This is a genomic window from Streptomyces sp. NPDC004031 (assembly GCF_053604375.1).
The window spans coordinates 1-53776 of sequence record NZ_JBSGHL010000058.1 but is presented as its reverse complement, the minus strand read 5'-3'; the positions used below and the strand labels follow the sequence as shown (position 1 = coordinate 53776).

The following is a 53776-nucleotide window of genomic DNA, read 5'->3' as shown; positions in this document are numbered from 1 at the left end:
CGGGAGGAATCGGAGGAGGAGGATCTGGCTGACACTTTCCTGCCCTTCGGACGTACGGGGGAGGAGAGGCGCCCCGGAGGGTGGTGGGGCGCCCGCCGAGACGGACAACGTTGTCATCGGACCGGCAAGTGATGCTCCTCCGGCTTTTACAACGTTGTCAAGATCCTTGCCGCCGTTCGCCGTTCGCTCTTCGCCGTTCGCGACCGGCGGGCCGGCGGAGCGGTGAGGCGCTCGTCGAGGCGACCGGCCCGACCGTCGGCCGGTACCCGGGGCGGCGCCGGGCACGGCCCCGGCGCGGCCCGGTGCGGGCCCCGAACGCGGGCCCGCACCGGGGGGCGGTGCTACGCGGGGTTGTCCGCGCGGGGGCCGACCGGGGTGCTCGCCGGGGACAGGGTGCTGGTGCCCTTCACCGTGAGCCAGCTGGTGCGGTAGACCGGGACGGCGGTCGGGACGACCCGGGGGTCCGGCTGCGCGCCGGTCGGGGTCGGGGTGAGGTAGAAGTCCGCCTGGACCCGCTCCTTCGTCACGTCCAGCACGGTGAAGCCGTGGCCGACCCCGTCGAGGTAGCGCACCCACGGGTTGACCTGGCGTGAGGAGGCGATGAGCTGCTCGACGGTGGCCACGACCTCCTCGGGGGTGACCGCGGGGTTGCGGGCCTGGAGCTGCGGGGCGACCTGCTCGTAGAAGCCGTCCGAGGTCACGGACGGCGTGACGAACTCGACGGCGGCCGGGGTGTAGCCGGTCGTGCCCGGCGCCGTGGCCCCGGCGGTGGCGGGGATCTCCGTCGCCCACGAGGAGTGGATGTCGCCGGTGAGGACGACGACGTCGCCCGGCGAGGCGGCGTAGGCGGCCGTGACCGCGGCCTGGTCGGCCTGGTAGCCGTCCCACTGGTCGGAGTTGACCAGCAGCGCGGTGTCCGGCAGCGGGCCGCCGTTGCTCTTGATCGCGGCGGGTGCCAGGGCGGCGGCGGGGAAGCGGACCGGCGTCTGCACGACCTGGTTGCCGATCAGGTGCCAGCCGTCGTCGGACCTGAGGCCCGCCTTGAGCCACGCGAGCTGCTCCGGCTCGGGAAGGTGCCGGGCGGGGTCGGCCAGCGCCGCGTCGGACCGGTCGGTGAGACCGGGCAGCGCGGTCGGGATGAAGCCGCCGCCCTGGCCGGTGAAGCCCGGGAATTCGACCTGGCGGCTGCGGTTCTGGCGGGTCTCCAGGATGGAGAGGGAGCCGAGCGTGCCGAAGGTGAAGCGGCGGAAGAAGCGGATTCCCCGGTGCGGCACCCGCCGGCTCTGGTCGGGCAGACGGAACGGCATCCACTCCAGGTACGCCTGGTACGCCGCCTCACGGCGCTGCTGGAACTGCGCGGCGGTCGTGCCCGCGTCCTGGTTCTCGGCGCCCGTGTCCCAGGCGTTGTTGGCCACCTCGTGGTCGTCGAAGATCGTGATCCACGGGTGGGCGTTGTGCGCGGCCTGGGCGTCGGGGTCGGCCTTGTGGATGGCGTGGCGCAGCCGGTAGTCCCGCAGCGTCAGCAGGGTGTTGGCGGGCTCGGCGTCGCGGATGCCGACGAGCTCGGCGGGGCCGTAGCGGCCGTCCGGGTCGGAGGCGTCCGAGACCGGGCCGTTGGGATATTCGTAGATGTAGTCGCCCACATGCAGGACGAAGTCCAGGTCGTCGCGGGTGGCGATCTGCCGGTAGGCCGTGAAGTACCCGCCGGTGTAGTTGGAGCAGGTGACCAGGGCGAAGCGGAGGGCGTGGGACCGGCCGGGGACGTCCGGGGCGGTCCGGGTGCGCCCGACGGGGCTGGTCTCGCCCGCGGCCCTGAAGCGGTAGAAGTACCGGGTGTACGGCTTCAGCCCCTCGACGTCGACCTTGACGGTGTGGTCGCTGTCCGGGTGGGTGAGGTGGTCGCCGCGCCGGACGACCCGGGTGAAGTGGCGGTCGCGCGCCACCTCCCAGGTCACGTGCGTGCGGGCGCCGAGGCCGCTGCCCGGGGTCGCCACCGGGTCCTTCGGGCCCCGGCGCGGCGGGGTCACCCGGGTCCAGATGACGACCGCGGTGCCGGTCGGGTCACCGCTGGCGACGCCGTAGCCGAACACGCCCCTGTGGGCGGGCGCGGCGGCCGCCTCGGCGTCGAAGGAACGGGCGGAGAAGGTGAAGGCCAGCGCGCCTGCCGTGACGGCCGCGCCCTTGAGCGTGGCGCGGCGGGTCACGGGGCCGGGAGAGGAAGGAGTCACGAGCGGAACGTGCCAGCGGCGGGTGAATACCGGATCGGACCCGTGGTGAACAGCGGGCGCAGGCGGCGGGAACAGCGGTGGAACACCCCGGGATGCGCGCCGCGGTCAGGACGACGCGGTGCACGACGGTTCGGCCTCGGCGGCGGCGTGGTGGGAGGGGTGGCCGGTGCTGCCCTCGGTGTACGGGTGGTGGGGCTGGGGATGCCGGTGCTCCTGCAAACACGTTCGGCCGGAAAGTGATCATGCTGTGACCTCGTGCCGCAAGCGCCCGGAGGTGATGGCCACTACCGTTCCCCCGTGCCGACGAACGACGACATGCCCGCAGGTCACCGTCACATAAGCGACGACGAGTGGAACGACTTCGTCCTGCGCTTCGCCAGGGAGACCGCCACCGCCCCCGTGCCCGGTGCGGCCCCCGCGCGGAGGCGGAAGCGGACGCTGCCGTGGGTCGCCGGGGCCTCGGCGGTGGCGGCGGTGGTCGCGGCCGTCCTCGTGCTGAGGCCGGCCGGCCCCTCGCCCCACACGGCCGTCGCGGCGACCGCGCCCACCGCGCGTGCGTCCGCGCCGAGCCCCGCGGCCTCCACCGTGAACCCCGCCGCGGTACGGGCGATGGTCCCGCTGGCGGAAGCGTTCCCGGAACAGGTCGCGGGCGGCGCCGACACGTTCACCAGGGTGGCCATGGTCACGATGCCGTCCTGCACCGCACCCGACTCGGTCGGACCCCGGCTGATCGCCATGATCGACGCGAGCGCGGGCTGCGTCGGCGAGGAGGTCGCCCTCTACAAGGACGCGCACGACGACCAGTTCAACCTGGCGGTGTTCACGATGAACGAGCCGCAGGACATGCTGAAAATGGTGACCGAACTGACGTTGGCCGTCGACGACTACGAGGTGGCCGCCCAGGTCCCGCCGCCCGGGTCGGGCCTGCCCACCCTGCCCGCCGACAGCGGCATGGTGCAGGCCTTCACCGGCCAGGTGCGGGCCATGGTGATCGGGACGGCCCAGTGGTCGGACGGCCGGACGAGCGACTACCAGCAGCTCGTCGACCGTCTGCAGCCGCTGCTCACCGCGGTCTCCCGGAACGTCGCCGCCTACGAGACCGCGCGGTAGCCAGCACCGTCCGCCCCGGAGGGCGGAGGGCGGGGTGAAGCCGACGTAGGCGTTGACGTTGTACCCGAGCCCGGACGGCAGCCACGCGCCGGACTTCACCGGAGTCGAACGCCTTGTTCCGGCCGGAGCGCCGCGTGGGCGGCAGTTGCCTCATCCGCCCGTCCGGCGGACGGGACCGGACAGCCGAGGGCAGGAAACCGGCTCGGCCGCAACTCCGCGGAAGGCATGAAATCCGCGGAATCGCAAATCCGGGGAGGGCACAGAATTCCTCGGTCCGCACATCCACCGGAGGGCATGAAATCCGTTCGGGTGCAAGGACATTGACGGGAAAAACCCTGGTTGACAGTGCCATGGGCTTTGTTTATGGTCCGTTCTCCCTGGTGCTCGCCCGCCGATACCCGAAGGTGTTCATGACTGTTCCCGTCTCGTTGCCGAAATTCAGGCAGCAGTTGGTTCTCGCCGTTCTCATGCTCTGTTCCCTGCTGATCTGGCTGGACAACACCGTGCTGAGCACGGCCCTGGAAACCCTCGCCGACCCGGATCGCGGACTCGGGGCCGACCCCGGTCAGCTGCAGTGGGCGACGGGGTCGTACACCCTGGCCTTCGCCACGCTGATGTTCACCGCGGGCGCGCTGGGCGACCGCTTCGGGCACCGGACCGTGTTCGCGGCCGGGCTGGTGGTCTTCGCCGGGGCGTCGCTGTGGGCGGCGTACGCGGGCGACGCGGGGCAGCTGATCGCCGCGCGAGCGGCCATGGGGGTGGGCAGCGCACTCGTCACGCCCGCCAACCTGGCCATTCTCATGTGGACCTTCACCGGGCCCGCGCGGGCCGCCGCGATCGGCATTTTCTCGACGTCGGCCGGTGTCGGAATGGCTGCCGGTCCGGTACTGGCGGGATTCCTGCTCGACCATTTCTGGTGGGGCTCGGTGTTCCTGATCAACGTCCCCGTCGCGGCGCTGGCCCTGGCCGGGCTCGCCGTGCTGGTGCCGAATTTCCGCAGCCCGGCGCGGCGTCCGCTGGATCCGGCCGGAATGCTGCTGTCGGTCAGCGCCCTGGTGGCCCTGGCCTACGGGCTGATCCGGGCGGGGCAGGTGGCCGCGTGGGGGCGGACCGACGTCTGGGCGCCGATCGCCGCCGGTCTGCTCCTGCTGGCCGTCTTCGTCGTCGTCGAACTGCGGGCGAAGGCACCCGGCTTCGACCCGCGGCTGCTCGCGCAACGCGCGTTCGGCGGCGGGAACGCCGCCCTCGGCCTGCTGCTCTTCGGCGTTGCCGCCGTCACCTTCTTCAACGCGTTCTACCTCCAGGGCGCGCTCGGGTACTCACCGATGCGGGCGGGTCTGGCCAATGTCCCGACGGCCGTCGGCGCGCTCGCGGGCGCGCCCCTGGGCACCCGCCTGGTCCGCCGCCTGTCGCTGCGGGCCGTCGCGGTGCCCGCGCTGGCCGTGGCCGCGCTGTCGATGGGCGGGTACGGCTTCCTCGGACTGCACACGCCACCGGTGTGGATCGAGATCCTGCTGCTGGTCCAGGGCCTCTCGGTCGGCACGGTGATCGGCCCGGTCACGGCCGCGCTGATCGGCGACCTGCCGCTGGACCGGGCCGGGGCGGGGTCGGCCGTCACCAACACCGTGCGGCAGACCGGCGGCGTGCTCGGCATCGCGGTCGGCGGCACGATCATGTCGCTGGTGTACCGGCGTGCGATCGAGCCCTCGCTGAAGGGCGCGCCGGGCGCGGTGCGGGAGCAGGCGCGCGTCTCCCCCGAACAGGCCCGGCACGTCGCCGCCGTCGCGCACCGGCCGGACATCGCGCGGGCCGCCGACCGTGCGTTCGTCCACGCCCTGCACGTGGGGGCGGGCTGGATCGCGGCCGTCGCCCTCCTCGGAGCGGCGGTCCTGCTCGCGGCCCTGCCGCGCGCCGGGCGGAAGGAGCGTCAGGTCCCGCGGGCGGCCGAGGAGAAGGAGCTGCGCGCGGTGTGAGGCCCGCGCGGCGGACCCCGGCGACGGTGGTGCTCCCGGCCGTCAGACCGGGTTGTCAGAGCAGGCCGATACCTTCTGCCACATGCCGACCTTGACGCAGACATACGCCTACCGCGGGGCCTCGACGCTCTCCTCCGAGGGGGAGTTGCGGCTGGCCACGTCCGGCGCCGTGACCCCGGACGGGTGGTCGGGGGAGGCGCGGTTCTTCGCCGGGGCCCTGCGCTATCCGCAGGAGGCCGCCGCGGCGCTGCTGGCCGTCGCGGACGTCGCCGCCGCCGACTACCGGCGGCGCCGGTCGGGGCTGCTGGACCCGGTGGTGACCGGGCACGGGAACCGGCTGCGGTTCGAGTCCTTCTCGGCGTGCGGGGGCGTCTACGCGCAGCTGGAGGTGCTGGCGGACGGCCTCGACGGGGTGACCGGGTACGGGACGACCAATGTGGACGTCAATCTGCCGCTGCGGGACGCGCTGTCGGCGGTCCGGCCGGGGGAGGCGCTGCACCTGCGGGTCGGGCCGGAGGAGCTGGAGGTGCGCGCCGCGGCGAGCCGGGAGCCGGTCGTCGAGCGCAAGGTGGCGCTGCCGGAGCGGTGGGTCCGCGGATTCGGCGAGGTCCAGGCGGTCCTGGCCGGATTCGACGAGCGGGCGCGCGTCCCCGCCGCGGCCGCGGTGCGCTTCCTGCGGTCGCTGCCGCGCGGAGGGTCCGGCCCGGCGCAGTGGGCGGTGGCCGCGGGCGGCGCGCTGCGGCTGACGTCCCGGCCGGTCCCCGGAGCGGTGTGCCTGCCCGGACCGGAGCGGCTGGGCGCGCTCACGCGGGTGCTGCGCTTCGCGCGGGCGCTGACGCTGTACGGTCCGCCGCCCGCGCCCGGCGGGGAGCCGCAGGCCGGGGCCTGGGAGGTCGAACTGCCGGGGATGCGGCTGCTGCTGGTGCTCTCGCCGGACACCGCCCGCGGCTTCTCCGGCGAAGGGGCGAACCTCCAGGGGATGCTCCCGGCGGAGGAGGAGCGGGACGCCGTCGCGGTCGGCGAGTGCCTGGCCTGGCAGGCCCGGATCGACGTACGGGAGCTGGCGCGGCGGTGCGGGCTCACCGAGGAACGGGTGCGGGCGGCGCTGGCCGTGCTCGCCGGAGCGGGACGGATCGGGTACTGCCCGGCGGAGGCCGGGTACTTCCACCGCGAACTGCCCTTCGACGCCGAGGCGGTGGCACGCTGCAACCCGCGTCTGGGCGGCGCCCGCGCCCTCGTCGCCGAGGGCCGTGTACGCCTCACGGCATGGGACGGGGCCGAGGGATCGGCGGCGGTCGACGACGGGCGGCAGCACGTCCGCCGCACCCGGGCGGGCTGGTCCTGCACCTGCGAGTGGTGGGCCCGGTACGGGGGCGGGCGGGGCCCCTGCAAGCACGTCCTGGGAGTGCAGCTCGCGCTCCGGGGGCGGGAGTCGGCCGGCGGCACGGTACGGGCAGGGGCAGGGGCATGACGACGGTGGACGGTACGGGGGCTATGACGGCTACGACGGCTATGGCGGTGACGACGGGCACGACGCGTACGACAGCCACGGCGGCACCTGCCGGGGCGGCGAAGGGCCCCGCGGCGGAGGGCCCCGAAGTAAAGGGCCCCGCGGTCGAGTGGGACGAACTGCGCGCCCTCATCGCGGGCCAGGTGCCGCAGCGGGTCGTCGCGCGCCTCGCGCCCTTCCCGGTGTCCCGGCTGCGGCAACTGCAGCCCCACGTCAAGGCGCTGCGCATCCGGCTGCGGCGCGACATGTCCGAGGCCGGGAAATACGTCGAGGCCTACGACCAGGTGGCCGCGACGTACGTCGCCGGGATCCTGTGCTCGGCCACCCCGCACCAGGCCTTCGGCTGGCTGACGCAGCGCCGGTTGTTCACCACGAGCTGGCCGCTCCCCGGCGGCGGCGCGCGGAGCGTGGACGCCCGGGACATCCTCGACCTGCTGCTGCTCGACCACCGCGATCCCGCGTGGCAGCGCGACCTCGCCCTCCGGCTGGCCGCATGGCTGCCGACCGATCAGGGCCTGGCGCCCTGGCTGGTCACCTACGGTCTGGCCGTACGGTCGGGCACGCGGCTGCCCGCGACGGACGGCTTCATCCGCGGCTGGGTCTCCGAGGGCAGTCTGATGCGCTACGGACGCCACCACCAGACGTGGGAACGGCCCGCGGTCCAGTTCCAGCCGGAGCCGGAGCCGCGCCCCAGGACGCTGCTGTCCTGGCTGCGCGCCGAACCGCGGCTGCGCGAGTTCCTCCCGCGGCTCTTCGAAGTGGAGGGCGTCGGAGCCGAGTTCGCCGACCGCTACGCGGTGCACTTCGGCGCCGACAACGACTGGCCCACGGCGCTGGCGGCGCTCGCCGCGGAAGGCGTCCTCGACCGGGACGAACTGCTCGACCTGTGCCTGGCGAAGCTGCTGCGCGGCGACCGGCCGGGCACGCTGCGCGGCTTCACGGCGCTGCACGACCGGATCGCCCCGACCCCGGACGAGACGGCCGCCCGCGCCGGCATGTACGTCCGCCTCGCCGCCGACGGCGCCGGAACCGTCGCCAGGACGGCCCAGAAACTCCTCAAGGACCTGGACGCCGCGGGCCGCCTGGAGCCCGCGGACTTCGCCGAGCTGTGCGCGGCCGTCCTCACCCGGCCCGAGACCGCCCTCGCCACGACCCAGCTCGGCTGGATGGACAAGGCCGTACGCCGGGATCCGGCGCGGGCCCCCGGGCTCGTCGCCACCGCGGCGCTCGCGTTCGGCCACCCCGCCGCGTCCGTCCAGGAACGGGCGCTCGGCCTCGCCGCCCGCCGGCTCGCGCTCGCCGGCCCCGAGGTGCGCGAGCAACTGCGGGAAGCCGCCGGGTCGCTCGACGCGGCCCTGCGGGGGGACGCCGCGCGCCTGCTGGGGGAGCAGCGGGCCGCCGAGGCGGAGCCCCCGCGGCTCCCCGGCGTGCCCGTCCGCAGACTGCCCCCGGCGGTCGCCTCACCGGCCGAACTCGCCGAGCGGTACGCGGCACTCCTCGCCGCGCGCCGCGTCGAACCGATGGAGCTGGAGCGGGTGCTGGAAGGCGCGGTGGCCCTGCACCACGCCGACGCGCCCGCGGTCGCGGCCGCCTTCGCGCCGCTCGCCGCCCGGCGCCCCGCCCGGACGGGGGTCACCGGCTGGTCGGCGACGGTCGTGAGCGTGGCCCTGGCCTGCCTCATGGACGTCCTCGCCGGGCGCCCCGCGAGAGCCGCGCACGAGGCACACCGCCACCTGATCCGTGAACGTTTCACGAGCGTGAACCACGTACCGGTCCGGCGCATCCACGAGATCGCCGGCCGACTGCCCTCCCGCCGGGCGCCGTTCCTGCTCGCCACACCCACGGCGCCGGACGGCTCGATCGACCCGGAGGTGCTCGCCCGGCGGCTGGACCGCTACCGGGCCGACTCCGTGCGGCCCTGGCCGGACGACCTCGAACAGTCCCTGCTGAGGATTCCCGCCGCGGCGCGCGCCGAGCTGACCGCACGGGTACGGGTCGTGGCTGGACGGAAGAGGGCACGCGTCGTCCTGCCGGTCCTCACCGGATTCCACACCCAGCCGCTGGGGAGCCCCGAGATACCGCAGGGCTGGGGCCAGGAGGTCAGCGTGCCCCGTGTCGCGCCCCTCATGACCACGGCCGTCCCCCCGCGGGCGGGCACGCTCGCCTTCGTCCTGGCGCAGACCCCCGACCCGCTGCGGCCCGACCCGTACCTGTGGCCCCGGACGGACCCGGGTTCGGACGACCTGATCGGCGCGTGGCCCGGTATCGTCCCCCACCACCCGGAGCTGATCGCCGCCCACGCGCTGCCCCGGCTCCTCCGCCAGGCCGGCACCGGCGCGCCGAACGACGCCGACCGCGTGCTGCCGCTGCTCGCGGAAGCGAGTGGCGCCCCCGGCCCGGTGGTGCACCTCGCCCTCGGCTGCGTCCTGACGGCGGCGGGCGGGGAGAGCCGCACCGCGGCCGTCGACGCGCTGCTCACGCTGGCCGCGCGCGGCCGCCTGGACGCGCCCGCGCTCGGCGCCGCCCTCGCCGCGCTGTGGCAGGAGGGCATCGCCCGGCCCAACCGCTTCGTGGCCGCGCTCGGCGACGCCGCCCGCGCCGGGGCCTGCGCACAGGTGTGGGACGTCGTCCGCGCCCTGACCGGCGCCGTCGCCGCGGACCCCGGCCGCAGGGGACTGCCGGATCTGCTGGCGCTGGGCGCGGAATGCGCCGCGACCGCCCGCATACGCGCCGACGTACCCGAGATCGACGCCTTGGCGGCGCTGGCCCGGCCCGCGCGGGTGGCGAAGGAGGCGAAGCGGCTCCGGGAGATCCTCCGGGGCTGACGCCCGCACGCGGCAGGAGCGGCCTCGGGCCGCCCGGCGGTGCCCACGCGAACCGCCGTGGCCGGGAGGGTCTCCCGGCCACGGCGGGCCCGGTCGGCTGCGGGTGTCAGCCCGCCAGGGCGGGCGCCTTGGCGGCCTCGTCCGCGGGCGCGGCGGCTTCGGCCGCGCGGGCGGCGCGGCGGGGGAGGGCCGTCATGAGGACGGCGACCACGACGAGCGCGCCGACCATCCAGAGCATCGCGTGCTCGAACGCGCGCACCGGGGTCGAGCCGGTGAAGGCGAGCGAGACCAGTGCGAGGCCGAAGGCGTTGCCCAGCTGGTTGGTGGTGTTGATCAGGCCGGAGGCCGAGCCCGCGTGCTCCTGCGGTACGTCGGACAGCACCGCGTCCGTCAGCGGCGAGAAGATCATGCCCATGCCCAGGCCCATCACGACCAGCGGCAGGGCCATCTGCCAGGAGTGGACGGAGTGTCCGTACCGGGCGGCCGTCCCGATGTAGAGCAGGGCGCCGACGGCGGTGACCAGCGCCCCGGCCTGGAGCACCAGGCGGCCGAAGCGCGGCACCAGCAGCTGGACCGACATACCGGCCGAGGCCGAGCACGCGACGGTGAACGGCAGTCCGGTGAGCCCGGCGTGCAGCGGGGACCAGCCGAGGGCGATCTGCATGTACAGCGTCCAGACCAGGAAGAAGATGCCGCACGCGGCGCCGAAGACGAGCTGGACGCCGATGCCCGCGGCGAAGCTGCGTGCCCGGAACAGGACCAGTTCGACCAGCGGCGAACCGTCCCTGGCGGCCTTGGCCCGCTCGTAGCGGACGAACACCGCGAGGACGGCGAGCCCGCCGGCCATCATCGCGTACCCCCACAGCGGCCAGCCGTTCTCCCGGCCCTGGACCAGCGGGTACATCAGCAGCAGCAGTCCCGCGGTGGCCAGGGCCACGCCGACCAGGTCGAGCCGGAGCGCCTGCGGGGCCTTCGACTCGTCGATGAAGCGGCGGCCGAGGAGCAGTCCGGCGATCCCGAAGGGCAGGTTGATCAGGAAGATCGGCCGCCACTCCAGCCCGAGGATGTTCCACTGCGTCAGCAGCGCGCCGAGCAGCGGGCCCGTGACGGCCGCCAGCCCGATGATCGCGCCGAACATGCCGAAGACCTTGCCGCGTTCCTCACCGGAGAAGGTCGCGTGGATGATCGACAGCACCTGGGGCACCATCAGCGCGGCCGTCACACCCTGCAGCATGCGGGTCGCCACCAGCATCTCGGGGTTGGCGGCCAGCCCGCACAGCAGCGACGCCACCGTGAAGCCCGCGGTGCCGAGGAGGAACACCCGCTTGCGGCCGTAGATGTCGCCCAGCCGCCCGCCGGTGATCAGGCCGACCGCGAACGCCAGGGCGTAACCGGCGGTGATCCACTGCACCGCGCTGAAGCCGGCGCCGGTGTCGCGCTGGATGCTGGGGACGGCGATGTTGACGATGGTCGCGTCGACCAGATCCATGAAACTCGCCGTCATCACCACGGCGAGGGCGATCCAGCGCCTGCGCTCGGTATTCATTCCTGGGCTCCTGCCTGCCTCGTTCGCTGACAGGCCCTACGCTATGAGCCATGTAGGACAGAAATTGTCCTATATGGCGCGGACTCTGGAAATCATGATGGACACCCCGGCACGACTGCTGAATCTGCTCTCCTTGCTGCAGACCCCGAGAGAATGGTCCGGTACCGAACTGGCCGAACGGCTCGCGGTGACCACCCGCACCGTCCGGCGGGACGTCGACCGGCTGCGTGAGCTGGGCTACCCCGTCGAGGCCACGATGGGCTCGGCCGGCGGCTACCGCCTGGTCGCGGGCAAGGCGCTGCCGCCGCTGCTGCTGGACGACGAGGAGGCCGTCGCCATCGCCGTCGGCCTGCGCGCGGCGGCGGGCGGCGCGGTGGACGGCATCGAGGAGGCGTCACTGCGCGCGCTGACCAAGCTGGAGCAGGTGCTGCCGTCGCGGCTGCGGCACCGGGTGGGCGCGCTGGGCTCGGCGGTCGTGACGATGACGGGCGGCGGCCCGCGCGTCGAGCCGTCCGCGCTGACCGTCCTGGCCGGGGCGATCGCCAACCACGAGACCGTCCGCTTCGCCTACCGCGCGGGCGACGGCGCCGAGTCCCGCCGGCACGTCGAACCGCAGCGGCTGGTCGCCAGCGCCCGGCGCTGGTACCTGGTGGCCTGGGACCTGGCGCGCGACGACTGGCGCATCTTCCGGGCCGACCGGCTCACCGACGTCACCGCGACCGGCGCCCGCGCGGCGCACCGGGTGCTTCCGGCCGCCGACGCGGCGGAGTTCGTCGAGTCCAAGCTGCGCAACCTGTGGCCCACGGCCCCGGCCGTGGTGGACGTGGACGCGCCCGCCGACGTCCTGCGGGCGCGGCTCGGGCAGGCGCCGGGCGAGGTCGTCGCGCTCCCCGACGGCACGTCACGCTGGCAGGTGGACGCCGACCGGATCGACTGGATGGCGGTTCGCCTGCTGATGCTGAACCTGCCCTTCCACGTCCAGTCGCCACCGGCCCTGATCGAGCGCCTGCGCGCCTTCGGCGACCGGGCGCGCGAGGCGACGTCGTGACGCCCGGCCACGGCGGTGCGCCCGGCGCGGTGACGGCGGTTCAGGCGGCGAGGTCGCCCTGGGCGATGACCTTCTCGATCCGCACCCGGACCAGCGTCTCGCCGGGGACGCCGTTGCGGGCGCCGAACTCCTCGGCCCGGTCCGCGCCCATGTAGCGGCCGGCGATCAGGCCCGCCCAGCGGCGCAGCTCGTCCGGCTCCTCGGAGAGGGTGGCCACGCCCTCGACGAGCACGAAGGAGAACGGCGGCTGCTCGTCGTCCACGCACACCATCACCCGCGGGTCGCGGGCGAGCGTGCGGCCCTTGACCGTGTCGCGGCCGGTGGTGAGGACCAGTTCGTCGCCGTCCAGCAGGAACCAGACCGGCGCCACGTGCGGACGGCCGTCGGCGCGGGTGGTGGCGAGCTTGGCGGTGCGGGTGCCGTGGGCGAGGAAGGCCCGCCACTGCGGCTCGGTCATCTGCGGCATGGCCCCATCATGGCTGGTCCGGCCCGTTCGGGTGCGGTTCGCGGGGCGGCGTGTCGGCGGCGGCGGGCGGGGCGTTGGAAAGGCCGGGGGAAGATCGTGACGGTGGCTGGAGGTGCCGATGGGCGAGGTCCGGATGCTCACATGGAGCGTCGAGGAGACCGGTGGGGTCGAGACGTCGTGGGTCGAGTGGGAGGAAGGGGCGCTGCGGGGCAGAGGCCGGGCGGTCGGGGTGCGGCCGGAGCCGTACTGGGTGGAGTACGTCCTGGAGACCGACGAGCGGTACGCCACCCGGCGGCTGACCGTCAGCGCCGAGGACTCCTCCGGCGCCCGGCGGCTGGAGCTGCGGCAGCAGGACGGCAGCTGGACGGCGGACGGCCGCCCGCTGCCGGAACTGGCGGGCGCCCTCGACTGCGACCTGGGCATGTCCCCGCTGACGAACACCATGCCGGTGCTGCGGCACGGCCTGCACCGCGGCGGGGCGCACGACTTCCTGGTGGCCTTCGTGTCCGTGCCCGGCCTCGCGGTGCGGGCGGCGCGGCAGAGCTACACCCACCTGGGCCGCACGGACGGCGGCGGGCGGGTGCGGTACGCCTCCGGGGACTACCGCAGCGACCTGGAGTTCGACCGGGACGGGCTGGTCGTGGTCTATCCGGGGATGGCCCGCCGGGTGCCGTGACGCGCCCGCGGCGGGCACGTCCCCGTCCGTCCGGCGGGCCGATCGCCGCCGGATAGCTGCTCGATAGTCGGCCTCGGTTCACTCGTGATCGTGAACGAGAGGCGGCCCGCCCGCCTCGGGGGAAGCGGGAGCGAGGTGGACGATGACAGCAGCGGTGGGCACGGACCGCGACTTCAGCGGTGCCCTTCTGGTGCCGGGCAGCCCGCAGTACGAGGCGGCCCGGCAGGTGTGGAACGGCATGATCGACCGCCGTCCCGCGGCCGTCGCCCGGTGCCGGGACGCCGCGGACGTGAGCGCGGCCCTGCGGTACGCCGACCGGGCCGGGCTCGCGGTGACCGTGCGCGGCGGCGGCCACAACGTGGCGGGGACCGCCGTCGCCGACGGCGCCCTGATGATCGACCTGTCGCCGATGAACGACGTGGTGGTCGACCCGGCGGCGGCCCTCGTCCGGGCCGGCGGCGGCTGCCTGCTGCGGGACGTGGACCGGGCGACGACCCGGTACGGGCTGGCGTGCCCGGCCGGGGTGGTCTCCCACACCGGCCTGGGCGGGCTGGCGCTCGGCGGCGGCTACGGCTGGCTGGCCCGCACCTGGGGGCTGACGTGCGACCACCTGGTGGCCGCCGAGGTCGTGCTCGCGGACGGCACCGTGGTCGAGGCCGACGACGACAGCCACCCGGAGCTGCTGTGGGCGCTGCGCGGCGGCGGCGGCAACTTCGGTGTCGTCACCCGCTTCACCCTGGCGCTGCGGCCGGTCGGGCCGGTGTACTTCCGGCGCGCGGTCTACGAGCTGTCCGAGGCCGTCCCGGTGCTCGCCGCCTACCAGGCGTTCGCCGAGCAGCAGTCCGACGACGTCCACGCGGTGGGCTCGATCCACCATGTGACCGCGAACGACTGGGTGCCCGCGGCGCTGGCCGGCCGGCCCGCGCTCTTCCTGTCCGTCGCCTGCTTCGGCGACCCGGCCGAGGGGCCGGAGTCCACCGACGGGCTGTTCGAGGCGGTGGAGCCGGTCGCCGGGACGGTGGGCCTGCTCGACTACCGCACCCTCCAGTCGCTCGGCGACACCTCCGAGCCGCACGGCAACCGCTACTACACCAAGTCCGGCTACCTGACCGAGGTGTCCGGCGCCGCGGCCGAACTGGCCCTGGCCGGGGCGGACATGTGCTCCCAGGCCTCCTCGGTCGACTTCGAGTTCCTGCGCGGCGCCATCACCCGCCCCTCCGGCGCCGCGCGCTCCGCCTTCCCCAACCGGGAGGCCCCCTACATCTGCACCGCCTCCGCGCAGTGGACCGACCCGGCCCAGGACGCGCCGAACGCCGCCTGGGCCCGCCGCACCCTGGACCGGCTGGTCCCCTGGAACCACGGCGGGGTGTACGTCAACTACCTCCAGGACGCCGAGTCCTCCGACGCCGGGGTCTCCCGGGTGGTCGGTGCCTACGGCGCGCCCCGCTACCGGCGGCTGGCCGAGGCCAAGAGCCGCTACGACCCGGGGAACCGCTTCCGCTCCAACCAGAACGTCCGGCCTTCGCGGTGACGCGACGGGAGAAGGAGAGAGCAGCATGCTGACGAACCTGCACGGACAACCCCCCACCGGCCCGGCGGCGCCGGGCACCGCCAAGGCCCCGGGCACCTGGCGCGGCGCCCCCGACGACTTCCTCGCCTCGCTGCGTTCCCCCTGGTACCGCCTGATCACCGATCTGGAGGACCTGGTGCTGCGGGCGACGGTGGAGTACGCGCACGGCCGCGGGCTGCGCGCGATGTACCTGCCCATGACCACCAGGACCATCACCTGCCCGACCGGCCTGGGCAGCGACTCCGAGCCGGTGCCCGTGACCGTCGGCGGGGTGGACACCTACCTCCCCGACTCCCTCCAGTTCCTGCTGGAGTACGGCTGCCGGCTCGCACCGGAGGGCTGCTACGCCGTCATGCCGTCCTTCCGCGGCGAGCAGCCCGACGCCACGCACCTGAACCAGTTCGTGCACAGCGAGGCGGAGATCCCCGGCGGCCTGGACGACCTGATCGAGTACGTCGAGGGGTACGTCCGCCATCTGGCCGGCGCGTTTCTCGGCACCTACGGCGACCGGCTCCAGGAGTGGACCGGCGACGTCTCCCACCTGGAGCGGATGGCCGCGCACCGCACCCCCTTCGCGCGGCTCACCTTCGACGAGGCCGCCCGCCTGCTGCGGAACGACGAGGGGACGGTCCGGGACGAGGGGGAGTGGCGGGTGCTCACCAAGAAGGGCGAGCGGCTGCTGATGGACCGGGTCGACGAGTTCGTCTGGGTCACGCATTTCGACCACCTGTCGAACCCCTTCTACCAGGCCTTCGCCGACGGCACCCAGCGCTCCGCGAACAACGCCGACCTGCTGTTCGGCATGGGCGAGGTGGTCGGCTCCGGCGAACGCCACACCGGGAGCGCCGACATCCGCAAGGCGCTCGCCGTGCACGGCGTGCCGGAGGGCGACTACGCCTGGTACGTGCGCATGAAGGAGGAGTTCCCGCTGCGGACCTCCGGGTTCGGCATGGGCGTGGAGCGGTTCTTGATGTGGGCGCTCGGCCACGACGACATCCGGGACATCCCGCTGATCTCCCGGGTGGCCGAGGAGAAGAAGTGGCCCAGCAGCGTCTACCGCCCGTGACCCGAGGAGCCGAGACATGCCGAAGTTGCTGTTCGCCAACCCCAACAGCCGTGCGATGGTGGCGCGGCCGGAGGACATACCGCCGGACGTGCGGCCGTTCTACGACGTCATCGGTGACCGCCTGCTGTGGACGCTGGGCCGCGGGGACGTGGCCGTCGTCCCCGGCCCGGTCAACAAGGACTTCCTGGCCTACCTGGCCGGCACCCTGGGCCTGCTGCCCGAGGAGTTCACCGTCCTGAGCCTGCGCGACTACGGCGGGACCGGCTGGTACCCGGGCGACCGCCCCGAACTGGCCGCGGAACTGCGGTCGGTCGTCGAACGCAGCGGGCTCGGCCCGGACCGCTGGACGGTCGGCTGCTACCTGCACGACCGCGACATCGCCGGATGGCAGCGGGCGCTGGGGCTGGACCCCGGCCCGGCCGAGGTGTTCGCGCAGAACATGGTCGAACTGGTCAACACCAAGTCCGTCTTCCGCGCCATGGCGGTGGCCGCCGGGGTGCCGGTGCCCGAGGGCCTGGTCGTCGACCCCGGCCCCGAACTCGTGGACGCCGTCGCGGACCTGCTGCCCCGTACCGGTTCCGTCATCGTCAAGCAGGACCAGAACTCCGGCGGCGACGGCAACGTCCTGGTCACCACCGACCCCGACGTGGTGGGGCTCGGCGCCTACCGGGTGCTGCGCCTGGACGCTCCCGGACGGGAGGCCGTGCGGGCGGCGCTCGACGGCATCGGACTGGCCGGCGCCCCGGCCCTGCCCCGCTACACCTGCGCCGCCCGGATCGTCGTCGAGGTCTACCACCCGCACGCCAGGACGCTGTCCTCGGAGGTGTACGTGCCCGCGTACACCGCCCCGGTGCTGCTCAACTACGGCCATATGCGCATGGAACCGGTGTGGAAGGGCTACGTCTTCCCGCCGCAGGACCTGCCGGGCCCGCTGCACGCGGCGCTGTGCGCGGACAGCCAGCAGATCGCCCTGCTGGCCCAGCGGCTCGGCTACCAGGGGCTGATGAACATCGACGCGGTCGTGGACCCGGCCGGGCGCATGCTCTTCACCGAGTTCAACGGGCGGGCCGGGGGCGCCACCAACATCGACGTCATGGCCCGCCGGCTGGTCGGCGAGGACTACCTGCGCTCGCACGTCGTCATGTCGCACAACGCGCTGCCCGCCCGCAGCCTGGCCGTCCTGCTCGACCACCTGGCGGAGCAGGACCTGCTCTTCGCGCCCGAGCGGCGCAGCGGCGTGGTCGTGGCCACCGACAGCTCGGCGACGACCGGGACCGTGGAGATCGTCTCCTTCGGCACCGACCGGCGCCAGGCCGAGGAACTGGAGACGCGCGTCGAGGACTACCTGCGCGGCGCCGCCGCCGCGTGAGCGGCCCGCGACCGGGGCGGCGGCCGTCACCGTGCGGCCGCCGCCCCAGCGCCGCAGCACAGCCACACCAGCACAGCACGGCACCACCGCACCGGCACCACCCGGCATCACGCACCAGGAGAGTGGACATGCAGATAGGAATTCTCGGTTGGGACCGGGAGGAGACGGAGTCGGTCGGACTGCTGGAGGCCGGCACCCGGCGGGGCCATGACGTCACACTGTTCACGCTCGACGACATCGTGCTGGCCCACACCGCGACGGGGCCGCAGGCGTACGTGCAGGGCCTTCCCGCCGCGCGCTTCGACGTGGTGATGTCACGGGCCGAGCTGCGCTCCGCGAGCTTCCGCGCCGACCACGAGCGGTACGCGCTGCTCTGCGAGACCCCGGGGATCACCGTGATCGACCCGGCGGCCACGTATCTGGCCACCGAGCACAAGCTGCAGAGCATGGCGCGGCTGGGCGCGGCCGGGCTGCCGATCGCGCCGACCCGCTCCTGCGCGAGCCGCGCGGACGTCGCCGAGGCGCTCGCGCAGTGGGGCCCGGTCGTCCTCAAACCGACCTTCGGGTACGGCGGCACCGACGTGGAGCGGGTGTACGGCCTGGAGTCCGACGGCGGCACCGTCGACCGGCTGCTGGCCGATCACGGTGTGCTGATGTGCCAGCCCTACCTCCCGCACCCCGAGGGCGACGTCCGGATCACCCTGGTCGGCGACGAGGCGGTCCTCAACTGCCGCCGCGTCCCGCCCGGCGGGGACCGCTGGCGGGCCAACGTCATGCAGGGCGCGCGCTCGGTGGACTTCGATGCGCCCGAGGAGATGCTGGACGTCGCCCGGCGCGCCGCGCGGGTGATGGGGCTGACCGTCGCGGCGCTGGACTTCCTCCCCGCCCCCGGCGGCGACGGCTTCCTGATCATCGAGATCAACAACACCCCCGGCTGGTACTTCGTGCCGCAAGAGCGGCAGGAGCGGATCGCGGAGTCCGTCTACCGGCTGGTGGAGGCCCGGATGCGCGGGACTTCGACGCACGAGGACCCGATGCGCGACGTCCTGACGCCCGCCGAGCACGTGCGCGCGGACCGGGCGCGGCTGGAGGCGGGCTCGCTCCATGGCTGAGACGACGAGCGGCACGGCCCGCGGCGCGCGGGAGACGGCGCGGGCGGGTCAGGCGGCGGACGCCGTGGACCCCCCGGACGCCGTGGACGCTCCCGACGCCGTGGACGGTCCCGGGCCCCGTCCGGGCCGGTGGGCGCGGCGCCGGCAGGATCTGAAGGAACTGCCCCGCGCGGTCAAGCTGGCCCTCGGCTCGGTGTTCGTGATGAACGCCGCGACCTACGTGGCCTTCCCCCTGCTGGCGGTCAAGCTCAGCACGGTCGACCACGCCACGACCGCGCAGACCGGCGTCGCCCTGACCGTCTTCCTGCTGGCCGCCCGGCTGATCCCGGTGCTGGCCGGGCCGCTGGCGGACCGTTACGACCCCCGGCTGGTCATGGGGTCCGGAGCGGTGGCCCGCGGGGTCGGCTTCATCGGGCTCGGGCTGTGCGACGGGCAGGGCCTGCTGCTGGTGGCGGCGTTCCTCGCCGGGGCCGGGGCGATCTACGAGGCCCCGGCCAGCGCGCTGCTGGCCGCCCAGCCCGAACCCATCAGGTCGCGGGCCTTCGTCCTGGAGAACGCGCTGCTCAACGCCGGTGTCATCGGTGGTCCCGCGCTGGCCGCCGCGCTGCTGGTGATGGGGACGCGGGCGCCCTTCGTGGCCAGCGGGGTGCTGTTCGTCCTCATGGTCGGGGTGGTCCGGCAGATGGGTGCCCCGGACGGCGCGGCCGTCGGCGGCGGGGCGGGCGCGGACGGCGGTCCCGGCGAGCCGGAGCACAGCGTGCTCGGGCACGTCAAGGCGGTGCTCCGCAACCGCGCCTTTGTGGCCTTCTGGGTGCTGATGCTGCCGTGGTGGTTCCTCTTCACCCAGCTCGGCGTGGCCGTCCCGCTGCGCTCGGAGGCGCTCGCGGGCACCGGCTGGATCAGCGTGCTCTACCTCGGCAACGGTGTCACCGGCATGGTCGGCATCGGCTTCGTGAAGGCGCTGAGCGACCGGCTGGGCGCCCGTGCGATGCCCGCGTTCGGCTATCTGATGGTCGCGCTCGGCTTCGGCTCGGCGATGTTCAGCCGGTCCCCGTGGTGGCTGCTCGGCTGCGTCGTCGTCTACACCGTCGGGGAGACGGCGATCCTCTTCTCGACCCAGCTGATCCTCGCCTCCTTCGCCCACGGCTCCACCCGCGCCAGCTACTTCGGCATCTACGCCGGCTCCTGGGCGCTGGGCGGCACCTTCGGGAACTTCTTCGGCAGCCGGGTGGCCTCGGACCCGCTCAGCAGCACGCCGTGGCTGGTCTTCGGCGGCGTCGGGCTGGCGGCCGCGGCCGTCTCCGCGCTCACCTTCACCCGCCGGCCCGCGCGGACCGGCACCTGACCGTTCGACAACCCGCCCCCGAGGACAGGAGGGACCCGTCATGGACGGCGGGAACCGCACGTTCGACTCGTTGATGTCCGCGCTGGACTCGTCCGCCGCGGACTACCGGGTGATCGACCACGCGGCGGAGGGCCGCACCGACCGGGCCAGCGCGCTGCGCGGCCACCAACTGGCCCAGGCCGCCAAGTGCATGGTGGTGCAGGTCCGCGGCAGGGGGCGGCCGGGGCCGATGGTGCTGGCCGTCGTGCCGGGGGACCGGCGGGTGGACTTCCGCAAGGTACGGCGGCTGTTCGGCGGCGCGGACGCGTCGCTGGCCGAACGGTCGGAGGCCGAGCGCGTCACCGGCTGCGTCAGCGGGTGCGTCATCCCGTTCTCCTTCGACGGCAGCCTCGACGTGGTGGTCGACCCCGAACTGCTGGTGCACGACGAGATCTTCTTCAACGCGGCCCGGCTGGACCGGTCGATCGCGCTGGGCACCGCGCACTACCTGGCGCTGAGCCGGCCGCGGGTCGAGCCGATCGCGAAGTAGCCGCCGTCCGGCCGCCCCCGCAGCGGGGGCGGCCGGTCAGCGTTTCGGGGCGGCGGGCGCCTCCGCGCCCTCTGCCCGGTGCCGGGAGCGGAAGGTCCTGGCCTTCGTCCGGTTGCCGCACTCGGCCATCTGGCACCACGTGCCCGACCGGTTCTTCGAGTGGTCGTAGAAGGCCCAGCGGCAGTCGTCGGCCGGGCACACCTTCAGCCGCTGCCAGCTGCCGTCGGCCGCGCAGCGGCCCACGACGGCCAGCAGCCCGCCCAGCGCCGCGCCGACCGGCGTGCCGCCCCGTGAGGCGATGTCCTGGGAGCCGTCCGGCAGGAAGCTCAGCCGGACCGCCGCGTCGGCCGCGAGGTCGTCCAGGACGCGTGCCGCCGCGGGTTCCATCGGCTGCCCGGAGTGGGTGGCCGCGAGCGCCCGCAGCGACTCGCGGACCTCGACGGCCCGGCGGCGCGCCTCGTCCCCGACGGGTTCGCCCGCGGCGATCAGGCCGCGCTCGCGCAGCCAGTCGCGCAGGCCGTCGGCGGTCTCCAGCGCGTCGGTGGCCAGCTCCAGGTCCCAGGTGTTGATGAACTCCCGCACCGTCTCCAGCGCGCCCGGTGCGTCCTGGCGCTTCACAGTGGGTCCGCCTTCCGTTGACTAACCGTCAAAACATTTAGTAGGTTACGCGGTGTCGGAGTGAGGAACAACCGGATCGAGGGATCGGCCGGCGACCGGCCCGGGAAGAGGCATCGTGCACCGCCAGCCACGCGGCCCCGCGCAGCGCACCGGGAGGACGTCCTCGGTGGCGTCCCGCCGCCGCGGCGTGGTCGCGGCGGTCGTCGCCACCGCACTGTGGGGCGTCGGCGGCACCGTCGCCGGGGGACTGTTCGACCACGGCGCCGCCCCGCTGGAGGTCGTCGCCGTCCGCACCTGGGTCGCGCTCGCCGGACTGCTGCTGATCGCCGCGGTCCGCCGCCCCCGGCTGCGCCCCGGAGCCCGCGGACTGTGGCCGGTGACCGGGTTCGGCCTGGCCGTGGCGGGCTCCAACGCCGCGCTGTTCCTGGCGATCGACAAGCTGCCGGTCGCCGTCGCGCTGGTGCTCCAGAACCTCGCGCCCGCCTTCGTCCTCGGCCACCTGATGCTCTCCACCCGCACCGCGCCGCGCCCGGCCACCCTCCTCGGGCTGCTGGCCGCGCTGGCCGGAGTGGCCCTGGTGGTCGAGCTGCCGACGGCGGGACTGTCCGGCAGCAGCGCCCCGGGCATCGCGCTGGGGCTGCTCGCCGCCGCGGGCGTGGCGGCGTTCTCCGTGCTCGGCGGCCGGGCGGCGCGGCTGCACGGCGCGCTCGCCGCGAACACCGGCGCCTTCGTGGTGAGCGGTGCGATCTGGGCGCTGTGGCAGATCCCGCACGGTGCGCCGGCGCTGTTCCAGCAGCCCCGGCTGCTGGCCGGGAGCATCGGCATCGGCGTGCTCGGCACCTTCGCGCCCTTCCTGCTCTACAGCTGGGCCTCGGCGCGGCTCGGCCCGCAGGCCACCGCCGTCATCATCTCGCTGGAGCCGCTCTTCGGGGCGCTGGCGGCCTGGGTCTGGCTGGGGCAGACGATCGGCCCCGTCCAGATCACGGGCGGTGTCGTCCTGCTGGCGGCCGTCGTCCACCTGCAGTCGTCCGGCCCGGTGCGCGGCGGCGCGCGGGCGCGAGCCCGCGGTGCCCCCGCACCGAACTCCCCGGCCGCCCTCCGGCCGCAGCACGGCGCCCCCTCCGGCGACCTCTCCCACGACCCCTCCGGCGACCCCTCGGGCGGCGCCGACCCCCTGGCCACTCTTCGCAGCGACGCGACGGGACCCTCGTGATGAATCTTCGATTACTCGGCCCGCTGGAAGTCCGGGCCGACGGTGTGGCGGTCCGGCTCGGCGGACCCCGGCAGCAGATCGTGCTGTCCGTCCTCGCCCTGGCCGCGAACCACGTCGTCCCCTGGGACCGGCTCATCGACGCCGTGTGGGACGACTCGCCGCCCTCCACGGCGAGGTCGCAGATCCACATCTGCATCTCCGCGCTGCGCCGCAGCCTGCCCGCGGGCGAGGCCGCGATCACCACCCGCCCGCCCGGCTACATGCTGACCCTGCCCGACGAGGCGCTGGACGCGCACACCTTCCAGCACCTGGTCGCCGACGCCCGCGCCGCGGTCCGCCGGGACGAACCCCGGCTGGCCGCCGACCGGTTGCGGGAGGCCCTCGCGCTGTGGCGGGGCCCCGCGCTCGCGGGCATCACCAGCCAGGTGGTCCGGGCCGGGGCCGCCGAGCTGGAGGAGGCCCGGCTGGCGGCGACCGAGGAGCGGATCCGGCTCGACCTCCAGCTGGGCCGGCACCACGAGGTCACCAGCGAACTGGCCGCGCTGGCGGTCGAGCAGCCGTTCCGGGAGCGGATCCAGGAGCAGCTGATGCTGGCGCTCTACCGGTCGGGGCGCCAGGCCGAGGCGCTGGACTGCTACCGCAGGGTGCGGGCCCGGTTCGTCCGGGAGCTGGGCATCGAGCCCAGTCCGGAACTGCGCCGCCTGCACCACGACATGCTGGCCCGCGCCGCCCGGCTGGACCCGCCGCGGACCGCGCCGGAGCGCGCGGTGCCGCCCGGCCTCGCCGGTGTGGCCCCGGTGCCGCGCCAGCTCCAGGCCGACCTGCCGGACTTCACCGGGCGCCGGGCGGAACTGGCCCGGATCCGCGACTTCCTGCTGGCCGGCCGCCGGGCGGACGCCGGCGACGACGGGGCACCCGGCGCGGACGGCGGGTCCGCGGCGCGGACGGTGGCCGTCAGCGGGCAGCCCGGGGTCGGCAAGACCAGCCTCGCGGTGCACGCCGCCTACCAGGTCGCCGCCGCCTACCCCGACGGGCAGCTCTTCGCGGACATGGGCCGCTTCGCCGATCCGGCGCAGGGCGCCCACGAGGTGCGGGGCGGTTTCCTGCGGGCGCTGGGCGTGAGCGGGCAGCACATCCCCGACGACCCCGACGAGCGGGCCAAGCTCTACCGCACCCGGCTGGCGTCGGCCCGCGCGCTCATCGTGCTGGACAACGCCAACGAACGGCAGGTCGCCTGCCTGTCGCCGAGCGGCAGCGGCTGCGCGGTCATCACCACCAGCCGCCGGCGGGCCACCGGGCTGCCCGGCGCCTGCCAGGTGGACCTGGACGTGCTGGACCCCGCCCGGTCCGCGGAACTGCTCACCCTCATCATCGGCGCCCAGCGGGCCGCCGAGGAACCCGAGCCGGTCCGGGACCTCGTCCGGCGCTGCGGCGGGCTGCCGCTGGCGCTGCGCATCGCCGGGGCCCGGCTGGCCGCCAAGCGGCACTGGCAGGTCGGCCACCTCGTCGAACGGCTCGACGACGAGCCGCAGATGCTGAGCGAGCTGGTGCACGGCAACCTCCAGGTCCGCGGCTGCCTGCGGGTCGCCTACGACGACCTCGCCCCGGACGCCCGGCAGCTCTTCCGCCGCCTCGCGATGCTGCACACCCCGGACTTCCCCGGCTGGGTGGCCGCCGCGCTGTGCCCGGGTGGCCTGCCGGACGCCGAGAACGTGCTGGAGGACCTGGTCGACGCGCGCCTGCTGGAGGCGTCCGGCGCCGCCCCCGCCCGGACCGCCCGCTACCGCTTCCACGGCCTGGTGCGGGCCTTCGCGCGGGAGCGGCTGCACGAGGAGGAGCCCGTCGAGGAGCAGCGCCCCGCGCTGGCCAGGGCCCTGGGCGGCTGGCTGTCGCTGGCCGGTGAGGCGCACCTGCGCGAGTACGGCGGCGACTACCTGACCCTGCACGGCCCGGCGCCGCGCGACCGGCTGCCGACCGCGGTCTACGAACGCCAGCTGGCCCGGCCCATGAGCTGGTTCGAGAGCGAGCGGCAGTCGCTGACCGCCGCCGTCCGGCAGGCCGCCGAGCACGACCTGCCCGAGCTGTGCTGGGACCTGGCGCTGAGCGCCACCACCTTGTTCAGGGCCCGCGGCTACACCGCCGACTGGCGCGAGACCGCGGGTACCGCGGCGGCCGCCGCGGCCGCCGCGGGTCTGCCGCGCGGCACCGCCGCCAGCCACTACTCGCTCGGCTGCCTCGACCTGAGCCAGGAGCACGCCGACAGCGCCAAGGTCCATCTGGACACCGCCCTCGGGCTGTTCACGGAGATCGGCGACGAGCACGGCACCGGGCTGACGCTGCGCGCGCTGGGCCAGTGGCACCAGCTGGCCGGTCACCCGGACGCCGCCCACCGCGACTGGTCGGCCGCGCTCGGCTCGCTGCGCCGGGCCGGCGACCGGATCGGCAAGGCGTACGTGCTGCACGACATCGCGGCGGCCCGGATGGCGGCCGGCCAGTACCAGCTCGCCCGCAAGCCGCTGGTGCGGGCGCTGAGCCTGTGCCGCCGCGCGGGCTCCTACCGGGCCGAGGCGCTGGTGCGCTGCCGGTTCGGCGAACTGCACCTGCACACCGGCCGGATCGAGGCCGCCGAGCGCAGCTTCCACTGGGCGCTGCGCATCGCCCGTGACGACCAGGACAGCGCCACCGAGGCCCGCGCGCTGTACGGGCTCGGCCTCGTCCGCCGCGGCCAGCACCGGTACGTGCGGGCCGCGACCGCGCTGGAGCAGGCGCTGCGGATCTCCCGGGTGGCCGGCGACCGGCTCCTGGAGGGCCGGGTGCTGCTCGCGCTCGGCGCCGCACCCTCGGCGGAACCCGCGGCCGGTGCCCGCCGGGCGGGTACGGGGGAGCCGCACGGCAGGCTGCGGCGGCCCCCCGCGCCGTCCTCGACCGCGGGGGAGCGACCATGCGTCCAGCCGGCCCTGTACGCCTGACCGCCGAGGAGACCGAGGACGCCTTCCACCTCCTCGACCCGGCCGCGGTGACGTACGAGGCGCTGACGGCCGCGGAGCGCGGCGGGGACGGCACGCCGCTGCTGCGGGTGCGCCCGGCGGCGGACGAACTGCTGCTGTCCGGCCGCCTGCTGAGCCCGGGTGTCGCCCTGCCCGCCTCCGGCGTCCTGCGGCTGTGGCGCGCCTGTCTGTGCGCGGCCGCCGCGCGCGCCCTGACGGTGCCGGGCGTGGTGACCGCAGGCCTGGTGGGTCCGGCTGCCGCGGACCGGGCGTATCCCGCGCTGCTCGGCAGGGCGCTGCCCGACCTCACGCATGTCGCCCTCTACGACGGCGGCGCCGTCCGCGCGCCCAGGGGCGCCGCGGCACGCGGCGCCGGGGCGGCGCAGACCCGGGCGGCGGACGTCCGCGAGGCGCTGTTCGGCGCCGACCTGGTGATCCTGACCTCGCACGGCGACACGGTGGCGTACGACTGGCTCTCGCGCGGCGCGGTCCTGGTCAACGCCACCGGGCGGCGGCTCGCCCGGACCCTCTACGAGCGGGCCGACCGGCTCGTGGTGGACGACGCGCGGCAGCGTCCGGCCCGGATGCCCGCCCCGGCCCTGGCGTGTCTCGGCGACGTGCTGTCCGGCCCCCTTCCCGTGCGCCGCCCGGCCGGTGAGACGGTCCTGGTGGACCTCTACGGCCTCGGCACCTACAACCGGTGGTTCACCGTCGAGCTGTGCAGGGCCGCTCTGGCCTGCGGACTGGGCCGCCCGCGCCGCGACTGAACCGCTGGTCCGCCCGGGGGAGCGGGCACCGTGACAGCCGTCCGATCGTCGGCGGATAGCGCACGGATAGCCCCTTTGCGTCGAATGGGGAGCGTCGCCGCGGCCGGGCAGCAGCCGTGCCGCCGGGCGTACACGCACGAGCCGTTCGGACCATCCGCACTCCTCACGGAGGTAATGACATGCTCATGACCGACGAGAAGAGCACGTCCGTGTTCCAGCCGGCCGGGACCGTCGAGGGACTGGAACACTTGCGCACCCTGGTCAACACCGCCATCGACATCCTGCGCGACGCGCACCCGGTGCGCTCGGGACCCGTGCTCCCCGGCGGCCCCGCGGCCGCCGCCGAGGCCGCCCGGCGCGCGCTCGCCGGGCCGCTGCTCCCGGACACGCCGCAGCCGGCGCAGGACGTCTTCGGCGACCTCGTCACGGCCTACGCCCACTGGTCGGTGGACATCACCCACCCGGCCACGATGGCCCGCATGCAGTGCCCGCCGACCACCGTCGCCGTGGCCGCCGAACTCGTGACGGCGACCCTGAACCAGTCGCTGCACGCCTGGGAGAGCGGGCCCTTCGCGCTGGAGCTGGAGCGCTACGTGGTGCGGGAGCTGGCCGCGCTCGCCGGGTACGGGCCCGGGGCGGGCGGGACCCTCACCGCCGGGGGCAGCATCTCGAACCTGATGGCGGTGCTGGCCGCGCGCGACAACATCCTCGGCGACGCCGACGGGCGCACCCCGTTCGCCGGGGGCCTGGCGGGCGGCGGACGGCGCCCCGTGGTGCTCTGCTCCGCGGCGACCCACTTCTCGATCGGCCGCGCGATGGGCATCACCGGCCTCGGCGAGGACGCCCTGCTGCCCGCCCCCGCTGACGCCGCCGGGCGGCTGATCCCCGCCGAACTGGACCGGACGCTGGCCGAACTGCCCGCCGACGTCGTACCGGTGGCGGTGATCGCGTGCGCGGGCTCCACCGACGAGGGCTGGACCGACCAGCTGCGGGTGCTCGCCGACATCGTCCACCGGCACGGGGTCTGGCTGCACGCGGACGCCGCGTACGGCGGCGGGGCGCTGCTGTCCCCCCGGCTGCGCGGCATGCTCGACGGCATCGCCGAGGCCGACTCGATCACCATGGACCTGCACAAGTTCGGCTGGACACCGGCCTCGACGGGGGTCTTCCTGGTCAAGGACGCCGCCTCGCTCACCCCGCTCGCCCAGCAGACGACCACCCTCAACGCCCTGGACGACAAGGAGGCCGGGTACTTCGGCCTCTACGGCAACTCCGTGCAGGCCACCCGCCGGGCCGACGCGCTCAAGGTCGCCGTCACCCTGCGCGCCCACGGCCGCGACGGCATGGCCCGCATGGTCGACCGCTGCCACGAGCTGGCGCTGCACGCGGCCGACCGGATCGCCGCCGAGCCGCGGCTGCAGCTCGCCGTCACCCCGCTGCTGAGCACGGTGCTCTTCCGCTACCTGCCGCAGGACGCGGAAGAGGGTGCCGCCGAGCGGGCCGACGTGCTCAACGGCGCCCTGCGCCGCCGCCTGATGGCCGACGGCACCGCGCTGCTGGCCCGTACCCGGGTGGCCGGGCCCGACGGCAGCCGGCCGGTCTTCCTCAAGCTCATGATGCTCAACCCGGCCACCACGCCCGGTGACGTGGACCGCGTGCTCGACGCCGTCGTGAGCACCGCGCTCGCCCTCGACGGCGACGCCGGAGCGGCGGACCCCACGGCCGCCCCCGCGGCCACGGCGGAGGCGTGAGCGATGGCCATCCCCCTCCGGCGCACCCGCCCGGACGGCCCCGGCAGCCCTGACCGCCCCGGCGACACCGGCGCGACGGACGGCGACACCATGACCGTGCCCGCCGCCCCCACGGCCGTACCCGTGGCGCGCATCACCGCCGTGCCGGACCAGGGCGTCCGCGACTCGATGCCGGCCCTGCGCGGGCTCTGCGCCCTGCCGCTGACCTTCCTCACCGGCAAGCCGCACACCGGTCAGAAGCCCCTCCACCTCACCCCCACCGCGCACCTGGTCAACGCCACGGTGTCGATGGCCGCGGGCCTGACCACGGGCGCCGCCGCCCTCACCCTGGGCAGCGGCTGGCTCGCGCTGCTGGTCCCGGGCTGGGCCATGACCCTGCACGGCATGCGCAACCTGCGGATGATGGTCTTCCACCAGTGCGCGCACCGGAACATGTGGGCGCGGCCCGGCCCCGACCGCCTCGTCGGCCGGGTGATCTGCGCCCTGCTGGTGATCCAGCACTTCACCGACTACAGCTCCGAGCACGTCGCCGACCACCACGCCCTGCACCACATGACACTGCGCGACCCCACGGTGCAGGCCTTCCTGGTGAGCCTGGAACTGCGCCCCGGCATGACGCGGCGCCAGATGTGGCGCCGGGTGCTGGGAAAGCTGGTGTCGCCCCTCTTCCACCTGCGCTTCCTGCGCTCGCGGGGGCAGTCCTGGTACGGCTCGGCGGGCCCGGCGGAACGGGCGGTGGCCGCCCTGGCGCTGGCCGCCGTGGCGGCCGCGGCCTGGTGGCTGCACGGCTGGACCTTCCTGCTGGTCTGCTGGGTGCTGCCGCTCACCGTCTTCTACCAGGTGAGCAACACCCTGCGGCTGTGCGTGAAGCACACCTTCCCCGACCCCGCCGCGCCCGCCCGCCGGGGCAAGGACTACTTCGCGGGCCTGACCAACGCGATCTTCCTGGGCGAGCGGGCGCCCGCGCCCGGCCTGCGCGGAGCCGCCTTCCTCGCGGCCTGGACCCGCTGGTGGACCCGCATGCTGCTGGTGCACCTCCCCGCGCGCTACCTCGTGCTGACCGGGGACACCGTGTGCCACGACTTCCACCACCGGCACCCCATGAGCCGGGCCTGGGCCGACTACGTCTTCGAGCGCGCCGCCGACGACGCGGCCGGGCACCGCGGCTGGCCCGCGTACCGCGAGGTCTGGGGGCTCGGCCCGGCGATCAGCAGCGTCTTCGACTCGCTGGCGGCGGCCGACCCCGCCGAGTACGACGTCCGGCGGCTGTCCGAGCTGGACCGGCGCAAGCTCTACGCCGCCTTCGACGACTGACCGGCGCGCCCCTTCCCGTACCCGTCCCGCCCCGACCGCGTCCGCACGGCGCGTCCCCGACGAGGAGAACCCCGTGAACGCCCCGAACCCCGGAACCGCCCGCACCGTGATCCTCGGTGTCGCCGAGAGCGACGCGCACACCGTGGCCAACCGGCTCATCGAGATGCAGCTGCGCGAGCACGGGCTCGACGTCGTGAACCTCGGCGTCTGCACGCCGCTGGCCGACTTCGCCCGCGCCTACGCCGAGCACCCCGGCGCCGAGGCCGTCGTCATCGGCAGCGTCAACGGCCACGCCTTCGACGACCTGCGGGACCTGCCCCGGCTGCGGGCCGGGGGAGCGCTGCGCTGCCCGATCGTGGTGGGCGGCAACCTGTCCGTCGGCAGCCACAAGGACGAGGACGACGACGAGCGGCGGCTGCGCTCGCTGGGCGTGGACCACGTGCTGACCGACGCCACGCAGCTCCCGCTGCTGCTGGACGTCCTCGCCGCCGCCCGCCGCGGACCCCTGTCCCACTCCCGGTGAGGGGTGTCCCAGGTGTCCTGGCTCGATGCCCTGGAGGTCGCGCCCGACACCGCCGGCGGGCTGCCCGACGCCGACGAGGTGACCGGGTACCTGCGGGGCGCCCGCAAGCCCCGGGTGGCGGACGTCCTCGCGGCGGCCGAACGCGACGACCGCACGGTGATCCAGCCGCGCTGCGGGGTCGGCGGCCACCGCGAGATGCTGGCGCTGCTGCGCGAGCTGGAGGACGGGGCGCACCCGGGGGTGCTGTCGCTGACGATCGACTCCTACACCCGGCTGGCCCGCTTCGCCGCCGCCCGGCGGCTGCTGGACGCCGACCCGGGCCGGCTCAACGGCTACCCGCTGGTCGCGCACGGCTGGCGGCGCGGCCGGGAACTCGACCGCGCGGTCGCCGTGCCGCTGGAGATCCGGCACGGCTCGCCCGACGCCCAGGACCTGTTCGCGGTCGCGGTGGCGTCCGGCATCACCTCCTTCGAGGGCGGCGGGATCGGCTACAACCTCCCCTACTCCAAGGACGTGCCGCTGCTCCGGTCACTGAGCTGCTGGCAGAACGTGGACGCGGCCTGCGGGGAACTGGCGCGCGAGGGCGTGATCGTCGACCGCGAGCTGTTCGGGACGCTCACCGCGGTGCTCGTCCCCCCGTCGATCAGCCTCGCCGTCACCCTGCTGGAGGCCGTGTCCGCGGCCCGGCAGGGGGTGCGGTGCCTGTCGGTGTCCTATCCGCAGGGCGGCGAGGCGCACCAGGACATCGCCGCGCTGCGCTCGATCCGGGAGCTGGCCCGCCGTCACCTGCCCGCTTCCGTACGGGTCCACCCGGTGCTGCACCAGTTCATGGGCGTCTTCCCCAAGGACCCGGCGGCGGCCGGGGAGCTGATCCGCTACGGGGGGCTCGTCGCCGGGCTGGGCCGCGCCACCAAGGTCGTCAACAAGACCGACCAGGAGGCCCGCGGCATCCCCGACGCCGCGGCCAACGTCCGCGGCATCCGCACGGTCGCCCGCGGGCTCGCCGACGCGGCGGGGCCGGTGCCGGTGGACGAGTCGCGGGTGGCCGAGGAGATGTACTGGATGCAGCGCGAGGTGGAGGAGATGGTCGGCCCGGTCCTGTCGGGCGGCAGCCTGCCCGAGGACATCGCGGCGGCCTTCGCCGACGGCACGCTGGACATCCCGTTCAGCGCGAGCCGGTACGCCCGCTCCGCGGTCCTGCCGCAGCGCGACGCCTGCGGCGCCATCCGCTACCTGGACACCGGCGGCCTGCCGTTCTCCGCGCCGGTCCGCCGCTTCCACGCCGGGCGGCTGGCCGGACGGTCCCGCGGGCGCGGCCTGATCGAGAGCCTGAGCGCGGACATCGACTACTTCCTCACCACGGACGTCCGCACCGCGGCGGGCGGCGTACGGCCCGCCCGCCGCGCCGCCGAGAGCATCTGACCCCCAGCCGGGGCGGCGCACCCGAGCCGCGCCCGCCCGAGGCCCGGCACCGTGCGCCGGGCCACCCTGCACCGGCCCACCCCGAGGACGGGAACACCCATGGAATCCACCACAGCCGCGACGCCGGCCCCCACCGCGACCACCCCGCCCGCCGCTCCCGGCCGCCGCCCCGGGCGTCCCGGGCCGATGCCCGACCCCGAGCGGGCCGCGTCGATCCGGCAGCGCGACCGGGCCCACGTCTTCCACTCCTGGGCCGCCCAGCGGCATATCGACCCGCTGCCGGTCGCGGGCGGCTCCGGCTCGTACTTCTGGGACCACGAGGGCAACTCCTACCTCGACTTCTCCTCCCAGTTCGTCAACCTCAACATCGGCCACGCCCACCCGCGGGTGATCGCCGCCATCCGTGAGCAGGCCGAGCAACTGTGCACGATCGCACCGCACTTCACGACCGAGCCGCGCGCCGAGGCGGCCCGGCTGATCGCCGAACTGGCGCCGGGCGACCTCAACCGGGTGTTCTTCACCAACGGCGGTACGGAGGCCAACGAGCACGCGGTACGGATGGCCCGCACCGTCACCGGCCGCCCCAAGATCCTCAGCGCCTACCGCTCCTACCACGGCGCCACCGCGACGTCCCTCAACCTCACCGGCGACCCCCGGCGCTGGGCCGCCGACAGCGGCAGCGCCGGGGTCACGCACTTCTTCGGCCCCTACACCTACCGCTCGCCCTTCCACTCCACCACCCCGGAGCAGGAGTGCGAACGCGCCCTGGCGCACCTGGACCTGACCGTCCGGATGGAGGGACCGGGCACGGTCGCCGCCGTGCTGCTGGAGCCCGTGATCGGCACCGGCGGTGTCCTGGTGCCGCCCGACGGCTACCTGGCCGGGGTCCGCCGGATCTGCGACGAGCACGGCATCCTGATGATCACCGACGAGGTGATGACCGGCTTCGGCCGGACCGGCAAGTGGTTCGCGGTCGGCAACTGGGACGTCGTGCCCGATCTGCTGACCTTCGCCAAGGGCGTGAACAGCGGATACGTGCCGCTCGGCGGCGTGCTGATCTCCGACCGGGTGGCCGCCGAGTTCGACGACCGGCCCTACCCCGGCGGGCTGACCTACTCCGGGCACCCGCTCGCCTGCGCGGCGGCGGTGGCGACGATCGGCGCCATGCGCGACGAGGGGATGGTGGAGCACGCCGCCTGGCTCGGCACGCATGTGCTCGGACCGGGCCTGCGCGACATCGCCGCCCGCCACCCCTCGGTGGGCGAGGTGCGCGGCCTCGGCGTCTTCTGGGCACTGGAACTCGTCCGGGACCGCGGCACCCGCGAGATGCTCGTCCCCTACGCCGCCACGCCCGCCGAATCGGGGCCCGTCACCGAGGTCATGGCCGCGTGCCGGCGCGGCGGCCTGTGGCCGTTCGCCAACTACAACCGCATCCACGTGACACCGCCGTGCAACCTCAGCGCGGCCGAGGCCGCCGAGGGGCTCGCCGTCCTGGACCGCGCCCTGGCCGCGGCCGACGCCCACACCACCGCACGCAGCTCCTGACACGCCGCGGGCCGGGCCCGGTCACGGCAGCGTGAGCACCGCGATGCCCTCCTCCCCGACGACGGCCAGCCGGCTGCCGTCGGGATGGAGGGCGGCGACCGGGGAGAGGTGTTTACGGGCCGCGTAGCACAGGGACTTCGTCCCGACCCGGACCTGCGGCCACTGCGCCACGACCCGGCCGGTCGCCGCGTCGAGCAGCCGGGGGTGGCCGTGCAGGGTGACGACCTGCTCGCCGCGCGGCAGCAGCAGCACGCCCGGTTCGGCGTCGGGCAGGGGACTGCGGTGCAGCCAGCGGCGCTCGGAGACCGACCAGACGCCGAGGTGCTGTGCCGCGAGCGCGCCGGGCTCCTCCTGCGGGCTGTACCACTCCTCCGGGCCGGTGGCGAGCACCAGCCGGTCGGCGTCGAGCCAGCAGCCGCCGCCGACCTCCCCGCCCATGACGGCCAGGGTGGGCAGCACGCCCTCGCCGTCGAGGGTGGCGGGGTCGGCGAGCGCCCGCGCGGTGTCGAAGACCTGGGCCGTCCCGAAGGGCTGCCAGAACCACCCGACCGACAGCAGGTGGCGGCCGTCCGGGCTCAGCTCCAGCCGGGAGTGGAAGACGTCCTCCGGCTCGCGCCCGCCCGCGGTCAGCCGCTCGCCGCTGCCCGCGTCCTCGATCTGGAGCACGTTGTACTCGTCGGGGCAGTGGACGACGACGTCGCGGCCGTCGCCGAGCCGCCCCAGCGCCAGCGGGTAGTCGAAGGCCGTCGAGTGGTAGTAGCTGCGGTTCAGCTCCCGCAGCACGCGCGAGCCCTCCAGCAGCGCGGCCTTGGTGCCGCGCTCCTGGTACACCGCACCGTACGGGCCCGGCGGCGCGGCCGTGGCGGCGTCGAAGGGGAAGCCCCAGAAGAACTCCGGCTTGCGCTCCGTCCCGTCCGGTCCCCAGCGCCGGCCGCCGTCGGTCCAGGAGACCAGGTCGTCCCCGTCCCACCGCAGCGATCTCGGCGCGCGCTCCACCGGCACGGACCGCATGTCCACCACCCCCGGGGCAGAGGCTACCCGTCCTCGGTGGCGTGGTGGACGACGCCGTCCTCGTCGAGACGGGGACGGATCTGCTCGGGCGGGTGGCTGTCGGTGTCGGACCGGCGCGGCGGCTCGGGCCCGTCGGGGCCCCAGCGCACCAGGCGGCGCATCCGGCAGATCCGGCGGGCGACGCCGTCCACCTCGACCTCGTCCGCGTGCTCCCGGAGCCGGTCGGCCGCGTGGACGAGCTCGGCCAGGTAGTCGGCGTCGGGGTGGTCGCCGGCGGCCAGCAGGCTGCGGGCGTCCACGCCGCGGTCGGCGTCGAACTCGACGATGCCCTGCCGCCGGGGCTCGTACCAGTTCAGCCCGAACTCCAGGGACCGACGGGCCCCGTGGGCGGTGCTGTGCAGCGTGCCGCTGACCGTCCACTCGCCGTCGTGCCGCTCCAGGACCCGGAAGGTGGTCGGCAGCAGCACGACCTCGGGATGGTCGGTCACGGCCCGCGCGGAGTCGCGGCGCACGTCCCGCGGATACCGGTCGCCGCTGTAGGAGTGGCCGCGCATGGCGAACCGCTCGGCGGCCTGGGTGGGCGTGACCGGCGCCGTGGTGTCCAGGACCAGCCCGTCGTCCACCGCCGGCTCCCGCACGGTGAGGTCCCAGTCGGGCACGAGGGGCCCGGCGTCGGTCGGCCGCGCCGTCTCCATCCCGCCCGGCCCCGCCCCGAGGTACTCCTCGGCCCGCACCACCCGGTAGCGGCTGCCCAGCACCGTCAGCTCGTCGACGCGCTCGGTCTCCAGCCGGGCGACCGCCGCCAGCAGCGCGCGCCGCTCGGCGCGGTCACGCGCCTCGTCCTTCGCCCGGAACCACAGCAGCGAGTTCAGGCTGTCCCGGGCGTCCTGCCCGCTGGTCGCCGTGATCGCGCTGACGACCCGCCACCGCGCCCCGTCCGCCTGCTCCTGGACGGCCACCCCGAACAGCGGGCCGCGCACCAGCAGCCGCGTCCGCTGCCGGGCCGCGTCGACCGCGTCGGCCTCCACGACCTCTTCCACCGGGCCGTCCGGAAACCGCACCACGACCGGCCACACCCTGTCCGGTCCCATCTCTCCGTCCGCCATACCCCCATCCTGCCGACCCGGCCCCGCCCCCGTCCCGGCTTCCGCCCCGGAACACCGGATCGCGTACCCCGGACACGGCGGCCTCCCTCCGCCCGGAGCCGTCGCACACTCAGGAAGGCGGCACGCGGGGGCGGTTGCGGCCGTCCCCGGCCGGGGGCCGTACGGGGCGAACCCGGCGTCCGGGCCCGCAGGACGGAACACGCGCGGCTCGGCCGGAAAACGGCCGGGGCCGTCCCCGCGGACGCCGACGCCGAGTTGGACGGCACGACGGCGGCGGACGTCCACATGGCGCCCACGGCCGCTGCCCACGGCCGGTCGACTCCCGGTCCCGGCAGCCCCGCGGCAGCCCCGCGCCCGCTGCCGACCGCCGCGTTCGCGGGAGCCGGGCCGTCGCCGGGAACGCCCCGCGCGGGCGGCCCCCGCGAGAGTCCGCCAAGATTGATTCCCCCTGCATCATTGACGCTGCGTTCCTCGGAGGACAAGATTCCTCACAGCTCATTCATGTGTTCCCGCACCTCAAGTCCCTTGCGTGACAGGCGAACCTGATGGTCTGACAACGTTGTCAGAGATGGAGAGAGGACGTATGCCTCCAAGAACGCAGCGCCTGCGCACAGCCGCGGCGGCCGCGGTCACCGCGCTCCTGGCGGCCGGAGCGGCGGTCGTGCCGGTCCCGGCCGCGTACGCCACCGGTGCCTCCGCCACCGGCGATCTCACCCACCTGGTCAACCCGTTCATCGGCACTCAGAACGACGGCAACACCTACCCGGGCGCGGCCGTGCCCTTCGGCATGGTGCAGCTCTCGCCCGACACCGGGCACAACACCGGCTACGACTACGACGAGGACCACATCCGCGGCTTCAGCGCCGTGCACCTGTCGGGCGTGGGCTGCGGCCTCGGCGGCGACCTGCCCGTGCTGCCGACGACCGGGGCGATCACCGCCACCGACGACGCCGCCTACGCCGCGCCGTACAGTCACGCCGACGAGAGCGCGTCACCCGGCTACTACAAGGTCGGGCTCGGCACCGGCATCACCGCCGAGCTGAGCGCCACCGACCGCACCGGCTGGCAGCGCTACACCTTCCCGTCCACCGACCAGGCCAACGTGCTGCTCAACTCCGGACAGGCGCTGCACAAGGTCACCAGCAGCACCGTGACCGTGCTCGACGACCGCACCGTGGTCACGTCGATCACCGGCAGCGGCTTCTGCCAGGACACCCGGCCGTACACCCTGTACACCGAGACCCGGTTCGACCGGCCCTTCGCCTCCTACGGGACGTGGAAGGGCGCCGACGTCACCGCCGGGGCGCGCACCTCCACCTCGACCGGGCTCGGCGGCGCCTACGTGCGCTTCGACACCACGAAGGACCGCAGCGTCACCGCCGTCACCTCGCTGTCCTGGGTGGACGCCAAGGGCGCGGCGAAGAACCTCGCGGCCGAGGGCCGCGGCAGCTTCGACGACACCGCGGCCGCGGCGAAGCGGGCGTGGCAGGAGCGCCTGGGCGCCGTCCGGGTGCAGGGCGGCACCGCCGAGCAGCAGCGGACGTTCTACTCCTCGCTCTACCGCTCCTTCCTCGCCCCCAACATCGGCAGCGACACCGACGGCCGCTACACCGGCTGGGACGACAAGGTGCACGCGGGCGACGGCTCGGTGTACTACCAGAACTGGTCGCTGTGGGACACCTACCGCACCCAGCAGCAACTGCTGTCGCTGCTCGCCCCGCGCGAGTCCCGGGACATGGCGCTGTCGCTGCTGAAGGTGGCCGAGCAGAGCGGCCAGCTGCCGCGCTGGGGGTACGCCACCGCCGAGACGAACATCATGACCGGCGACCCCGTCACACCGTTCCTGGTGGACGCCTACCGGCAGGGTCTGCTGAGGGGCCACGAGGAGGAGGCGTACCGCGCGCTGAAAAGCCACGCCGACACCGTCCCCCCGGCGTCCTCGCAGGCGGCCGGGCGGCAGGCCGACGTGGAGTACCTGGCGGGCGGCTACGTCCCCTACGCCCCCGAGCACCCCGGCAAGCCCGGTGACAACGACTTCCAGCACGGCCCGTCGGCCACGCTCGAATACGCCCTGGCGGACGCCGCGCTGGGCGGCATGGCGCAGTCGCTCGGCCACACCGCCGACGCGCGACGGTATCTGGCCCGCGGTCAGAACTACCGCAACATCCTCGACCCGGACACCGGCTTCTTCCGCGCCCGCGACACCGACGGCGGCTTCACCGGCCCCGCCGACCCGGCGCAGAGCGTCGGCTTCCACGAGGGCACCTCGTGGCAGTACATGTGGCTCGTCCCGCAGGACGTGCCCGGCCTCGTCGGCCTGATCGGCGGCACGGAGCAGGCCAACGCCCGGCTGGACTCCTTCTTCGCCTACGACAAGCTGCTCGCGGACCCGGCCGGCACCGCGCGGAACGTGTGGGTCAACGGCCCCTACGCGTACTACAACCAGGACAAGTACAACCCGCAGAACGAGCCCGACCTCGGCGCCCCGTACACCTACCTGTCCACCGGGCAGCCGTGGAAGACCACCGACGTGGTGCACGCCGCGCTCACCCTCTTCACCGACGCGCCGAACGGCGTGACCGGCAACGACGACCTCGGCACGATGTCGGCGTGGCAGGTGCTCTCGGCGATCGGCGTCTACCCGATGGCGCCCGGCACCGATCTGTGGGGGCTGTCCACGCCGCTGTTCAGCCGGGTCGACGTGACGCTCGACAGGCACTACTACCCGCACGGCCGGTTCACCGTCACCGCCCCCGGCAGCTCGGACACCGACCGCTACATCCGGTCGGCCCGGCTCGGCGGCCGGAACCTGCCGCGTACCTACATCACCACCGGCGACATCAAGGCGGGCAAGGACGTCGCGCTGACCCTCGGCGACGCGCCCTCGGCATGGGGCACCGCGCCCTCGGACGCGCCGCCCGCGCTCGACACGGCCGCCGACACCCAGGTCCGCACCGCGGCATCGGTGTCGCCCGCCTCGGTCGGTGTCCTCGGCGGGGGCACCGCCGCCGACGTCACCGTCTCCGCGGTCCTGACGGCGCCGCACCGCGCCTCCGGCACCGTCACGGTCACCGCGCCCGCCCCGCTCACCGCGGACCCCGGGCAGACGACCTTCCAGGTCAGCTCGGACACCCTGCCCGCCACCCACCAGGTGCCCGTGCACATCACCGCCCCCGCGGGCACCCCCGACGGCACCTATCCGGTGACCGTCACGGTGACCCAGAAGGGCGGGCCGACCGTCACCAGGACCGTCCCGGTCTCGGTGACCACGGCCAGCTGCACCGGCACGACCGGCTCCTGCGTGCAGGACCTGTCCGGGCAGTACGACGTGGACGGCGTCGGCACGGCCGGATCCACCGGGGCCGACTTCGACGGTACGGGCACCAGCTTCCCGGCCGAGAGCCTGCCCGCCCCCGGCCTCGGTGTCCTCGGCGGGCACGCGTACCGCTTCCCCGACACCACCGGCAGCGCCGCGAACTTCGCGACCGCCCACGGCCAGACCGTGCCGCTGGTGGCGCGCGGCTACTCGGCGCTCGATGTGCTGCTCACCGCCCACCACGGGGACGTGGACAGCACCGCCACCGTCACCTACGCCGACGGCACCACCGCCGACGTCCGGCTCGTCGCGACCGACTGGGCGTCGGGATCCCCGCGGCTCGGCGAGGACCCGGCGATCCACGCGGCCAGCCGCTACGACGCGCACGGGACGCCCGACGGCGTCGGCGTCGGCATCTGGCACCTGACCCTCCCGCTGGACAGCACCAGGACCGCGGTCTCGCTCACCCTGCCCGACGACACCCGGCTGGCGCTGTACGCGCTGAGCGGGCGTGACGCATGAGGCCCGCTGAGCAGCACCCCGGAACCGCAAGGAGAAAGGCAGCACCCATGAGACGTGGCCCCCTGCGCCGCACCCTCACCAGAGCCGCGCTGGCCGGCGCGGTCTCGATGGCACTGACCGTGCCCGCGACCGCGCTCGCGCACGCGGACGTCACACGGGCGGGCGGCGCCGCCCCCGCCTTCACGACGTCCTTCGAACCCGGTGACCCCCAGCCGACCTGGACCGACACCGCGGAGACCGACGCCAAGGGCGACCCGGAGGTCGCCGGGGTGACCGCGGGCACGCTGCCCGTGCTGCCCGGCAGCGTCAAGGACGACATCACCGCGGTGACGGCCAGTTCGGACAACCCGCCGAACGAGGTCGCGGGGAACGTCGCCGACGAGGACCCGAACACCAAGTGGCTCACCTTCGCCGCCACCGGCTGGGTGCAGTACCAGCTGTCGGCGGACGTGACGGTGAAGAAGTACGCGCTCACCTCCGCGAACGACTCCCCGGAGCGCGACCCGAAGGACTTCACCCTCCAGGGCTCCGCGAACGGCACCGACTGGACCACCGTCGACACCCGCAGCGGTGCCAAGTTCGCCGGGCGGTTCAAGAGCAACGTCTACGACGTCGCCGACCCGGGCGCGTACCGCTACTACCGGCTGAACGTCACCGCCAACACCAGCGGCTCCATCGTGCAGCTCGGCGACCTCATCCTGTCCGACGGCTCCGCGGCGCCGCCGCCGGTGTCCGGCATGACCACCGAGATCGGCGCCGGACCCGCCTCGGGCCCGAACGTCAAGCCGAGCGTGGGCTTCAGCGGCCTCAAGGCCCTGGAGTACGCGGGCAGCCACACCCGGTCCGGGGCCGTGCACGCGTACAACAAGCTCTACGACGTGCACATCCCGGTCAGGCGCGACACCCGGCTGTCGTACGACATCTTCCCCGAGCTGACCGGCGCGGACCTGGCCTACCCCAGCACGTACGCCGCCATCGACCTGCACTTCACCGACGGCAGCTATCTCAGCAGGCTGCGCACCCCGGCGCAGGACCAGAACGGCGTGCCGCTCAGCCCGCAGGGCCAGGGCACGTCCAAGATCCTCTACGCCTCGCAGTGGAACGCCGTCGCCTCGGACCTCGGCAAGGTGGCCGCGGGCAAGACGATCGACCGCATCCTGCTGGGCTACGACAACCCGGCGGGCAGCGCGGAGGCGGGCGCGAACACCCAGTTCAAGGGGTGGATCGACGACCTGACCATCGGCTCGGCCCCGGCCCGCGACCCGCACGCGAGCTACGCCGACCACGTCGACACCCGGCGCGGCACCAACGCCTCGGGCTCCTTCTCCCGCGGCAACAACCTGCCGCTGACGGCCGTCCCGAACGGCTTCAACTTCTTCACGCCGGTCACCGACGCCGGATCGACCAGCTGGGAGTACAGCTACGCGGCGCAGAACGACGCCGCCAACCTGCCCGAACTCCAGGCGCTCGGCATCAGCCACGAGCCCAGCCCGTGGATGGGGGACCGCGACACCTTCCAGGTCATGCCCTCCGCGGTGTCCGGCACCCCGGACCTGAACCGCACCAAGCGGGCGCTCGCCTTCGACCACAAGGACGAGGTGGCGCAGCCGCACTACTACGGCGTCACCTTCACCAACGGCATCAAGGCGGAGATCGCGCCCACCGACCACGCCGCGGAATTCCGCTTCACCTTCCCCGGTGACCACGGCAACCTGCTGTTCGACAACGTCAACAACAACGGCGGCCTCACCTTCGACGCCGCCGCGGGCACCCTGGACGGCTGGTCCGACGTCAACACCGGCGGCGGCGAGGCCGCCACGCGGATGTACGTGCACGCGGAGTTCGACCGCGCCCCCGGCACGGCTGCCAAGGTCACCGGGCAGGGCCGCGACAACGTCACCGGCTACGCCGCCTTCGACACCTCGGGCTCCCGCACGGTGACGATGCGGATCGCCACCTCGTTCATCGGCGCCGACCAGGCGCGCAAGAACCTGGACCTGGAGATCCCGAAGGGCACCTCGTTCGACACCGTCGAGAAGAACGCCGAACGGCAGTGGAACGCCAAGCTCGGCAAGGTCGAGGTCCAGGGCGCGAGCGAGGAGCAGCTCACCACGCTGTACTCGAACCTCTACCGGATGAACCTGTACCCCAACTCCGGTGCGGAGAACACCGGTACGGCCGCCCGGCCGGTGTACCGGTACGCCAGCCCGTTCTCCCCGGCCACCGGCGCCAGCACCCCCACGCAGACCGGCGCGAAGATCGTCGACGGCAAGGTCTACGTCAACAACGGCTTCTGGGACACCTACCGCAGCGAGTGGCCCGCCTACTCCCTGCTGGAGTCGAAGACCGCCGGTGAACTCGCCGACGGCTTCGTGCAGCAGTACAAGGACGGCGGCTGGACCGCCCGCTGGTCCTCGCCCGGCTACGCCGACCTGATGACCGGCACCAGCTCCGACGTCGCCTTCGCCGACGCCCTCGCCAAGGGCGTGGACAACTTCGACGCCAAGGCCGCCTACGAGGCAGCCGTGAAGAACGCCACCGTCGTCCCGACCGCCGGCGGCGTCGGCCGCAAGGGCCTGGACACCTCGGTCTTCAACGGCTACACCAACACCTCGGTGGACGGCAGCGTGTCGTGGTCGCTCGACGGCTACGTCAACGACTACGGCATCGGCCAGATGGCCGCCCGGCTCGCCGAGGACCCGCACACCTCCAAGGCCGACCGCGAGCGCTACCGGGAGGAGTCGGCGTACTTCCTGGGCCGCGCCCAGAACTACACCACCCTGTTCAACCAGGGCGTCGGCTTCTTCGAGGGCCGTAAGGCCGACGGCTCGTGGCGCGTCCCCGACGCCTCGTACGACCCGCAGCAGTGGGGCAACGAGTACACCGAGACCAACGCCTGGAACTACGCCTTCACCGTGCCGCAGGACCCGAACGGCCTCGCCGCGCTCTACGGCGGCCAGAAGGGCCTGGAGAAGAAGCTCGACGCGTTCTTCGGCACCCAGGAGACCGCCGACGGCGACGCGGGCGGCTACGGCGGCACCATCCACGAGATGATCGAGGCCCGCGACGTCCGGATGGGCGAGCTGGGCATGAGCAACCAGCCGTCCTTCGGCATCCCGTACATGTACGACTACGCCGGTGCCCCGGCCAAGACGCAGGCCGCCGTCCGGGAGATCCAGCAGCGGCTGTTCACCGGCAGCTCCATCGGCCAGGGCTACCCCGGCGACGAGGACAACGGCGCCACCTCGACCTGGCAGGTCTTCAGCGCGCTCGGCTTCTACCCGCTCCAGGTGGGCAACGACAACTACGTGATCGGCTCCCCGCTGTTCACCAAGGCCACCGTCCACCTGGACAACGGCCGCAGCATCGTCGTCAACGCGCCCGGCAACAGCGGGAAGAACATCTACGTGCAGTCGCTGAAGGTCAACGGCAAGCCGTGGAACAAGGTCTACCTGACGCAGAGCCAGCTCGCGTCGGGCGCCCGGCTGGACTTCACGATGGGCTCCCGCCCGTCGTCGTGGGGCACCGGCAAGGACGCGCTGCCGCCGTCCCTGACCGCGCCCGGCGCCACCCCGCGGCCGCTGGCCGACCTGACCGGCGACGGCAAGGGCACCGCGGCCGCGGGTGACGGCACGGACGTGGCCAAGCTCTTCGACAACACCTCGAAGACCGCGGTCACCTTCCCGTCCGCCGCTCCCACCGTGCAGTACACCTTCGGCGGCGCCGCCGCGACGTCCGGGAAGCCCGCGAAGCCGGGGCAGAAGGCCGCCTTCTACACCCTGACCTCCGGCAGCACCGCCGCCGCCCAGGACCCGCGCAGCTGGCAGCTCCAGGGCTCCACCGACGGCACGCACTGGAAGACGCTCGACACCCGGACCGGCGAGACCTTCACCGACCGCCTGCAGACGCGGCCGTTCGAGATCGCCCACCCCGGCGCGTACACCACCTACCGCCTGGTGGTGACCGCGAACAACGGTGACACGAGCGCCACGTCCCTGGCGGAGGTGGAGCTGCTGGCCCGCGGCTGACACCCCGCCACCACCGGTCCCGCCGGCCCGGACGCCCCGCGCGTCCGGGCCGGCGGCGCGTGTCAGACCCCGCGCTGCGGCCAGATACGCGAGAACGGCGAGAACGCGGCGGTGGCCGCTGTCCTGGACCTCCCCTTCCGGCCTTCCGGCACGGTGGGAGCGGGCCACACCTTCGACGGGCGGGGCCGTGCGAACAGGTGTTCTCGCGTGCGGTAATCTCTGCCGACTTCCGGTGAGATCAAGGGTGTTCGATGACAACTGCGTCCCCGCCTCCGCGCGAGGAAGACGACGAGCCGTCCGCCGTACCCGACGAGGTGTGGGAGGCATTCGCGGACGACACCCCGGGCAGGATCCGGGCCACCGCGCCGAAGGAGCCCTCGGCCCGCGCCCGGATGGTGACCGAGCGGCTGCGGCGCGAGGACGAGGCGGCGGCCGAGCGTGAGCGGGCCGCGGCGAAGCGCCGGTGGGGCCGCAGGGAGCGCCGCCCCCAGGAACCGGCGGGGTGGCGGACCGGGCCCGCCTGGCGGGAGATGCGGCGCGGCGAGAGCAGGCCGTGGCGGGACCTGGCCCGCGCGGGGCTGGTCGTGGTGGTGGTCGCGGCGCTCGCGATGATCGCCGTCAACCCGTCCGGCGCGCGGGCGCTGGCGCACGGCCACTGGCACTCCTCCGGCGGCTCCGACACCGCGTCCGACACGCCCGCGGACACCGTGCCGCTGCCGCCCGAGACCGCGCCGCCGACCGCCCCGCCCCCGGCCGTCGATCCCGACATGCCCACGGTGAGCCACCCCTTCGCCGGTTCGCCCGCCCTCGCGTGGGCCGACGGCGCGGCCGGCATCGAGGTGCCGCACGCCACCGCGGTCGGCGATGTGAGTGCCCAGCAGGTCGCCACGGTCCTGCGGACGACCAGGGACTACCTGGTCGCGTCCGACCTCGACCCGGCGGTGCTGCGCGGCGGCTACCCGGCCGCGGCCCTGCGGCTGGTCGACCCGGTCAACGGCGAACCGGCCGTGATGAAGGACGCGCTGCGCGCGCCGAGCAAGAAGAAGAACCCGACCAGCTGGTTCACCCGCTACGACCCGAAGGAGGTCCAGCCGGTCGGCACGGTGGTCAAGGTCCGCGGCCGGATGACCTTCGGGTCCGCCGGCCACGGGGGCGTGCGCGTGCACAGCGACTACACCTTCGTCTACGCCTTCACGAAGGCCGGGGACGCGCACGGGCAGGTGTCCCGGCTGGTCGTACGGCGCGAGGTGGACACCGACTGGTTCCCGCGCGCTCCGCGCGGCAAGGTGCAGATCGTGTCGGGCAACGCGTCCTTCGGCGGCTCCGCCTGCGACATCGAGGACGGGTATCTGCACCCGCTGCCCGAGGTCGCCCCGAAGGTCACCCCGAGCGGCCCCGCCACGGACCCGTACGACCGCAGCAAGCCGCTCGGCACCAAGCGGGACTGCGGGGTGGTCAGCCGGGTGTGAGCCGACGGCCCGTGGGAGGCCCCGGCGCCGGCCGCCCACGGGGACGCCGTCCGCCGGTCGTCGCGGCCGCCGCGTAAGGTGGCGGCCGCGAAGATCGACACCACGAGGAGCCCCCATGACGTCCGCCCCCGCCCCGCGCTTCCCGCGCGGCTTCCGGTTCGGCGCCGCCACCGCGGCCTACCAGATCGAGGGCGCCACCGGCGAGGACGGCCGCGGCGTCTCCATCTGGGACACCTACTCCCGTACGCCCGGGGCCACCGCCGAAGGCGCCACCGGGGACGTCGCGTGCGACCACTACCACCGCTACCCGGAGGACGTCGCGCTGCTGCGCGACCTGGGCGCCGACACCTACCGCTTCTCGGTCGCCTGGCCGCGGATCGTCCCGGAGGGCACCGGGAAGGTGAACCCGGCCGGGCTCGACTTCTACGACCGTCTGGTGGACGAGCTGCTCGCCGCGGGCGTCGAACCCGCACCCACGCTCTACCACTGGGACCTGCCGCAGCCGCTGGAGGACACCGGCGGCTGGCGGGTCCGCGCCACCGCCGAGGCGTTCGCGGACTACGCGGCCGTCGTCGCCGAACGCCTCGCGGACCGGGCGGGCCGCTGGATGACCCTCAACGAGCCCTTCTGCACCGCCTTCGTGGGCCATGCGATCGGCCGCCACGCCCCCGGTACCCGGGAGGGCGACGGCGCCCTCGCCGTCGTGCACCACCTGCTCGTCGGGCACGGCCTGGCCGTCGACGCGCTGCGTGCCGCCGGGGCCCGTGAGGTCGGCATCGCGCTCAACCCCGACCGGCTGCTGCCCGCCACCGCCTCGCAGGCCGACGCCGAGGCCGTCGAGCGCGCCGAGATCCTGCACAACCGCTGCTGGTTCGACCCGATCTTCCTCGGCCGCTACCCCGAGGGCGAGCGGGAGATCTGGGGGGACATCAGCGACTTCGCCTTCCGCCGCGACGGCGACCTCGCACTCGCCTCCCGCCCGCTGGACTTCTGCGGCGTCAACTACTACCGGCCCATCACCGTGGCCGACGCCCCCTGGCGGGAGGCCGACCCGGCGCTGCGCACCGCTGTCGACATCCGCGCCGAGGAGACCTGGGGCGACCCCGCCGCCCGCCGGACCACCATGGGCTGGCCCGTGGTCCCCTCCTCCTTCCGCGACCTGCTCGTCGACCTCGACCGCCGCTACCCCGGCCTGCCGCCGATCGTCGTCACCGAGAACGGCTCCGCCGAGGCCGACGTCCCCGGCGCGGACGGCACGGTGCACGACGCCGACCGTGTCGCCTACCTCCGCGACCACCTCGACGCGCTGGCCCAGGCCGTCGCCGAGGGCGTGGACGTGCGCGCCTACTACGTGTGGTCGCTGCTGGACAACTTCGAGTGGGCCTTCGGCTACGACCGCCGCTTCGGCATCGTCCGCGTCGACTACGACACGCTGCGGCGCACGCCCAAGGACAGCTACCGCTGGTACCGCGACTTCATCGCCGCGGAGCGGGCCGCGCACGGGAGCTGACGGCCCGCCCGCTCCCCGCGCTAGCCGTGCGCGGGGGCGGCGAGGGCCTCCAGCAGCGCCGGGAGCCGTCCGAGGGCCGTCGCCCCGGCGATCGGGTCGGCGTAGTCGCGGGTGTGCACGATCACGCCGTCCCGGACGGTCATCACCATCAGGAACGACAGCGTGAACGGCTCGCCGCCGCCGACGAGCCGCCCGTGCAGGTCGTACTCGACGATCACGACCTCGGGGTCGGCCGTCTCGTGGATCCGCACCCCGCTGACGCGCTCGTACCGGCGCACGGCGGCACCGGCCCGGAAGCGGGCGCGCAGGGACTCGCGGTCGGTCTCGGTGCGGGCCGGGTAGAGCGCGGGCGGGGCGAACGGCATCTCGATGACGGTGTGCGGGGCGTAGAAGTCGGCCAGAGCCCCGGGGTCGGCTCCGGTGGTGGCGGCGAGGAAGCCCTCGGCGGTCTCGCGGGCGGTGCTCGGCATGCTGGTGTCCTTCCGGTACGGGCTTCCGGTTCCGGGCGTGCGGGGGCCGCGCTAAGGTGGGCCGGCGGAAACGGAGGGTGCGCCCCGGTTGGACGGTACCGGAGAGTGCGCCCCGTTTACAGGGTTTCCCCGACAGGTTTCCCGGACGGGGCTTCTCGGACGGGTTTCCCGGACAGTGAGGTGGACGGATCGTGCGGGCCGACGCGAAACGCAACCGCGACCTGCTGCTGCGAGCGGCGCAGGACGCCTTCGCCGAGGAGGGGATCGGGGTGTCGCTGGACAGCGTCGCCCGCCGCGCCGGGGTCGGTCCGGGCACCCTCTACCGGCACTTCCCGACGAAGGAGGCGCTCTTCGAGGCCGTCGTCCACGAGCGGCTGCGCCAACTCGTCGCCCGCGCGCGGGAGGCGGCGGGCGACACCGACCCGGGCGCCGCCTTCTTCGGCTTCGTCGCCCACATGGTGCGCGAGGCCGCCCCCAAGCAGGATCTCGTGGACGCCCTGGGCGGCGCCGGGGCGCAGGTGCGGACCGCCGTCACCGCGACCGCCGGTGAGCTGCGCGACGAGGTCGGCCGCCTCCTGGCGCGGGCCCAGCGCGCCGGCGCCGTACGCCCCGACCTCGGCACGGCCGACCTGATGGCCTTGCTGTCCGGGGTGCTGCACGCGCTGCGCGGCCGCCCCCGCGACCCGGCCGCCCCGGTGGACCAGGACCTCCTGGTGGCCGTCGTGTGCGACGGCCTCGCGGCGCGGCCGGACACCCCCTGACGCCCGGCGGTCAGGACGGCTGGACCGCGTCGAAGACGGCGAGGGCCGCGGCCGGGTCCGGGCTCACCAGGCGCTCCAGGCCGTCCGCCGTGATCGCCGCCCACCGGGCGGCCCGCGTCCACATCCGCTCCTCGAAGGCGCGCACGGCGGCGTCCGGGTCCGCCGGGTCCGCGGCGAGGGCCTCGGCGAGTTCGGCGCCGTCCAGCAGCGCGAGGTTCGCGCCCGCGCCGAGCGGGGGCATCAGATGGGCGGCGTCGCCCAGCAGGGTCACCCCGGGGACGTGCGGCCAGGTGTGGCCCACGGGCAGGACGTGGAGGGGGCGGCGGACGAAGCCGGTGCCGTACCGCAGGAGGTCGAGGACGGCCGGGGCCCAGCCGTCGAACAGGGCCAGCAGCTCGGACCGCGCGGCCTCCGGGTCCGCCGGGCCGTCCGCCAGCGGTCCGCGGAAGCGCGCGTGCACCGTGACGTGGCCGCCGCTGCCGCGCTGGGCGACGACGGAGCGGTTCGCGCCGTACACGCCCAGGGCGCCGTCGCCGACCAGCCGGGCGAGGTCCGGGTGGCGGGTGTCGATGTCGTCCAGCGAGGTCTCGACGGCGGTGATCCCGGTGTAGTGCGGCGTCACCGGGGAGACCGCGGGGCGGACCCGGGAGCGGCCGCCGTCCGCGCCGATCACCAGGTCGAACGTCTCGCGCCACCCGTTCGCGCACGTCACCGGCACCCCGTCCGCCGTCACCGGCCCCACCCGGGTCACGCCGTGCCCCCAGCGGACGTCGAGGGGGCCGAGCAGCAGGTCGCGCAGCTGTCCGCGGTCGATCTCGGGGTTGGCCAGGTCGTCCGGGCGGGGCCGCCAGTCGCGCAGCACGGTGCCGTCCGTGGCGAGGATGCGCATCGCCTGCCCCTCGGGGCGGGACAGCGCCAGGAAGTCCGCGAGCAGCCCGGCCTTGTCGAGGGCGAGCTGGCCGAGCCCGGTGTGCAGGTCCAGGGTGCCGCCCGGCGGGCGGGCGGCGGGGGAGGAGTCGCGTTCCAGCACGGTGACCCGGTGGCCGTGACGGTGCATGACGCGGGCGAAGGCGAGGCCGGCGGGACCGCCGCCGACCACTGCGATGCGGTGTCTCATGTCGATACACTGTATTGATCCGATACGACGTCTGGCAACAGTACGGTGGTGACCATGACTGTGTGGGACCGCCCGGAGCCGCCGACCCGCCCCGTACCCCTCGACCGCGCGCGGATCGTCGCCGCCGCCGTCGCGCTCGCCGACGAGGGCGGGCTGGAGGCGGTGTCGCTGCGCAAGGTCGCCGCCCGGCTGAACGCCGGCCCGATGCGGCTGTACGGCTACCTCGCCACCAAGGAGGAGCTGTTCGACCTCATGCTGGACGAGGTCCGCGCCGAGATCCTCCCCGCCGCGGACCCCGCCGACTGGCGGGCGGCGCTACGCGCCCTCGCCCACGGCACCCGGCAGACCGCGCTGCGCCACGAGTGGCTGGCCGACCTGCTCGGCGGGCGCCCCGCCCTGGGCCCGAACGGCCTCGCCGTGGGCGAGGCGACGCTGGCCGCCCTCCTCGGGCACACCGACGTCGACACCGCGATGCGCGCGGTGGAGACCGTCACCGCCTACGTCACCGGCGCGATCCGGCGCGAGATCGCCCGGCTGCGGGCCGAGCGCGCCACGGGCCTGTCCGAGCGCGAGTGGCAGCGCGCCTCCGGCCCGCACCTGACGAGGATGCTGGCCACGGGACGCTTCCCGGCGCTGTCCAGAGCCGTGCACGAGGGCACGGACGCCGACGCGGGGACGTCCTTCGACACCGGCCTGGAGTGGGTCCTCGACGCCGTGGCCGCACGCCTCGGCCCGCCGCCGCAGTGACGCCCGCGGCGGCGGTGGTGCATCATCGGGCGGGGAGGGACACGCCTGTATGTTCGCATCGGTGTACAGCTCCGAACATCGGGCTCCCGATGAGCGGTTGGAGTGGTGGCGCGACCTCGTCTCGCACCAGTTCATCCCGTCCTCGGTCGAATGCGACGACCCGGACGGCTTCCGGGCGGTCCTGCGGCGCCACGACCTCGGCGACGTCCAGTTGTGCGACCTGGAGTACTCCGCCCTGCGCAGCCGCCGCACGAGCCGGATGGCGCGCGGGGACGGCTACGACGCCTACCTGCTCATCTGGGTCAGACGGGGTCTGCAGCGGCTGCTGTGCGGCAGCCACGACACCGTGCCCGAACCCGGCGAACTGCTGCTGCTGAACGGCGGGCGGCCCTTCGACGCCCGGGTGCCCGCCACCGGCGCGCAGGTCACCGCGCTGTCCGTCCCCAGGGAGGTGATGCCGCTGCCGCCGGGGCGGCTGGACCGCCTCATCGGCTTCCGGCTGCCGGGGACGGCGGTCTCCGGACTCCTCACGGACTTCCTGCGGGGCCTGTCCGACCGTTCCCCCGCCTTCGGCCCGAACGACGCCGCCCGGCTCGCCACCGCCACGGTGGACCTGACCGCGGCGGCGCTCGCGCACTACGCGGACGCGCAGGCCGAGGTGCCCGCCGAGGCCCGCCGCCGGGTGCTGCTGGCCGAGGTGCAGGCCTTCGTCGAGCGCAACCTGCGCGGCGGCCCGCTCACCCCGGGCGACATCGCCGCCGCACACCATGTGTCGGTCCGCCACCTGCACCGGCTCTTCCAGGAGCAGGGGGTGACGGTGCGCGAGTGGATCCGCCGACGGCGGCTGGAGCACTGCCGCAGCGACCTCGCCGACCCCGCCTACGCCCACCTGCCGGTGGCGGCGGTCGGCGCGCGCTGGGGGTACGGCAGCGCGGCGGACTTCAGCCGCGCCTTCCGGGCGGCGTACGGGACGCCGCCCGGCGCGTACCGCCGGGCGGTCACCGCGGGGGACATCCGCCCGGTCTTCCCCGACCCGCGGGAGACCCCGCCGGTCCTTCCCGGCCCGCCGGACACCCCCCGGGCGCCCTGACCGCGCCGCGACCGGCCCGGCGGGAGAGGGCGCTCCCCGCCAATCGCCCGGCGTCCGGTGCCAATGCCGCGGGGGATGCCGGCGGCCTACAGTCGCCCCGCCGTCCGGCGCGGCGCGCGGTCGACACGCGCGGGCGCCCGCGCGGCTGAACGGTCATCACCCTCCCACCCATGGAGACAGGCATGTTCAAGGCAGCCAGAACTCCCGCGGCGGCGGCCCTCCCCGCGACGCCCGCGCACCGCTCCGCCAGGTCCCTCGTGGCCTTCGCGGTCGCGGCGCTCCTGGTCGCGCTCGGCGTCATGGCGGTGCCCGCCGGGACCGCCCGCGCCGCGACCGGCCAGGCGCAGGCGCCGTCCGACCGGTTGCAGGTCTGGAACCTCAACACGCACGGCATGGAGACCGATCCGAGCAGCTGTCCCACCAGCCCGTGTACCGACTACCGCGAGTTCGTCGACTACATCACCGACCCGGCCAGGGTCGCGTACGTGCCGGACATCGTCACGCTCCAGGAGGCCGGCACCACGGTGCTGGGCAACCCGAGCTGCCACGAGTTCGAGTACGCGCTGGAGGCCAGGACCGGGCTGGACTACTACTGCTACGAGACGACCGAGCGCGGCGGAGCGGCCATCGTCTACCGGACCGGCCGGCTGTCGTACGTCGGCGGCACGAAGCAGAACGTCCAGCTCAAGGAGCGGGCGAACGCGAGCGCGGGCTGCACCGCCAGCTCCTGGTACGCGCTGGTGCAGCGCTTCAAGGACGACCTGGACACCAGCAAGTTCATCAACGTCGCGTCCGTCCACCTGCCCGTCGCCGCGGACGACTCCGCCAACCCGGACGCCGACTGCGCCTGGGAGAACATGAAGACCGTCAGCTCCGTGGTCGGCGGCCTCGGCTCGTCCTCCATGCAGATCATGGCCGGGGACTGGAACCACTTCGACGGCGCCCTCACCTCCCCGAGCCAGGTCGACTGGGAGTGCTGGTACACCGGCACCAACGCCGACCTGGTCGACAGCTGCGGCAGCACGGTGTCGAACCTGGGCTGGAAGGACGCGATGTACCGCGCCTGCGGCCTGTCCGGCGCGGCCGCGTACAACTGCCTGGACGCCAACCACTGGACGCACGCCGGAGTGCGGATCGACTTCCTGTTCACCAAGACCTACGCCATCTACAACCAGGTCACCGTGGACTACGCGCTCGCCCACCAGTCGGCCGGAAACGTGAGCACCATGCCCGCGCAGTACAGCGACCACCGCGGCCAGGGCGCGCTGCTGCGCTACTACGCCTAGGCGTACCGACCCGCACCCCGCCCCGGCCCGCGGACACCGCCGCACGGTGCCCGCGGGCCGGGGCGGGGTGCCCGACCGCGTGGCCGCCCGGCGCCGGAGGGGGCACGGTGGAAGGGGGCGGCACGAGACGGTGTGCGGCCGGGAAGCGGGTGTGCGGTCATGACGAAGCCACTGACGGTCGGCGTGGACGGGTCCGACGCGAGCCTGCGGGCCCTGGACTGGGCCGTCGACGAGGCCGCGCGCCTGGGGCTGCCGCTGCGCATCCTGCACGCCTCGCTGTGGGACCGGTACGTGCGCCCCGCCCCGAAGCTCGCGGCCGTACGGCCGGGGCAGCAGGCGGCGGACGACGCCGTCGTGGACACCGCCCGTGAGCGGGCGGCCCGGCTCGGCCCCGGCGTACCGCTCACCGCCCAGGACGTCGCCGACGACCCCTTCGGGGCCCTGCTGCGCGCGGCGCCCGAGGCGTACGCGCTGGTCGTGGGCAACCGGGGCCGCGGCGAGCTCACCGACATGCTGCTGGGCTCGGTGAGCCTCACGGTGGCGGGCCAGGCGCCCTGCCCGGTCGTCGTGGTGCGGGGCGGGGACGCGAACGTCGCCGGGCGCTTCGGCCGGGTCACCCTCGGTGTGGGCGGCCCGGACGACGCGCCGGACGCGGCGCGGTTCGCCTTCCGTACGGCCCGTGCGCGCGGGGCGGGCGTGGACGCCGTGCACGCCTGGCGCAGCCCGGACGGCGCGGACGAGGCGGGCGGGGGCCGGGAGACCGCCGAGCGCGTGCTCGACGGGGCGCTGCGCGCCGCCCGCCGCGACCACCCGGAGGTCACCGTGCGCGCGAGCACCGCGGAGGCGAAGGCCCGCACACCGCTGCTGGCGGCCTCGGCGTCGAGCGACCTGCTCGTGGTGGGCGCGCGGCGCCGCGACGGCGCGGTCGGACTGCACCTGGGCCCGGTCAACCACGCCCTGCTGCACCACGCGGACTGCCCGGTCGCCGTGGTGCCGCAGGGCGGCTGACCGGGGCCCCGGGCCCCGGTACGGCGGGGAAATTCTCGCGGCGGACGCCGGGCCCGTGAGTGGGAGCGCTCCCATTTGGTGGAAAGTGCATGCCGCACAGGGATTTCGCAGTTCGGCCGCGCTGGCTAGGCTCGGGCGCGGTTGCGCGGGAGCGCTCCCATGGAAGGCCCCCGCCGCACCCGGCCCTCACCCGAGGGCCCGCCCTCTCCCCCCACGAGAGCACGGAGGACGACTGTGACACCCCCCATCCGCACGCCGCGCCCCGACGGGCCGGACGCGGCCGCCGCACGCGGGCCGCGGCTGCGCAAGGCCCTGGCGCTCGGCCTGGCCACCGGCCTCGCCGCCGCCGGTATCGCCCTGAGCACCCAGATCTCCGCGGGCGCCGCGGCGCAGGGCAGCATCCCCGCGGGCACCCAGCTCTACAAGGACCCGAACTCCCAGGTCAACAAGTGGGTCGCCGCCAACCCGGGCGATTCCCGCGAGCCGGTCATCGCCCGCAGGATCGCCTCCCAGCCGCAGGCGGTCTGGTTCTCCAACTACAGCCCGGCCACCGTCACCGCCGACGTCCAGAAGGTCACCTCGGCCGCGGCCGCCGCCGGGCAGGTGCCGGTGCTGGCCGTGTACGAGATCCCCAACCGCGACTGCGGCGGCGCCTCCGCCGGCGGCGCGCCGGACCTGGCGTCGTACGCGAGCTGGGTGAGCAAGTTCGCCGCCGGGCTGGGCAGCGGGCAGTCGATCGTCATCCTGGAGCCCGACTCCATCGCCCTGACCACATGCCTGTCCGGGCAGCAGCAGGCCGACCGGTTCGCCGCGCTCTCCCAGGCGGGCGCCACCATCCACGCCGCCGACCCGAGCGCCAAGGTCTACCTGGACGGCGGCCACTCGGCCTGGAACAGCGCCTCGGAGCAGGCCTCCCGGCTGCGCAGCGCCGGCATCCTGACCAACGCCGACGGGCTCTTCACCAACGTCTCCAACTTCAACACCACGGCGAACGAGGTCAACTTCGCCAAGAACGTGCTGTCCGCGCTGGGCAACCCGGGCAACCTGCACGCCGTCGTCGACACCAGCCGCAACGGCAACGGTCCGGCCGGGGGAGGGGCCTGGTGCGACCCGTCCGGCCGGGCGATCGGCGCCTACCCCACGACCAACACCGGGGACCCGGCGATCGACGCCTTCCTCTGGGTGAAGCCGCCGGGTGAGGCGGACGGCTGCGCGGGCACCGCGGGCACCTTCCTGCCGGACGTGGCCTACCAGCTCGCCTCCGCGGGTGCCTCGGACCCGAGCACGCCGCCCACGACCCCGCCGACGACGCCTCCCACCACCCCGCCGACGACTCCTCCGACCACGCCCCCCACCACGCCGCCGACGACGCCTCCCACCACCCCGCCGACCACTCCGCCTGCCGGTGCGGGCTGCTCCGTCACCTACAAGGTCTCCAGCGCCTGGAACGGCGGCTTCACCGCGGACGTCACCGTGCGCAACACCGGCAGCACGGCCCTGAACGGCTGGTCGCTCGCCTGGACCTTCCCCGCCGACCAGAAGATCACCAGCGCCTGGAACGCGGCCGCCACCCAGTCCGGCGCGGCCGTGACCGCCAAGGACCTGGGCTACAACGGGACTGTTCCGGCCGGTGGCTCCACGAGCTTCGGCTTCCAGGGCACGGGCTCCGGGACCAGCTCGCCGACCGCCTTCACCCTGAACGGTGCCGCCTGCACCGTGGCCTGAACATGCCCTGAACCGCCCCGCTCCACTGCCGCGGCGGCCGGCCCACAGCGCCCGGTCGCCGAACCGCCCGCCGCCCGAGATGCGCAGGGCGCAGGGC

Annotated in this window: 37 protein-coding genes and 1 pseudogene; 30 read left to right on the top strand and 8 right to left on the bottom strand. The window is 74.6% G+C overall.

The features are described from left to right. Positions 1-341: 341 nt before the first annotated feature. A complete protein-coding gene (locus tag ACWERV_RS29400) occupies positions 342-2228 on the bottom strand; it encodes an alkaline phosphatase D family protein (RefSeq protein WP_452938728.1) in 1887 nt (628 codons plus the stop codon). Positions 2229-2525: 297 nt separating this feature from the next. On the opposite strand from ACWERV_RS29400, the gene ACWERV_RS29395 reads away from it, so the two are divergent. The 4 genes from ACWERV_RS29395 to ACWERV_RS29380 all read left to right on the top strand — a co-directional run bounded on the left by ACWERV_RS29395 (position 2526) and on the right by ACWERV_RS29380 (position 9646). Beyond that, positions 2526-3338: a hypothetical protein gene (locus tag ACWERV_RS29395; RefSeq protein ID WP_452938726.1), complete on the top strand. Its 813-nt coding sequence runs from the start codon at positions 2526-2528 to the stop codon at positions 3336-3338. Between the two features lie 467 nt (positions 3339-3805). Continuing rightward, positions 3806-5311 carry an MFS transporter gene (locus tag ACWERV_RS29390; RefSeq protein WP_452938724.1) on the top strand — a complete coding sequence of 502 codons (1506 nt, stop codon included), beginning with the start codon at positions 3806-3808 and terminating at the stop codon, positions 5309-5311. A gap of 82 nt (positions 5312-5393) precedes the next feature. Next, the gene (locus ACWERV_RS29385) at positions 5394-6782 is read left to right on the top strand and encodes an SWIM zinc finger family protein (RefSeq protein ID WP_452938721.1); all 1389 of its coding nucleotides are present in this window, start codon (positions 5394-5396) and stop codon (positions 6780-6782) included. A gap of 41 nt (positions 6783-6823) precedes the next feature. Next, the gene (locus ACWERV_RS29380; protein WP_452938718.1) at positions 6824-9646 is read left to right on the top strand and encodes a DUF7825 domain-containing protein; all 2823 of its coding nucleotides are present in this window, start codon (positions 6824-6826) and stop codon (positions 9644-9646) included. Positions 9647-9752: 106 nt separating this feature from the next. Here ACWERV_RS29380 and ACWERV_RS29375 read toward each other — a convergent pair whose 3' ends face one another. Beyond that, on the bottom strand, positions 9753-11192 hold the full coding sequence (locus ACWERV_RS29375; protein WP_452938716.1) for an MFS transporter: 1440 nt from the start codon (positions 11190-11192) through the stop codon (positions 9753-9755). A gap of 94 nt (positions 11193-11286) precedes the next feature. Here ACWERV_RS29375 and ACWERV_RS29370 point away from each other — a divergent pair, with 94 nt between their 5' ends. Further along, on the top strand, positions 11287-12240 hold the full coding sequence (locus tag ACWERV_RS29370) for a helix-turn-helix transcriptional regulator (RefSeq protein WP_452938713.1): 954 nt from the start codon (positions 11287-11289) through the stop codon (positions 12238-12240). 40 nt (positions 12241-12280) lie between these two features. On the opposite strand, the gene ACWERV_RS29365 is transcribed toward ACWERV_RS29370, so the two are convergent. Then, positions 12281-12706, bottom strand: a complete 426-nt coding sequence (locus ACWERV_RS29365; RefSeq protein WP_398191403.1) for a PPOX class F420-dependent oxidoreductase — start codon at positions 12704-12706, stop codon at positions 12281-12283. A 118-nt stretch (positions 12707-12824) separates the two neighbouring features. On the opposite strand from ACWERV_RS29365, the gene ACWERV_RS29360 reads away from it, so the two are divergent. From ACWERV_RS29360 to ACWERV_RS29330, 7 genes are all read left to right on the top strand, one after another. Next, positions 12825-13382 carry a putative glycolipid-binding domain-containing protein gene (locus ACWERV_RS29360; protein ID WP_452938710.1) on the top strand — a complete coding sequence of 186 codons (558 nt, stop codon included), beginning with the start codon at positions 12825-12827 and terminating at the stop codon, positions 13380-13382. A gap of 142 nt (positions 13383-13524) precedes the next feature. Beyond that, entirely contained in the window at positions 13525-14913 is a 1389-nt protein-coding gene (locus tag ACWERV_RS29355) for an FAD-binding oxidoreductase (protein WP_452938707.1), read from the top strand. A 25-nt stretch (positions 14914-14938) separates the two neighbouring features. After that, complete coding sequence (locus tag ACWERV_RS29350; RefSeq protein ID WP_452938705.1) at positions 14939-16018, top strand: amino acid--tRNA ligase-related protein; 1080 nt, start codon at positions 14939-14941, stop codon at positions 16016-16018. Positions 16019-16034: 16 nt separating this feature from the next. Further along, complete coding sequence (locus tag ACWERV_RS29345) at positions 16035-17387, top strand: preATP grasp domain-containing protein (RefSeq protein WP_452938702.1); 1353 nt, start codon at positions 16035-16037, stop codon at positions 17385-17387. A gap of 128 nt (positions 17388-17515) precedes the next feature. Continuing rightward, positions 17516-18499, top strand: coding sequence for an ATP-grasp domain-containing protein (locus ACWERV_RS29340; RefSeq protein WP_452938699.1), 984 nt, complete (start codon positions 17516-17518; stop codon positions 18497-18499). Then, positions 18492-19844: an MFS transporter gene (locus ACWERV_RS29335; protein WP_452938696.1), complete on the top strand. Its 1353-nt coding sequence runs from the start codon at positions 18492-18494 to the stop codon at positions 19842-19844. Before ACWERV_RS29340 ends, ACWERV_RS29335 begins: the two co-directional genes overlap by 8 nt. 40 nt (positions 19845-19884) lie before the next feature. Then, on the top strand, positions 19885-20373 hold the full coding sequence (locus ACWERV_RS29330) for a YbaK/EbsC family protein (protein ID WP_452938693.1): 489 nt from the start codon (positions 19885-19887) through the stop codon (positions 20371-20373). A gap of 36 nt (positions 20374-20409) precedes the next feature. Here ACWERV_RS29330 and ACWERV_RS29325 read toward each other — a convergent pair whose 3' ends face one another. Continuing rightward, positions 20410-20991 carry a CGNR zinc finger domain-containing protein gene (locus ACWERV_RS29325; protein WP_452938692.1) on the bottom strand — a complete coding sequence of 194 codons (582 nt, stop codon included), beginning with the start codon at positions 20989-20991 and terminating at the stop codon, positions 20410-20412. Between the two features lie 115 nt (positions 20992-21106). Between ACWERV_RS29325 and ACWERV_RS29320 the strand changes: the two genes are divergently transcribed. The 8 genes from ACWERV_RS29320 to ACWERV_RS29285 all read left to right on the top strand — a co-directional run bounded on the left by ACWERV_RS29320 (position 21107) and on the right by ACWERV_RS29285 (position 32513). Next, positions 21107-22204 carry an EamA family transporter gene (locus tag ACWERV_RS29320; RefSeq protein ID WP_452938690.1) on the top strand — a complete coding sequence of 366 codons (1098 nt, stop codon included), beginning with the start codon at positions 21107-21109 and terminating at the stop codon, positions 22202-22204. Then, a complete protein-coding gene (locus tag ACWERV_RS29315) occupies positions 22204-25173 on the top strand; it encodes an AfsR/SARP family transcriptional regulator (RefSeq protein WP_452938688.1) in 2970 nt (989 codons plus the stop codon). The genes ACWERV_RS29320 and ACWERV_RS29315 overlap by 1 nt, the downstream gene beginning before the upstream one ends. After that, entirely contained in the window at positions 25146-25958 is an 813-nt protein-coding gene (locus ACWERV_RS29310; protein ID WP_452938686.1) for a hypothetical protein, read from the top strand. The genes ACWERV_RS29315 and ACWERV_RS29310 overlap by 28 nt, the downstream gene beginning before the upstream one ends. Before the next feature lie 185 nt (positions 25959-26143). Beyond that, positions 26144-27709: a pyridoxal phosphate-dependent decarboxylase family protein gene (locus ACWERV_RS29305; protein WP_452938684.1), complete on the top strand. Its 1566-nt coding sequence runs from the start codon at positions 26144-26146 to the stop codon at positions 27707-27709. Between the two features lie 3 nt (positions 27710-27712). Next, positions 27713-29023, top strand: a complete 1311-nt coding sequence (locus tag ACWERV_RS29300) for a fatty acid desaturase (protein ID WP_452938681.1) — start codon at positions 27713-27715, stop codon at positions 29021-29023. 73 nt (positions 29024-29096) lie between these two features. Continuing rightward, positions 29097-29546, top strand: coding sequence for a cobalamin-dependent protein (locus tag ACWERV_RS29295; protein WP_398191361.1), 450 nt, complete (start codon positions 29097-29099; stop codon positions 29544-29546). Between the two features lie 12 nt (positions 29547-29558). Next, on the top strand, positions 29559-30968 hold the full coding sequence (locus tag ACWERV_RS29290) for a methylaspartate mutase (RefSeq protein WP_452938679.1): 1410 nt from the start codon (positions 29559-29561) through the stop codon (positions 30966-30968). A 186-nt stretch (positions 30969-31154) separates the two neighbouring features. Beyond that, positions 31155-32513, top strand: a complete 1359-nt coding sequence (locus ACWERV_RS29285) for an aminotransferase class III-fold pyridoxal phosphate-dependent enzyme (protein WP_452938731.1) — start codon at positions 31155-31157, stop codon at positions 32511-32513. A 21-nt stretch (positions 32514-32534) separates the two neighbouring features. Here the strand turns inward: ACWERV_RS29285 and ACWERV_RS29280 are convergent, their stop codons facing one another. Together ACWERV_RS29280 and ACWERV_RS29275 are read right to left on the bottom strand one after the other, a co-directional pair. Further along, on the bottom strand, positions 32535-33524 hold the full coding sequence (locus ACWERV_RS29280) for a hypothetical protein (protein ID WP_452938676.1): 990 nt from the start codon (positions 33522-33524) through the stop codon (positions 32535-32537). Between the two features lie 23 nt (positions 33525-33547). Next, a complete protein-coding gene (locus ACWERV_RS29275; RefSeq protein ID WP_452938673.1) occupies positions 33548-34630 on the bottom strand; it encodes a DUF5954 family protein in 1083 nt (360 codons plus the stop codon). A 583-nt stretch (positions 34631-35213) separates the two neighbouring features. Between ACWERV_RS29275 and ACWERV_RS29270 the strand changes: the two are divergent. The 4 genes and pseudogenes from ACWERV_RS29270 to ACWERV_RS29255 all read left to right on the top strand — a co-directional run. Next, a pseudogene (locus ACWERV_RS29270) lies at positions 35214-37556 on the top strand (GH92 family glycosyl hydrolase); the annotation flags it as partial. Between the two features lie 959 nt (positions 37557-38515). Further along, positions 38516-42496, top strand: a complete 3981-nt coding sequence (locus tag ACWERV_RS29265) for a GH92 family glycosyl hydrolase (protein ID WP_452938670.1) — start codon at positions 38516-38518, stop codon at positions 42494-42496. 251 nt (positions 42497-42747) lie between these two features. Further along, positions 42748-43965, top strand: a complete 1218-nt coding sequence (locus tag ACWERV_RS29260; RefSeq protein WP_452938667.1) for a hypothetical protein — start codon at positions 42748-42750, stop codon at positions 43963-43965. 115 nt (positions 43966-44080) lie between these two features. Then, a complete protein-coding gene (locus ACWERV_RS29255; protein WP_452938665.1) occupies positions 44081-45475 on the top strand; it encodes a GH1 family beta-glucosidase in 1395 nt (464 codons plus the stop codon). Between the two features lie 20 nt (positions 45476-45495). Here the strand turns inward: ACWERV_RS29255 and ACWERV_RS29250 are convergent, their stop codons facing one another. Beyond that, the gene (locus tag ACWERV_RS29250; protein ID WP_452938663.1) at positions 45496-45945 is read right to left on the bottom strand and encodes a nuclear transport factor 2 family protein; all 450 of its coding nucleotides are present in this window, start codon (positions 45943-45945) and stop codon (positions 45496-45498) included. A 191-nt stretch (positions 45946-46136) separates the two neighbouring features. Between ACWERV_RS29250 and ACWERV_RS29245 the strand changes: the two genes are divergently transcribed. Continuing rightward, complete coding sequence (locus tag ACWERV_RS29245) at positions 46137-46706, top strand: TetR/AcrR family transcriptional regulator (RefSeq protein ID WP_452938661.1); 570 nt, start codon at positions 46137-46139, stop codon at positions 46704-46706. Positions 46707-46716: 10 nt separating this feature from the next. On the opposite strand, the gene ACWERV_RS29240 is transcribed toward ACWERV_RS29245, so the two are convergent. Further along, complete coding sequence (locus tag ACWERV_RS29240; RefSeq protein ID WP_452938658.1) at positions 46717-47823, bottom strand: FAD-dependent oxidoreductase; 1107 nt, start codon at positions 47821-47823, stop codon at positions 46717-46719. 54 nt (positions 47824-47877) lie between these two features. Between ACWERV_RS29240 and ACWERV_RS29235 the strand changes: the two genes are divergently transcribed. The 5 genes from ACWERV_RS29235 to ACWERV_RS29215 all read left to right on the top strand — a co-directional run bounded on the left by ACWERV_RS29235 (position 47878) and on the right by ACWERV_RS29215 (position 53679). Further along, the gene (locus ACWERV_RS29235; protein ID WP_452938655.1) at positions 47878-48570 is read left to right on the top strand and encodes a TetR/AcrR family transcriptional regulator; all 693 of its coding nucleotides are present in this window, start codon (positions 47878-47880) and stop codon (positions 48568-48570) included. Positions 48571-48619: 49 nt separating this feature from the next. Then, positions 48620-49660: an AraC-like ligand-binding domain-containing protein gene (locus tag ACWERV_RS29230; RefSeq protein ID WP_452938653.1), complete on the top strand. Its 1041-nt coding sequence runs from the start codon at positions 48620-48622 to the stop codon at positions 49658-49660. A gap of 170 nt (positions 49661-49830) precedes the next feature. Beyond that, on the top strand, positions 49831-50946 hold the full coding sequence (locus tag ACWERV_RS29225; protein WP_452938650.1) for a hypothetical protein: 1116 nt from the start codon (positions 49831-49833) through the stop codon (positions 50944-50946). A 159-nt stretch (positions 50947-51105) separates the two neighbouring features. Then, on the top strand, positions 51106-51954 hold the full coding sequence (locus tag ACWERV_RS29220; RefSeq protein ID WP_452938647.1) for a universal stress protein: 849 nt from the start codon (positions 51106-51108) through the stop codon (positions 51952-51954). 234 nt (positions 51955-52188) lie between these two features. Beyond that, entirely contained in the window at positions 52189-53679 is a 1491-nt protein-coding gene (locus ACWERV_RS29215; protein ID WP_452938644.1) for a glycoside hydrolase family 6 protein, read from the top strand. The last annotated feature ends 97 nt before the right edge of the window (positions 53680-53776 follow it).

Bases quoted from the DNA above. Each gene is read 5' to 3' on its own strand.
- ACWERV_RS29390 (WP_452938724.1), top strand. From the start codon at position 3,806: ATGCTCTGTTCCCTGCTGATCTGGCTGGACAACACCGTGCTGAGCACG.
- ACWERV_RS29385 (WP_452938721.1), top strand. From the start codon at position 5,394: ATGCCGACCTTGACGCAGACATACGCCTACCGCGGGGCCTCGACGCTC.
- ACWERV_RS29380 (WP_452938718.1), top strand. From the start codon at position 6,824: ATGGCGGTGACGACGGGCACGACGCGTACGACAGCCACGGCGGCACCT.
- ACWERV_RS29375 (WP_452938716.1), bottom strand. From the start codon at position 11,192: ATGAATACCGAGCGCAGGCGCTGGATCGCCCTCGCCGTGGTGATGACG.
- ACWERV_RS29370 (WP_452938713.1), top strand. From the start codon at position 11,287: ATGATGGACACCCCGGCACGACTGCTGAATCTGCTCTCCTTGCTGCAG.
- ACWERV_RS29365 (WP_398191403.1), bottom strand. From the start codon at position 12,706: ATGCCGCAGATGACCGAGCCGCAGTGGCGGGCCTTCCTCGCCCACGGC.
- ACWERV_RS29360 (WP_452938710.1), top strand. From the start codon at position 12,825: ATGGGCGAGGTCCGGATGCTCACATGGAGCGTCGAGGAGACCGGTGGG.
- ACWERV_RS29355 (WP_452938707.1), top strand. From the start codon at position 13,525: ATGACAGCAGCGGTGGGCACGGACCGCGACTTCAGCGGTGCCCTTCTG.
- ACWERV_RS29350 (WP_452938705.1), top strand. From the start codon at position 14,939: ATGCTGACGAACCTGCACGGACAACCCCCCACCGGCCCGGCGGCGCCG.
- ACWERV_RS29345 (WP_452938702.1), top strand. From the start codon at position 16,035: ATGCCGAAGTTGCTGTTCGCCAACCCCAACAGCCGTGCGATGGTGGCG.
- ACWERV_RS29340 (WP_452938699.1), top strand. From the start codon at position 17,516: ATGCAGATAGGAATTCTCGGTTGGGACCGGGAGGAGACGGAGTCGGTC.
- ACWERV_RS29335 (WP_452938696.1), top strand. From the start codon at position 18,492: ATGGCTGAGACGACGAGCGGCACGGCCCGCGGCGCGCGGGAGACGGCG.
- ACWERV_RS29330 (WP_452938693.1), top strand. From the start codon at position 19,885: ATGGACGGCGGGAACCGCACGTTCGACTCGTTGATGTCCGCGCTGGAC.
- ACWERV_RS29315 (WP_452938688.1), top strand. From the start codon at position 22,204: ATGAATCTTCGATTACTCGGCCCGCTGGAAGTCCGGGCCGACGGTGTG.
- ACWERV_RS29310 (WP_452938686.1), top strand. From the start codon at position 25,146: ATGCGTCCAGCCGGCCCTGTACGCCTGACCGCCGAGGAGACCGAGGAC.
- ACWERV_RS29305 (WP_452938684.1), top strand. From the start codon at position 26,144: ATGACCGACGAGAAGAGCACGTCCGTGTTCCAGCCGGCCGGGACCGTC.
- ACWERV_RS29300 (WP_452938681.1), top strand. From the start codon at position 27,713: ATGGCCATCCCCCTCCGGCGCACCCGCCCGGACGGCCCCGGCAGCCCT.
- ACWERV_RS29285 (WP_452938731.1), top strand. From the start codon at position 31,155: ATGCCCGACCCCGAGCGGGCCGCGTCGATCCGGCAGCGCGACCGGGCC.
- ACWERV_RS29280 (WP_452938676.1), bottom strand. From the start codon at position 33,524: ATGCGGTCCGTGCCGGTGGAGCGCGCGCCGAGATCGCTGCGGTGGGAC.
- ACWERV_RS29275 (WP_452938673.1), bottom strand. From the start codon at position 34,630: ATGGCGGACGGAGAGATGGGACCGGACAGGGTGTGGCCGGTCGTGGTG.
- ACWERV_RS29265 (WP_452938670.1), top strand. From the start codon at position 38,516: ATGAGACGTGGCCCCCTGCGCCGCACCCTCACCAGAGCCGCGCTGGCC.
- ACWERV_RS29260 (WP_452938667.1), top strand. From the start codon at position 42,748: ATGACAACTGCGTCCCCGCCTCCGCGCGAGGAAGACGACGAGCCGTCC.
- ACWERV_RS29255 (WP_452938665.1), top strand. From the start codon at position 44,081: ATGACGTCCGCCCCCGCCCCGCGCTTCCCGCGCGGCTTCCGGTTCGGC.
- ACWERV_RS29250 (WP_452938663.1), bottom strand. From the start codon at position 45,945: ATGCCGAGCACCGCCCGCGAGACCGCCGAGGGCTTCCTCGCCGCCACC.
- ACWERV_RS29240 (WP_452938658.1), bottom strand. From the start codon at position 47,823: ATGAGACACCGCATCGCAGTGGTCGGCGGCGGTCCCGCCGGCCTCGCC.
- ACWERV_RS29235 (WP_452938655.1), top strand. From the start codon at position 47,878: ATGACTGTGTGGGACCGCCCGGAGCCGCCGACCCGCCCCGTACCCCTC.
- ACWERV_RS29230 (WP_452938653.1), top strand. From the start codon at position 48,620: ATGTTCGCATCGGTGTACAGCTCCGAACATCGGGCTCCCGATGAGCGG.
- ACWERV_RS29225 (WP_452938650.1), top strand. From the start codon at position 49,831: ATGGAGACAGGCATGTTCAAGGCAGCCAGAACTCCCGCGGCGGCGGCC.
- ACWERV_RS29220 (WP_452938647.1), top strand. From the start codon at position 51,106: ATGACGAAGCCACTGACGGTCGGCGTGGACGGGTCCGACGCGAGCCTG.